Annotated in this window: 48 protein-coding genes, 1 tRNA gene and 1 pseudogene (1 of these 50 running past the window's edge); 37 read left to right on the top strand and 13 right to left on the bottom strand. The window is 61.0% G+C overall.

The window, feature by feature from the left end; all coding sequences use genetic code 11:
* The 18 genes from BS629_RS09330 to folD all read left to right on the top strand — a co-directional run.
* Positions 1-156 carry the 3' portion of a transglycosylase SLT domain-containing protein gene (locus BS629_RS09330; RefSeq protein WP_018244826.1) on the top strand. The gene continues 402 nt to the left of window position 1, outside the view, so only the last 156 of its 558 coding nucleotides appear in the window; the start codon falls outside the window, past its left edge; the stop codon is at positions 154-156.
* A 280-nt stretch (positions 157-436) separates the two neighbouring features.
* Positions 437-1,108, top strand: coding sequence for a transcriptional activator Rem (rem, locus tag BS629_RS09325; protein WP_003545558.1), 672 nt, complete (start codon positions 437-439; stop codon positions 1,106-1,108).
* Between the two features lie 126 nt (positions 1,109-1,234).
* Positions 1,235-2,542, top strand: coding sequence for a flagellar hook protein FlgE (locus tag BS629_RS09320; protein WP_018244827.1), 1,308 nt, complete (start codon positions 1,235-1,237; stop codon positions 2,540-2,542).
* A gap of 19 nt (positions 2,543-2,561) precedes the next feature.
* Positions 2,562-4,049, top strand: coding sequence for a flagellar hook-associated protein FlgK (flgK, locus tag BS629_RS09315; RefSeq protein ID WP_018244828.1), 1,488 nt, complete (start codon positions 2,562-2,564; stop codon positions 4,047-4,049).
* A 3-nt stretch (positions 4,050-4,052) separates the two neighbouring features.
* Entirely contained in the window at positions 4,053-5,099 is a 1,047-nt protein-coding gene (locus tag BS629_RS09310; protein ID WP_018244829.1) for a flagellar hook-associated family protein, read from the top strand.
* Between the two features lie 34 nt (positions 5,100-5,133).
* Positions 5,134-5,481 (top strand): flagellar biosynthesis regulator FlaF, encoded by a 348-nt coding sequence (gene flaF, locus BS629_RS09305; protein WP_003545562.1) that lies wholly within the window; start codon positions 5,134-5,136, stop codon positions 5,479-5,481.
* The gene (flbT, locus tag BS629_RS09300) at positions 5,478-5,927 is read left to right on the top strand and encodes a flagellar biosynthesis repressor FlbT (protein WP_018244830.1); all 450 of its coding nucleotides are present in this window, start codon (positions 5,478-5,480) and stop codon (positions 5,925-5,927) included. Before flaF ends, flbT begins: the two co-directional genes overlap by 4 nt.
* A complete protein-coding gene (gene flgD, locus BS629_RS09295; RefSeq protein ID WP_018244831.1) occupies positions 5,918-6,346 on the top strand; it encodes a flagellar hook assembly protein FlgD in 429 nt (142 codons plus the stop codon). Before flbT ends, flgD begins: the two co-directional genes overlap by 10 nt.
* 107 nt (positions 6,347-6,453) lie before the next feature.
* Positions 6,454-6,720, top strand: coding sequence for a flagellar biosynthesis protein FliQ (gene fliQ, locus BS629_RS09290; RefSeq protein ID WP_017967052.1), 267 nt, complete (start codon positions 6,454-6,456; stop codon positions 6,718-6,720).
* Between the two features lie 150 nt (positions 6,721-6,870).
* On the top strand, positions 6,871-8,958 hold the full coding sequence (gene flhA, locus BS629_RS09285; RefSeq protein ID WP_018445802.1) for a flagellar biosynthesis protein FlhA: 2,088 nt from the start codon (positions 6,871-6,873) through the stop codon (positions 8,956-8,958).
* Positions 8,955-9,707, top strand: a complete 753-nt coding sequence (gene fliR / locus BS629_RS09280) for a flagellar biosynthetic protein FliR (protein WP_018244833.1) — start codon at positions 8,955-8,957, stop codon at positions 9,705-9,707. The genes flhA and fliR overlap by 4 nt, the downstream gene beginning before the upstream one ends.
* Before the next feature lie 7 nt (positions 9,708-9,714).
* Positions 9,715-10,128, top strand: coding sequence for a hypothetical protein (locus BS629_RS09275; RefSeq protein ID WP_018244834.1), 414 nt, complete (start codon positions 9,715-9,717; stop codon positions 10,126-10,128).
* A gap of 32 nt (positions 10,129-10,160) precedes the next feature.
* On the top strand, positions 10,161-10,724 hold the full coding sequence (locus tag BS629_RS09270; protein WP_018244835.1) for a rod-binding protein: 564 nt from the start codon (positions 10,161-10,163) through the stop codon (positions 10,722-10,724).
* Between the two features lie 117 nt (positions 10,725-10,841).
* On the top strand, positions 10,842-11,207 hold the full coding sequence (locus tag BS629_RS09265) for a hypothetical protein (protein ID WP_003556590.1): 366 nt from the start codon (positions 10,842-10,844) through the stop codon (positions 11,205-11,207).
* A complete protein-coding gene (locus tag BS629_RS09260) occupies positions 11,207-11,746 on the top strand; it encodes a hypothetical protein (protein ID WP_018244836.1) in 540 nt (179 codons plus the stop codon). The genes BS629_RS09265 and BS629_RS09260 overlap by 1 nt, the downstream gene beginning before the upstream one ends.
* A 290-nt stretch (positions 11,747-12,036) precedes the next feature.
* On the top strand, positions 12,037-12,876 hold the full coding sequence (locus tag BS629_RS09255) for a WecB/TagA/CpsF family glycosyltransferase (RefSeq protein WP_018445798.1): 840 nt from the start codon (positions 12,037-12,039) through the stop codon (positions 12,874-12,876).
* 221 nt (positions 12,877-13,097) lie between these two features.
* Positions 13,098-14,861, top strand: coding sequence for a GumC domain-containing protein (locus BS629_RS09250; protein WP_018244837.1), 1,764 nt, complete (start codon positions 13,098-13,100; stop codon positions 14,859-14,861).
* A gap of 120 nt (positions 14,862-14,981) precedes the next feature.
* The gene (folD, locus tag BS629_RS09245; RefSeq protein ID WP_018244838.1) at positions 14,982-15,881 is read left to right on the top strand and encodes a bifunctional methylenetetrahydrofolate dehydrogenase/methenyltetrahydrofolate cyclohydrolase FolD; all 900 of its coding nucleotides are present in this window, start codon (positions 14,982-14,984) and stop codon (positions 15,879-15,881) included.
* A 16-nt stretch (positions 15,882-15,897) separates the two neighbouring features.
* Here folD and BS629_RS09240 read toward each other — a convergent pair whose 3' ends face one another.
* Positions 15,898-16,923: a LacI family DNA-binding transcriptional regulator gene (locus BS629_RS09240; protein WP_018244839.1), complete on the bottom strand. Its 1,026-nt coding sequence runs from the start codon at positions 16,921-16,923 to the stop codon at positions 15,898-15,900.
* A gap of 297 nt (positions 16,924-17,220) precedes the next feature.
* On the opposite strand from BS629_RS09240, the gene BS629_RS09235 reads away from it, so the two are divergent.
* The 6 genes from BS629_RS09235 to BS629_RS09210 all read left to right on the top strand — a co-directional run bounded on the left by BS629_RS09235 (position 17,221) and on the right by BS629_RS09210 (position 24,397).
* The gene (locus BS629_RS09235) at positions 17,221-18,582 is read left to right on the top strand and encodes an ABC transporter substrate-binding protein (protein ID WP_018244840.1); all 1,362 of its coding nucleotides are present in this window, start codon (positions 17,221-17,223) and stop codon (positions 18,580-18,582) included.
* Between the two features lie 187 nt (positions 18,583-18,769).
* On the top strand, positions 18,770-19,783 hold the full coding sequence (locus BS629_RS09230) for a carbohydrate ABC transporter permease (RefSeq protein ID WP_018244841.1): 1,014 nt from the start codon (positions 18,770-18,772) through the stop codon (positions 19,781-19,783).
* A gap of 1 nt (position 19,784) precedes the next feature.
* On the top strand, positions 19,785-20,948 hold the full coding sequence (locus BS629_RS09225; RefSeq protein WP_018244842.1) for a carbohydrate ABC transporter permease: 1,164 nt from the start codon (positions 19,785-19,787) through the stop codon (positions 20,946-20,948).
* Between the two features lie 34 nt (positions 20,949-20,982).
* Positions 20,983-22,635, top strand: a complete 1,653-nt coding sequence (gene bglA / locus BS629_RS09220) for a beta-galactosidase BglA (protein ID WP_018244843.1) — start codon at positions 20,983-20,985, stop codon at positions 22,633-22,635.
* 143 nt (positions 22,636-22,778) lie between these two features.
* Positions 22,779-23,867, top strand: a complete 1,089-nt coding sequence (locus BS629_RS09215) for an ABC transporter ATP-binding protein (RefSeq protein ID WP_018244844.1) — start codon at positions 22,779-22,781, stop codon at positions 23,865-23,867.
* Positions 23,868-24,043: 176 nt separating this feature from the next.
* On the top strand, positions 24,044-24,397 hold the full coding sequence (locus BS629_RS09210; protein WP_018445791.1) for a hypothetical protein: 354 nt from the start codon (positions 24,044-24,046) through the stop codon (positions 24,395-24,397).
* A gap of 118 nt (positions 24,398-24,515) precedes the next feature.
* On the opposite strand, the gene edd is transcribed toward BS629_RS09210, so the two are convergent.
* The 5 genes from edd to BS629_RS09185 all read right to left on the bottom strand — a co-directional run bounded on the left by edd (position 24,516) and on the right by BS629_RS09185 (position 31,480).
* Entirely contained in the window at positions 24,516-26,339 is a 1,824-nt protein-coding gene (edd, locus tag BS629_RS09205) for a phosphogluconate dehydratase (protein ID WP_018244845.1), read from the bottom strand.
* 77 nt (positions 26,340-26,416) lie between these two features.
* Positions 26,417-27,115 (bottom strand): 6-phosphogluconolactonase, encoded by a 699-nt coding sequence (pgl, locus tag BS629_RS09200; RefSeq protein ID WP_018244846.1) that lies wholly within the window; start codon positions 27,113-27,115, stop codon positions 26,417-26,419.
* A 10-nt stretch (positions 27,116-27,125) separates the two neighbouring features.
* Entirely contained in the window at positions 27,126-28,601 is a 1,476-nt protein-coding gene (zwf, locus tag BS629_RS09195) for a glucose-6-phosphate dehydrogenase (protein WP_018244847.1), read from the bottom strand.
* A gap of 134 nt (positions 28,602-28,735) precedes the next feature.
* Complete coding sequence (locus tag BS629_RS09190; protein ID WP_018244848.1) at positions 28,736-30,034, bottom strand: NAD(P)/FAD-dependent oxidoreductase; 1,299 nt, start codon at positions 30,032-30,034, stop codon at positions 28,736-28,738.
* A gap of 9 nt (positions 30,035-30,043) precedes the next feature.
* On the bottom strand, positions 30,044-31,480 hold the full coding sequence (locus tag BS629_RS09185; RefSeq protein WP_018244849.1) for a glutamine synthetase family protein: 1,437 nt from the start codon (positions 31,478-31,480) through the stop codon (positions 30,044-30,046).
* A gap of 88 nt (positions 31,481-31,568) precedes the next feature.
* On the opposite strand from BS629_RS09185, the gene BS629_RS09180 reads away from it, so the two are divergent.
* From BS629_RS09180 to BS629_RS09170, 4 genes are all read left to right on the top strand, one after another.
* A complete protein-coding gene (locus tag BS629_RS09180; protein WP_026188628.1) occupies positions 31,569-32,789 on the top strand; it encodes a BaiN/RdsA family NAD(P)/FAD-dependent oxidoreductase in 1,221 nt (406 codons plus the stop codon).
* Between the two features lie 270 nt (positions 32,790-33,059).
* Positions 33,060-33,203 (top strand): hypothetical protein, encoded by a 144-nt coding sequence (locus BS629_RS39150; RefSeq protein ID WP_003556626.1) that lies wholly within the window; start codon positions 33,060-33,062, stop codon positions 33,201-33,203.
* Positions 33,204-33,514: 311 nt separating this feature from the next.
* Positions 33,515-36,046 (top strand): methyl-accepting chemotaxis protein, encoded by a 2,532-nt coding sequence (locus tag BS629_RS09175; RefSeq protein WP_018244851.1) that lies wholly within the window; start codon positions 33,515-33,517, stop codon positions 36,044-36,046.
* A 259-nt stretch (positions 36,047-36,305) separates the two neighbouring features.
* The gene (locus tag BS629_RS09170; protein WP_026188629.1) at positions 36,306-38,153 is read left to right on the top strand and encodes a methyl-accepting chemotaxis protein; all 1,848 of its coding nucleotides are present in this window, start codon (positions 36,306-36,308) and stop codon (positions 38,151-38,153) included.
* On the opposite strand, the gene BS629_RS09165 is transcribed toward BS629_RS09170, so the two are convergent.
* A complete protein-coding gene (locus BS629_RS09165; RefSeq protein ID WP_018244853.1) occupies positions 38,126-38,362 on the bottom strand; it encodes a hypothetical protein in 237 nt (78 codons plus the stop codon). The genes BS629_RS09170 and BS629_RS09165 overlap by 28 nt on opposite strands.
* Before the next feature lie 90 nt (positions 38,363-38,452).
* On the opposite strand from BS629_RS09165, the gene BS629_RS09160 reads away from it, so the two are divergent.
* Positions 38,453-39,322: a LysR family transcriptional regulator gene (locus tag BS629_RS09160; protein WP_018244854.1), complete on the top strand. Its 870-nt coding sequence runs from the start codon at positions 38,453-38,455 to the stop codon at positions 39,320-39,322.
* 142 nt (positions 39,323-39,464) lie between these two features.
* On the opposite strand, the gene BS629_RS09155 is transcribed toward BS629_RS09160, so the two are convergent.
* Positions 39,465-39,701: an SMc00767 family acetate metabolism repressor gene (locus BS629_RS09155; RefSeq protein ID WP_018244855.1), complete on the bottom strand. Its 237-nt coding sequence runs from the start codon at positions 39,699-39,701 to the stop codon at positions 39,465-39,467.
* A gap of 21 nt (positions 39,702-39,722) precedes the next feature.
* Entirely contained in the window at positions 39,723-41,012 is a 1,290-nt protein-coding gene (gene aceA, locus BS629_RS09150) for an isocitrate lyase (protein ID WP_018244856.1), read from the bottom strand.
* A 190-nt stretch (positions 41,013-41,202) separates the two neighbouring features.
* Here aceA and BS629_RS09145 point away from each other — a divergent pair, with 190 nt between their 5' ends.
* The 5 genes from BS629_RS09145 to BS629_RS09125 all read left to right on the top strand — a co-directional run bounded on the left by BS629_RS09145 (position 41,203) and on the right by BS629_RS09125 (position 46,812).
* On the top strand, positions 41,203-42,612 hold the full coding sequence (locus BS629_RS09145) for a helix-turn-helix domain-containing protein (RefSeq protein ID WP_018244857.1): 1,410 nt from the start codon (positions 41,203-41,205) through the stop codon (positions 42,610-42,612).
* 126 nt (positions 42,613-42,738) lie between these two features.
* Entirely contained in the window at positions 42,739-43,836 is a 1,098-nt protein-coding gene (locus BS629_RS09140; protein ID WP_018244858.1) for a polyamine ABC transporter substrate-binding protein, read from the top strand.
* A gap of 95 nt (positions 43,837-43,931) precedes the next feature.
* Complete coding sequence (locus tag BS629_RS09135) at positions 43,932-45,074, top strand: ABC transporter ATP-binding protein (RefSeq protein WP_012756109.1); 1,143 nt, start codon at positions 43,932-43,934, stop codon at positions 45,072-45,074.
* Positions 45,075-45,078: 4 nt separating this feature from the next.
* A complete protein-coding gene (locus BS629_RS09130) occupies positions 45,079-45,990 on the top strand; it encodes an ABC transporter permease subunit (protein WP_018244859.1) in 912 nt (303 codons plus the stop codon).
* Between the two features lie 3 nt (positions 45,991-45,993).
* Entirely contained in the window at positions 45,994-46,812 is an 819-nt protein-coding gene (locus BS629_RS09125; RefSeq protein WP_077988122.1) for an ABC transporter permease, read from the top strand.
* Positions 46,813-46,901: 89 nt separating this feature from the next.
* Here the strand turns inward: BS629_RS09125 and BS629_RS09120 are convergent, their stop codons facing one another.
* On the bottom strand, positions 46,902-48,794 hold the full coding sequence (locus tag BS629_RS09120; RefSeq protein ID WP_018244861.1) for an AsmA family protein: 1,893 nt from the start codon (positions 48,792-48,794) through the stop codon (positions 46,902-46,904).
* A gap of 276 nt (positions 48,795-49,070) precedes the next feature.
* Between BS629_RS09120 and BS629_RS09115 the strand changes: the two genes are divergently transcribed.
* Positions 49,071-51,023 (top strand): acetoacetate--CoA ligase, encoded by a 1,953-nt coding sequence (locus tag BS629_RS09115; RefSeq protein ID WP_018244862.1) that lies wholly within the window; start codon positions 49,071-49,073, stop codon positions 51,021-51,023.
* Between the two features lie 221 nt (positions 51,024-51,244).
* Here the strand turns inward: BS629_RS09115 and BS629_RS09110 are convergent, their stop codons facing one another.
* Positions 51,245-55,042 (bottom strand): ATP-binding protein, encoded by a 3,798-nt coding sequence (locus BS629_RS09110; protein ID WP_018244863.1) that lies wholly within the window; start codon positions 55,040-55,042, stop codon positions 51,245-51,247.
* 213 nt (positions 55,043-55,255) lie between these two features.
* Here BS629_RS09110 and BS629_RS09105 point away from each other — a divergent pair, with 213 nt between their 5' ends.
* Positions 55,256-55,705: a phasin gene (locus BS629_RS09105; protein ID WP_018244864.1), complete on the top strand. Its 450-nt coding sequence runs from the start codon at positions 55,256-55,258 to the stop codon at positions 55,703-55,705.
* Positions 55,706-55,835: 130 nt separating this feature from the next.
* Positions 55,836-55,912, top strand: a tRNA-His gene (locus BS629_RS09100).
* Between the two features lie 117 nt (positions 55,913-56,029).
* Here BS629_RS09100 and BS629_RS40480 read toward each other — a convergent pair.
* Positions 56,030-56,211: pseudogene (locus BS629_RS40480) on the bottom strand (helix-turn-helix domain-containing protein); the annotation flags it as partial.
* A 44-nt stretch (positions 56,212-56,255) separates the two neighbouring features.
* The gene (locus BS629_RS09090) at positions 56,256-57,200 is read right to left on the bottom strand and encodes a nucleotidyltransferase and HEPN domain-containing protein (protein ID WP_204339682.1); all 945 of its coding nucleotides are present in this window, start codon (positions 57,198-57,200) and stop codon (positions 56,256-56,258) included.
* Positions 57,201-57,671: the final 471 nt, after the last annotated feature.

The following is a 57,671-nucleotide window of genomic DNA, read 5'->3' as shown; positions in this document are numbered from 1 at the left end:
CGTCACGAGACATGGACGATGGCGGTAGCCAGATACCATGCCGGACCCAACAATAATCCGGCACAGAAGCAATATGTCTGCCGCGTCATCGCCAATCTGGTCGCCACGGGCTACGGCAAGTGGACTCCCAATGCGAGTAACTTTTGTCAAAATTGATTCAACCAAAGATGGAAGAGGCGTATTGTGACGAAACTGTGTCACAATGTGGCAGGAATCCGGCGTGAATCCTGTGCGCAAGCCATAATTAACGGACCGTTAACTTTTCCACGAAATTTTGGTGTGCATAAACAGGTGCACCCACTAGATATAGATCAAATCGCTACCCAGATCTTAATCAATTATTAGTTTCTGCCATTAACTTTAACGAGTTGTCGCCGATTCGTGCGATTCGTACCCATAGATCATCGAAGTGCCACACTGATTCGGAGGCGGACGAATGATCGTAGTGGTTGATGAGCGTGAGCTCGTGAAAGATGGATACACATCTCTGTTTGGTCGTGAGGGCATTCCCTCCACCGGCTTTGATCCAGCGGAATTTGGCGAGTGGGTACAGACCGCCGCCGATTCCGATATAGCTGCAGTCGAGGCCTTTCTGATCGGTCAGGGCCAACGCAACTTCGAACTGCCCCGGGCGATCCGGGATCGGTCGATGGCGCCGGTGATTGCGGTCAGCGACCAGCACTCGCTCGAAAACACCCTCGCGCTGTTCGACTGCGGCGTCGACGACGTGGTGCGCAAACCAGTGCATCCCCGCGAAATCCTTGCAAGAGCGGCTGCGATCCGGCGCCGGCTGAAGGCGATCACCAATTACACAGAGATCGGCGGGATCCGCGTCTTCTCGGATGGCCGTGACCCCGAGATCAACGGCGAAGTCTTCGCGCTTCCCCGGCGCGAGCGCCGCATCCTCGAATATTTGATCGCCAATCGCGGTCGCCGGGTCACCAAGACCCAGATTTTCAACGCCATCTACGGCATCTTCGATGAAGAGGTCGAGGAGAACGTCGTCGAAAGCCACATCTCGAAGCTGCGCAAGAAGCTGCGCAAAAAGCTCGGCGTCGATCCGGTCGATTCCAAGCGCTTCCTTGGCTACTGCATTGATTGGGCCTGATTTTCTCGGCCGGGCGGCGGCGCCCGGCTGAACCTTAAACTTGGCCTCGCGACTCGCCATGACAGACAGCTTCACGCAAGGCCCGACAAATACTCTCGTGCATAACAGGTAAAACGAGGTTTTCAGATGAGCATTTTCGGCAGCATGAAGACGGCAGTATCGGGGATGAACGCTCAGGCTAACCGCTTGAGCACGGTCGCCGACAATATCGCCAACGTTAACACGACCGGTTACAAGTCCGTGTCGACGAGCTTCTCGTCGCTGGTTCTGCCTTCCTCGGGCGGAAACTACAATTCCGGCGGCGTTCAGTCCTCGGTCCGCCAGTCTGTCTCCGATCAGGGCGATATTTCCTACACCACCTCGGGCACCGATCTTGCGATCTCGGGCGATGGCTTCTTCATCGTTCAGGGTGCGGATGGCACGCCGGTTCTGACCCGCGCCGGTGACTTCACCAAGGACGACGAAGGCAATCTCGTCAATGCCGCCGGCTTCATGCTTATGGGCTATTCCTACGACGCCGGCTCTCCTGCTGTTGTCGTCAACGGCTTCGATGGCCTCGTTCCTGTCAACGTCAACCAGGAAGGGCTGACCGCCATCGCCTCGACATCCGGGGTCTTCAAGGGCAATCTCGATTCCGGCGCCAACATCGCCCCGGTCGCTCCTGCGACGCTGCCGAGCGCCAACGCCACCACCACGACGGCTGATACCAAGAAGTTCTCGATGGTTGCCTACGACACGCTCGGCAACAAGGTGATGTACGACTTCTACTTCACCAAGACCTCGGTCGCGGCAACGCCGCCGCCGGCACCTCCCGCCGTTAACAGCAGCTGGGAAGTTGCGATCTTCCGCAACGCCAATGCGGCAACGGGTGGCACGAGCTCCTTTCCGTACAGCGCAGGCGGCGCCGTTGGCACAACCACGCTCGATTTCGACGCCACCGGCAAAATAACCAACTCGACGGGCACCGTTAACATCGCCGATACGGTGACCGGTCAGACCATCAAAATGGATCTCTCCGGCTTCACGCAGCTCGGCGCTGCCTTTGCCGGCACGGGTACGCCGAACGGCCAGGCTGCAAGCCCGGTCAAGGACGTCACGATTGATGGCGACGGCATCGTCTACGCCAAGTACGAGGATGGCACTAACAAGCCGCTCTACCGTATCCCGCTCGCCAACGTCGCCAGCCCGGACAAGCTGACGCTCCAGAGCGGCAACGTCTACAGCGCCAACGGTCAGTCCGGCGTCACCGTCACCGGCTTCCCGCAGACCAACGGTCTTGGCACCATCAAGTCAGGCGCCCTTGAAGGCTCGAACGTCGACCTCGCCGGCGAACTGACCGAGATGATCGAATCGCAGCGCAGCTATACCGCCAATTCCAAGGTCTTCCAGACGGGGTCCGACATTATGGACGTCCTCGTCAACCTCAAGAGATAAGCAAGGTACCGGGTAAGCCATGTCGCTCACATCCGCACTTAATACCGCGCAGAGCATATTCAACAATACAGGCACGCAGAGCAGTGTCGTATCGAACAATATCTCGAATGCGGGCAACAAAGATTACGTGCGCCGGCAGGCGATGCTCACCACGTCCTTGAACGGTGCCCAGGTCGTCAAGATCGACCGGGCGCAGGAAGATGCGCTGCTGCGCCAGTACCTGAAGACATCCTCTCAGGACAGCGCCCAGCAGGCATTGCTCGGCGGTCTCGAGGATCTCAAGTCGATCATGGGTGGCAACGACTACGAAACGTCGCCATCCACCTATCTCGGCGTTTTCCAGCAAAAGCTTCAGGCCTTCCGCACGGCGCCGGGTAGCACCGTCGCCGCCCAGGGCGCCATCACCGCCGCCCAGGACGTCGCCAACTCGCTGAACAATGCCTCGCAATCCGTTCAGGACGTTCGCGCCACCGCCGACAAGCAGATCGCCACCGACGTCGACAAGCTGAATTCGCTCCTCAGCGACTTCGAGAAGGCCAACAACGCGGTGAAGACCGCCACGGCCTCGGGTGCGGATGCATCCGGCGCCCTCGACGAGCGTGAGAAGGCTCTCAAGCAGATTTCGCAGATCGTCGGCGTCAACGCAACGACGCGCGACAACAACGACATGGTGCTGAGCACGTCTGACGGGACGATCCTCTTCGAGACGGTTCCGCGCAAGGTGACGTTCAAGTCTCAGGATATCTATACCGCGACCATCACAGGCAATTCGGTTTATGTCGACGGTGTGGCCCTTCCGCGCGGTAGCGGGTCGACGACGACGGGGCAGGGGAGCCTTCAATCGCTCCTGCAGGTCCGTGACGAGATCGCTCCCAACTTCCAGAAGCAACTCGATGAAATCGCCCGCGGCCTGGTCTCGCTCTTCAAGGAGCAGAGCACGTCGGGCACGCCGGCCTATGTGCCCGGTCTCTTCACCTGGAGCGGCGGCACGGTCGATACCGGCAGCGCTGCGGTTGCCGGCATGGCGTCGACCATCAGCGTCAGCAGCACCGTCATCACCTCGCAGGGCGGCGATCCGATGCGCTTGCGCGATGGCGGTGTCAACGCCAACGGCGTCGTCAACAACCCTACCCACCTCAGCGGCTATACGACGGACCTCGATCGTCTCTATACCGCCTTGGGCTCCGACATCGATTTCGATCCGGCGGCGGGACCGGCGGTCGGCTTCGACGCCACGACCGGCATCGATTCAAACGTCAGCATCATGGAATACGCCACGAATTCCCTCGGCTGGCTCGAGCAGTACCGCAGCAACGCGACGACGGCGGCGGAAAACACCTCGGCGGCGCTGTCGCGCTCCGACGAAGCCTATTCCAATGAGACCGGCGTCAACCTCGACGAGGAGCTGACGCTGCTCCTTGACATAGAGCAGTCCTACAAGGCGGCGACCAAGATCCTGAACGCCGTTGACGAAATGTTGAAGTCATTGCTGGATATTGCGAGTTAAGCCATGAAGAGCTCATTTATTTCAAGTTCGGCCATTCAGAACGCGATGCGGTTGACGATCCGTCAGGCGCAGAACCAGATGACGAAGGCAACGATGGAGGCGACGACGGGAGTCTATGCGGATATCGGTGTCTCGCTCGGCGGCAACGCCGCCAGGAGCGTCGACTTCAGCCGCGAGGTCGACAGGATAGCCTCGATCAAATCAAGCAATTCGCTCGTCAATGCACGCATGGAATCATCGCAGCTCGGCCTTTCCAAGATGAAGGACGTCGGCGACGGCCTCGTTTCGAAGCTTACGGCGCTCCAGGGCAGCCACGATCCCGGCAGCATCACCGTCGCCATCCAGTCCGCCACCAGCGCCCTGTCCACCATGATGGACACTGCCAATACCATGGTGAACGGCGAATATCTGTTCTCGGGCATTAACACCGACGTGCAGCCGCTGACCGACAAGACGACAGCGACGAGCGCAGCCATCGTCACGCAGTTGAACACTTATGCAACGGGCCTCGGCAAGGCGGTTAGTGATCTCACCGGCGCCGAAATGAGCACCTTCATCACCACGACGGTAGAGCCGATGTTCAGCGAGACCGCCTGGACCGACCCAACGACCGGCTGGTCGCAGGCATCGAGCCAGAACATGACGAGCCGCATCAGCAACTCGGAAGTGATCGAATCCTCGACCAACGCCAATTCCGAAGGCATGCGCTACTTCGCGCTCGCCTCGGTGATGACCTCGGCGCTGTTGGGCCAGAACCTCAGCAGCGATGCGATGAGCACGGTGTCCAAGCAGGCGATCAGCTATACGACGAAGGCGACCAGCGGCCTTGTAACGCAGGCAAGCCAGCTCGGCCTTTCCCAGGAGCGCGTCAAGAAGTCCAACGACGCTCTCGACGCCCAGTCGAACATCATCAAGAACAAGCTGGTCGATCTCCAGGGTGTCGATCCCTACGAAGCCTCGACCCTCGTCAAGACTTTGGAAACGCAGCTTGAAACCGCTTACACGATCGTCTCGAAGATCCAGCAGTTGAGTCTTGTAAACTACCTTTGATGAGCAAAGGCGCGCAATAAAGAAGGATGCATGAATGTATCAGTTCTCATATGCCGAAGTCATGCAGGACTCGGTGGCCGACGCGAAAGAGCGGGAATGGCAGGTTCTTGACCGGTCCATAGACCTGCTGTCGTTGGCGCGCGAAAAGGAAAAATACGGCCGCGAAGCCATTGAAGCCCTGTTTTATACACGCCGGGTGTGGATCAGCTTCATCGAGGATCTGAAACATCCCGACAACCAGCTGGAGATCGAGCTCAGGGCCAACCTCATCTCGATCGCGATCTGGATATTGAAGGAATGTGACAGGATCAGAAAACGTCAGTCCAATAACTACCAGGGCATCATCGACGTTACCACCATCATCAGGGATGGACTTAAATGAAAAGTACACTTCGCATTTCTCTGAAAGCCGGAGAAAGAATCTTCATCAACGGCGCCGTCCTGCGCGTCGACCGTAAGGTCGCGCTGGAATTCCTGAATGATGTGACGTTCCTTCTCGAAAACCACGTCCTCCAGCCGGAGGGCGCCACCACGCCCCTGCGTCAGCTCTATTTCATTGCGCAGATGATCCTCATCAACCCTGAGGGCAAGGACCACTCGACGGCGATGTTCCGCAAGTCGATCACCATGCTGCTCTCCTGCTTCAAGAACGAGGAGATCCTCGCCGAACTGAAGCGCATTGATGCGCTCGTCTCGACGGGCCGCGCCTTCGATGCGCTCAAGGCGATCCGCGGCCTCTACACGATTGAAGACAGTATCCTCAACAACCACGAAATGCCGCCGACAATGGTCGAGCAGATTCGCAGGGAGATTGCACCATGGCGGTAGATGCCACATCGAGCGTGAGCACGACGGGCACTTCGAACTCGACGAGCTCGGCCCAGCAGAAGGCGACGCTGAATTACGACAACTTCCTTCAGCTGCTCATCGCGCAGATGAAGAACCAGGATCCGACGGATCCGGTCGACGCCAGCGAGCAGATGTCGCAGCTGGCGAGCTTCTCGCAGGTCGAACAGACGATCCAGACCAACACCAAGCTGGACACGCTGCTCGCAAGCTCGAGCCTCACCCAGGCCAGCAGCTACGTTGGCAAATACATGGAAAGCGCCGATGGCACCGTCAAAGGCACCATCGAATCCGTCAAGGTTTATTCCGACGGAATCATAGCGACGACCACGGCTGGCGGTAATATACTGGTGCAGGCGGGAATCACTGTTGCCGACAAGGCTCCTAGCAGCGATACCTGATACGACAGCGCCGCGCGCCTTAGCGGCGCCGATGCGTCGAGTGATATCAACCAATGGTGGTCCGGCTGCGGCGGGGCTGCTTCAAGGCGATATGAGGTTGCCTTCGGATGAATGAAGCTGATGCATTGGATCTGTTCCAGGCGGCGATCTGGACCGTCCTGATTGCCGCGGGTCCCGCCGTCATCGTCGCGATGGCAGTGGGTCTCATCATTGCCTTGATCCAGGCGCTGACCCAGGTGCAGGAAGCGACGCTGACCTTCGTGCCGAAGATCGTCGCGGTGCTGATCACGGTCGGCGTCACCGCACCTTTCGCCGGCTCGCAGATCTCCATTTTCACCAATCTGGTCTTCTCGCGCATCCAGTCCGGCTTCTAGAGCAATTCCAGCAAAAGTGCGCAGCGGTTTTGCGTCCGGGATTGCGTAGAACCGCTCTGAGCCACCTTCGCGCAAGCTTCGCCATTTAACTCTCGATCCGAATTGGGCGGGCCGCATGTCCGCCTCCTCTCATGAAGAGACGGAATCGTCATGGCGCAACCACCTGCACTCCCCCTTCCAAAAGTCGCCCCGAGCCTGCGCGATGTCGGTTTTGCCCTTGGCATCATCGGCATCATCTGCATTCTCTTCCTGCCGATTCCGCCGTTCCTGATCGATATGGGACTGGCCTTCTCGATCGCCTTCTCGGTGCTGATCCTGATGGTCTCGCTGTGGATCCAGAAACCGCTCGATTTCTCGTCTTTCCCGACCATTCTGCTGATCGCGACGATGACCCGGCTGGCGCTGAACATCGCGACAACACGCGTCATCCTGTCCCACGGCAATGAAGGCCATGAAGCAGCGGGCGGCGTCATCGCCGGTTTCGCAAGCCTGGTGATGTCCGGCGACTTCGTCATCGGTCTGATCGTCTTCCTGATCCTCATCACCATCAACTTCATCGTCATCACCAAGGGCGCCACGCGTATCGCCGAAGTCGGTGCGCGTTTCACCCTGGATGCCATCCCCGGCAAGCAGATGTCGATCGACGCCGACCTTTCGGCCGGCATTATCGACGAAAAGGAAGCCCAGCGCCGGCGCAAGGAACTCGAGGAAGAAAGCTCCTTCTTCGGCGCGATGGACGGTGCGTCGAAGTTCGTGCGCGGCGATGCCGTCGCCGGCCTCATCATCACCTGCATCAACGTCTTCGGCGGCATCATTATCGGCTACTTCCGCCACGGCATGCCGATCGGCGAAGCGGCCGACGTCTTTGTCAAGCTCTCCGTCGGCGACGGCCTCGTCTCGCAGATGCCGGCCCTGATCGTTTCGCTCGCCGCCGGCCTTCTCGTTTCTCGCGGCGGCACCGTCGGCTCCACCGACCAGGCGGTCGTCAACCAGTTGAGCGGGTATCCCCGCGCGCTTTCCGTCTCGGCCGTGCTGATGTTCGTCCTGGCCCTGATGCCGGGCCTGCCGTTTGTCCCCTTCGTGGTCCTCGGCGGTCTTCTCGCCTTCGGCGCCTGGTTCATCCCGCGTCAGGTCGAAGCTGAAAACAAGCTTCGCCGCGAGCAGGAGGAAAAGAAGGTCGTCCAGAACAAGGAGCTGGAAAAGGATTCGGTCAAGTCGGTGCTGCGCACCTCGGAGATCGAACTCGCACTCGGCAAGATGGTCTCGACGCGCCTGCTCGGCGCCCACCAGGAGCTCGCCTTCCGTGTCGGCAAGATGCGCAAGAAGTTCGCCACGCAATACGGTTTCGTCGTACCCGAGATCAAGGTGACCGACGATATCGCCATCGCCGAGAAGTCCTACCAGATCCGCATCCACGGCACGACGGTCGCCTCCAACCTGCTGCGCGTCGGCGAAGTCCTCGTGGTGACCGGCGCCGGCCGCCGGCCGAGCATTCCCGGCGACGAAATCCGTGAACCCGCTTTCGGTATGCCTGCCGTTTCGATCCTTGAAAACTTCGCCGACGATCTGAAACGCGAGGGCTTCCAGCCGATCGACAACGTCTCCGTCGTGTTGACCCATATGAGCGAGGTCATCCGCAACAACCTGCCGCAGCTTCTGTCCTACAAGGACGTGAAGGTGCTGATCGACCGGCTCGATCCCGAATACAAGAAGCTTGCCGACGAGATCTGCTCGTCACACATGTCCTATTCGGGCCTGCAGGCGGTGCTCAAGCTGCTGCTTGCCGAGCGCGTCTCGATCCGCAACCTGCATCTCATCCTCGAAGCGGTGGCCGAGCTCGCCCCGCATGTCAGGAAGACCGAGCAGATCGTCGAGCATGTCCGCATCCGCATGGCCCAGCAGCTCTGCGGCGACCTGGCCGACAACGGCGTGCTGCGTGTGCTGCGGCTGGGCAGCAAGTGGGATCTGGCTTTCCACCAGGCGCTGAAGCGCGATGCCAAGGGCGAGGTGATCGAATTCGACATCGATCCGCGCAGCCTGGAAGAGTTCAGCGAGCAGGCCACCAAAGTTATCCGTGAGTTCATGGATCGCGGCCTGCCATTCGCCCTTGTCACGTCGCCGGAAACACGCTCCTATGTGCGCATGATCATCGAACGGCTGTTCGCCACGCTCCCGGTCCTGTCGCATGTCGAACTGGCCAAGGGCATCGAGATAAAGATTTTGGGCTCTATTTCATGATAACAGACCCGCAAGGGACCGTTCTCGCGCTGTTTCTGGTTTTCTGCCGGATCGGTGGCTGTGTGCTGGCTCTTCCGGGTTTTTCCTCGGCGCGCGTGCCCGAACAGCTGCGCGTCTTCATCGCCGGCGCGCTCTCGATCGCTGTCATGCCACTGCTCTGGGACACTGTCTACCCGGCCGTTCACACAAGTTCGGGAACCTATATCGGACTGATCTTCAGCGAATCGCTGATCGGCGTGATGTACGGCATGCTGGCGAGGATCTACACGATCGGCATGCAATTCGCCGCGACGATCATCGCGATGATGGTCGGCTACACTCAGCCGGGTTCCGCCGATATCCTCGAAGACACGCCGGAGACCAGCCTTTCCGGCTTCATTACCTTTGCCGGCATCATGATTCTCTTCATCATGGATTTTCATCACATCGTCTTCCGCGCGCTGATCGATTCCTACACGACCATGCCTTTCGGCGGCCTGATGCAGATGCGCGCGACGCTGATCTCCTTCACCGACACGCTGGAGCAGACCACCTACATCATGCTGCGGCTGTCGAGCCCGTTTTTGATCTACGGCATGATCTTCAACGTCTCGATCGGTTTCATCAACAAGCTGGCGCCGCAGATCCCGGTCTACTTCATTTCCACGCCCTATCTGCTGATGGGCGGGCTCTTCCTGATCTATTTCTCGATTGCGGCGTTGCTCAGCCAGTTCGGCCAGTCCTTCGGCTCGATCTATATCGGGCGATGAGGCTGATATGATCGAAAAGAAGCGCTCCCAGAAGCTCAAGCGACTGCTCTCGGTGCAGCGGCATATCGAACGAATGGCCGAGAACGACCTGGCCGAAACCAGCCGTCAGCGTGTCGAGGTCAATGCGGCGATGGACGACGTCATCATCGCGCTCGGCTCGATGGACCCCGTCCACCACGCATTCTCGCAGAATTACGCCGACCGATTCGGCAGGCTCAGCATCAAGGACCAGCAGCTGACCGGCATGCAGCAGATCCACGAGATGCGACTGGCGCGTGAGCGCGCCAAGGGCGACCGCTTTGAAGAGGGCATGCAGGAAGCCCTCGACGCCGAGCGCCGCGAGGCCGATGACAACGCCGTCTACGATGTCATCGACCAGCAATTCGCAACGCCAGCCTCCAGCAAGCTTCAAAAACCATAGTCGTTACGATCTTAAATTCAGAGGATTGTAACGTGGCTATTTCGCCCCCCAGTGATCTGGTCCTGGACGTTGTCAAAGCTGCCGACCCCATGGAGGTTCAGGCGGCCCAGGAAAAGTTGAAGGCAAATCGTGCGGCCTTTGCCGCAACGAGTCTCGCCGAGAATGGCAAGGGCTTCTCCAATACGGTCGACGTTCTCGACCATATCGGCCAGAAGAGCGGCCTCGCCAACATCCAGAACCGCACCAAGGCCGAGGAAGTTCCGGAAAGCTACCGGAAGTTTGAAGCCATGGTCCTGCAGAATTTCGTCAAGTCCATGCTGCCGAGCGAGAGCGAAGATGTCTACGGCAAGGGCGCGACCGGCGATATCTGGAAAGGCATGATGGCCGAACAGCTCGGCAACACCATGGCCAAGGGTGACGGCATCGGTATTGCCAAGCAGATGTACAGTGAGCAGTTGCGCCGGCAGGAAGGCAAGATCGTCAATGCCTCGACCGATGACGATGACCGCAACACCGCGCTCAGCATGATCGATGACTTCCAGCGCAAGACTTTTGGCACGCCGACCGCCGAAGCCAAGTCCGATAGAACAGGATGACTTTAGGCCCGTTGGCCTAGAATCTGAATCTCGTTCTCAATTAAACAGTTAGAGCATGATGTCGTCCGAAAACCGCGCACGGCATCATGCTCTAAGCGACGCATAACCGGGGGTACAATGGAAATAGTTTCGAACGAATACAGGATCAAATCCGTTCTCGGACGCCTCGAAATGATCATCGACAATGAGAACACCCGGATCGGCAACGATCCGCAGTTCGATCTCAAGGTCTCCAATGCGCATAAGAGCCGCTGCCTCTACGAGCTGTCGATGCTTTTCCGCGACACCGATCCGGCCGAGCTTGCCGCTGCCCATCTCGATCAGCTGCACGGCCTGAAGAAGAAACTGGTTCTCAATGCCCGTCGCGTCGAGGCGCATCTCGAAGCGGTTCGCGCCGTGGCCGACCTCCTGAAGAACGCAGTTCAGGACGCCGATGCCGACGGCACCTATTCCCAGGAACAATTCGCCGCGCGTGGAAACTGATGATCAAGCTCGTCCTCACCGGTGTCTGGGTTTGCGCCATCACCTTGGCATCGGTCTATTTCTCGGTGTACCTGGCGACCGCGCCGGCGCCGGCGGCAACGGATTCCAAGCAGAGCGCGCTCGAACTGGTGAAGGGCGAAACGATCACGGTACCGATCATCGGTAACGGTGCGATCACCGGTTACTTCCTCGGCCGCGTTTCGTTCATGATGAACAAGGACATGCTGAAAGGCGTGACATTGCCGCTGAGCGAGATGACGACGGACGAGCTTTTCAGCCTGCTCGTCGGCAACAAGATGGTCGATATCGCCCACATCAAATCCTTCGATCCGAACGCCTTCCGCGAGGAGATCAAGAAGGGCATGAACGAGCGTTTGGGTGGCGAATACGTCGCCGAAGTGATGCTGGAGCAGCTCGACTATCTCTCCAAGGAAGAGGTCAAGGAAAGCTCCGCCGGTCAGCCGAAGAAGGTCGGTACACCCGTCAAGATCGTCGAGACCGCACCGGCCGGCGAAGCACCGGCGCCAGCGGCCCACTAAGGACCATCATATCATTGACGACAAACGGCGCCTGAGGGCGCCGTTTGTCGTTGGCGCGCGTGGTTAATAAACCACTTATGCGAGCATGGAAATTCAAGGAATTTTCCTAAGGGTTGTTTGAAACCGTCCTGTTATATCAGGTGTCACAGCTTGGCATGCGCCGCTTATCCGGGATCGGAGCGACGCGTCCCGGCGGGACGCGACCGGTCCTTTCGAGACCTCCGGTGCGGAAATATGGGCTTGTTTTCCGGGATGTCGGGCGCATGCAGCACCCTCGGCAGGAGGTAGGAATGAATCTGATTGCAAACTTCGCGGTGCTCGCATCGCGGCGGACGATCTTCGATCTGCCGGTCTGCGATCTCGGCTGGGACGACGCCCTCGTTTTCATCAACGAGCTGGCCTCCATTCCCGTCGGCCAGACCGTGGTTTGTTTCGTCAATGCCCACAACATGCTGACCACGCTGCGCGACGACGAATATTACCGGATCATGTCGCACAATCTGGTGCTGCCGGATGGCATCGGCCTCAACATCGCATCGCAGATCGCCCATGGTTCGCCGTTTCCGGCCAATCTCAACGGCACCGATTTCGTGCCGGCCTTCCTGACTTTCATGGAGGCCCCGCGCCGCATCGGCCTCATCGGCGGCAAGCGTTCGGTCGTCGAGGCGGCGGCGGAAAATTTCCGCAGGCACACGCCCTGGCACGAATTCGTCGTCGTTTCCGACGGTTACTTCGACAAGGTCGATCCCACTGATGTCATCGAGGAGCTCGAGCGCCAGAAGGTCGATATCTTGATCGTCGGCATGGGGACGCCGCTGCAGGAGAAGTGGGTTCACGATCATATTCGCACCGATCATGCGCGTTTGGTGTTGACGGTGGGCGCTCTCTTCGACTTCGTCTCAGGCGCCGTCCCACGCGCGCCGAGGACGGTGCGGATGATGCGCCTGGAATGGGCCTATCGCCTGCTGCAGGAGCCGGCGCGCCTCTGGCGCCGTTATGTCATCGGCATCCCGGTCTTCCTCTTCCATGTCCTGCGCTATCGCTTCCGTCGGCGCGAAAGGATTCTCAGCTATCCGGAAGAGCACGGCAGCGCGCTGCAGCCGCAGTCGGATCGTAAGAAGGCGAGCTGACCCACAGCGCCGCGCGTCTTTTGAGACGCGCAAAGGACGCTGCAGCACTTTAAATTGCCGCATAATTTTGTCCTCAAATCGTTTCCGATTTAAGGGATTATGCTTAGTTCTTACCCGCTGCGGTTAACCATTTCTTTGCCATGAACATTTAGAGTGGCTTAATCATCTGCGTCCGTGCGGATGAGCGGACTCGGCCATCATGTGCATGAGATGTGGCGCAAATGTACGATATCAGGGCCAGAAACAGCTTCCAGGATCGCGCAGCCGCAGGGCAGCGCCCCCATGAGGATTCCTTCGGGGCGCCCCGGTCGGGCCGGCCTGATATTGCGCCGCCCGAGGCCGAATTGCTGCGCGCCATCGGCCGGGTGCTGGAGGAGCAGCGCGCCAGGGCGGCGCGCACCGCACCGCTGGTCGACCGCATCGAAACCATCCTCGGCAACCGCCTCCGGGCCGCCAACGACGTCGGCCATCCGCTTCTTCAGGAGCCGGCGGGCGAAGGAGAGCTGAGCGTTCCGGCCGACGAGCCGATGGTCTCACCGCTGGCCGCGATCCGTGAAGAGCCCGCCGAGCCCCGGCTGGTGCCGCGCCGCAGTGTCGGCGGCATTGGTCTTGCGACGATGGTCGCGGCTGCGACGATCGTCGGTGCGGGCCTGCCGGCGCTGATGCCGGCTTCACCGGCCCTCTATCGCGCCGAAACGACGCTTTCCGTGAAGGCGGATGTGGCAAGCCGTGCTGCTTTCACCCAGGCTGCTGCGAAAGGGCTGTTGTCGGCGCGTACGGTTGCTTCGACGGTCGCCGCCTTGAAACTCGATCATGATCCCGAATTTGCCGGCGCCAGCGCCAATGCGCTCGGCGTCGCGCTCGATCTCCTCTCGGCCACCGGTGCTGCTGCCGATCCGGCCTCGCGCGCCGAGGCGACGCTGAAGCATGCGGTCGAGATACTGCCCGATGCCGCGACAGGCACGATCCTCGTCAGGGTGACGACCGGCGACAGCGGCAAATCCATGCGCATCGCCGCCAGGCTTGCCGAAGCGGTTTCCGCAGCAGACGGCCCTGGCGGCAACGCCGAAACCGATGCCGCCTTGCGTAAAACCTATGACGAGGCGAAGGCGGAGCTTGCCGCTTTCACGGCAAAGAGCGGCGAGGGCAACGTCAAGGTGACGATTGATCTTCGCCGCCAGATCGACCAGCTCGATGCCGATCTGAAAGCGGCCGACCAGAATATTCTTGCCGCCAAGGCGCAGACCGACCGGCTGAAGGCCGCAAAACTTGCCGAGGTGCTCGATGGTTCGTTGCCCTCCGATATGCTCTCGCCGGCGCTGCAGGACTGGCGCGACAAATATGCCGTCGCCAAGACAGCGCTTGCGCAGCTTTCCGCCGAGCTTGGCCCGCGCCATCCGCGCCTCTTGCAGCAGCAGGCCGAAACTGATGGTCTGAAGGAGAATATGGGCAAGGAGCTGACCCGTCTTGCCCAGACTGCCAACCTCGCCGCCAAGGCCGCCGTCGATGCGCGCAAGGGCCTCAATGACCGCCGCAACACGCTGATCGCCCAGAGCCGGGACACCGGCGTCGATTTGTCACGTCTGACCGAGCTGCGCGAAAAAGCCGATGCCGCGCGCTCGCGCTTGGAAGAGGCGACGTCCGCAGCGGTGGGAGCGGCCGCCGACGGTCGTATCGTTCTCCTGAAGCCGGCACTGGCGACGGCGGTATCGGCAACGGATGGCCGGATCGGCCGCTCGCTGATGGGCGCGGCCGCGGGTCTTGCTGTCGGTCTTGCCGCGGCTTTCCTGCTGCGCCTGCGTCGGCCGGTCGCCGATCCTGCAAGGGAGAAAATGCCGGTATCCCCGCTGCAGACCCCACTGCCGCCGACGTTCGCACAGGACCCCGCGCCAGTCGACGAGATGGAGGTGCTGCGCTCCGAAATCTCCGGCCTGCGCGACCGGCTTCGTGTTCATGCGCGCGAAGCGCGGCAGCCGCTGCGTTGAACGAACATTTCCTTGCATTTTTGATATTGCGTTGCCGCTTTCCGACAGGATAGGGCGTTAGCGGGCATTTGACGCTCGTCAACTATCCATAGATTGACGCGAAACAGGGCGGAGAGACGTGTGACGACAGTAATCGACGGCAAGAACGTAGCAGCATCGGTCATTCAGACGGTCAAGAGTGCGACGGCGGCGCTGGAAAAGAGCAGCGGCGTCACCACCGGCCTTGCGGTCGTCATCGTCGGCGACGATCCGGCAAGCCACGCCTATGTCGGTTCCAAGAGCCGCATGGCCAAGGAATGCGGCTTCAAATCCGTGCAGCACACGCTGCCGGCCGAGACGAAGCAGGAGGAGCTGGCAGCCCTCGTCGCCACCCTCAATGCCGATCCGTCGATCCACGGCATCCTGGTGCAGCTGCCCCTGCCGAAGCCGCTCGACAGCGAGGCGATCATCCAGTCGATCCTGCCGGAAAAGGATGTCGATGGCCTGAGCGTCGTCAATGCCGGCAAGCTCGCAACCGGCGACCTGAAGACCGGACTGGTCTCCTGCACGCCGGCCGGCGCCATGGTTTTCGTCCGCCGTACCCATGGGGAGGATCTCTCCGGCCTCAACGCCGTCGTCATCGGCCGCTCCAACCTGTTCGGAAAGCCGATGGCGCAATTGCTGCTCAACGCCAATGCGACCGTGACGATCGCTCATTCCAGGACCAAGAATCTCGCCGAGGTCTGCCGCAACGCCGATATCCTAGTGGCCGCCGTCGGCCGGCCGGAGATGGTCAGGGCCGATTGGGTCAAATCAGGTGCGACGGTCATCGACGTCGGCATCAACCGGGTGCCAGCCCCCGAAAGAGGCGAGGGCAAGACCCGGCTCGTCGGCGACGTCGCCTTCGAAGAGGTCTCCGCGGTCGCCAGCACCATCACCCCGGTTCCCGGCGGCGTCGGGCCGATGACCATCGCCATGCTGATGGCAAACACGGTCATCGCCGCCCATCGCACGGCAGGGCAGACACCGCCGCAGTTTTGATTAGACCAGAAAGGCTCTAGGCCCGGGGAACCGGACCGGTCGAGGCTCTGACGATCAGCTCGGTCTTCCAGAGCTCCTGGTCGGGGAAGGGGCCGGCCTGCTTGACCGTGCCAATCAGCCGCTGCGCGATGCGAACGCCGGCCGCCCGCAATGACGAGCGCGTCGTCGTCAGCGGCACGGAAAAGCTTTCCGGTTTGAGCAGCGGCAGCACGTCGTCATGGGCGATCAGCGAGATATCCTCGCCGAGCCGCAATCCGGCCTGGTTGACCGCGCGGATCGCACCGAGCGCCAGCACCGTGCTGGAGCAGAGGATCGCCGTCGGCCGCTCCGGCAACTGCAGAAAGTGTTCCATCGCCAGCAGGCCTTGTTCGTCCGTCATCAGCGCGTGGCTCATGCAACCCTCATCGAGTACCAGCCCGCGCTCGGCAAGGGCTGATATGACGCCGTTCTTCCTGCGGATGGCGAAATCGAGATGCATCGGTCCGTTCATCAGCGCAAAGCGCGTATGGCCGAGTTGCAGCAAGAGCCGCGTCGCATCGTAGAAGGCCCCTTCATTGTCGATGTCGAGATAGGGATAGTCCGGCTCCGAACCGAAGGAGCGGCCGTGCACGACGTAGGGCATGGAGAGTGATTTCAGCATGGCGAGCCGCGGGTCGTGGCCGCGCATATAGGCGACGAACAGGGCATCGACATTGCCGCTGATGGCAAGGCGCCGCAGCGCCGCCACCTCGTCATCCGGGTCGGCCGGCATGATCACGAAGTGGAAATCGTGGCGTACGGCCTCTTCGCCGAGCCCGGCCAGGAATTCACCGAAATGCACGTCGGACTGGTGGCCGGGCGCCGTCGGCATGACGAGGCCGATCGAGCCTGCCTTGCCGGTCGCAAGCCGCTGCGCCGCCTTGTTGGGGCGGTACCCGGTTTCCTTGACAGCCTGAAGCACACGCTCCCGGGTCGCCTCGTTGACCTCGGGATAGCCGTTCAGCGCTCGGCTCACCGTCGTCTGCGACAGCCCCAGCAATTCCGATAGCTGCTTGAGATTCACCTGCTATGCTTCCTCCCGGCCCGCCCGTCAGCCGTCCTGAAAAGGCCTGCCGCCTCCCAGTGGCATCCAAAGCGCTTTCAATTATGTATCATCTGGCGCGCTTGACTCAAGAAAAATCGCTCCATATTTCCCGATAGACGTTGCTGCGCTGCGATATCTAGCATGTTCACCGCGGGTTTTCGCGAATTGACTTGACTCCATTCCCCCGAAAGTGAAATGAGTTGGCTGTCAAAGCGCTTTGAAATTTCTTTTGGAGGGAATTCGGCGCGGTTGGGATTGTGATGGGAGGTTGATCACATGAAAAAGTCATTTTTGATGGGCGTTGCTGTGGCAGCGCTTTTTGCCGGTACTGCGTCTGCAGCCGATCTGAAATTTGCCCCGGGACAGGATGCCAAGTTCAACTGGAAGAGCTATGACGAATTCAAGGCTGCTCATGCCGATCTGAAAGGGCAGCCGCTGACGATCTTCGGGCCGTGGCGCGGCGAGGACGAGGCGTTCTTCCAGAGCGTTCTTGCCTACTTCACCGAAGCCACCGGCATCGATGTCAAATACTCCTCTTCCGAAAACTACGAACAGCAGATTGTCATCGACACGCAGGCAGGCTCGCCGCCGAATATCGCCGTTCTGCCGCAGCCGGGCCTCCTGGCCGATCTCGCCAGCAAGGGCTTCCTGACGCCGCTCGGCGACGACAACTCCAAGTGGATCAAGGACAATTACGGCGCCGGCGACAGCTGGGTCGGTTACGGCACCTACAAGGGCAAGGACGGCAAGGAAGCCTTCTACGCCTTCCCGTATAAGGCCGACGTAAAATCGCTGGTCTGGTATGTTCCGGAGAACTTCGAGGAAGCCGGCTACAAGATCCCGACGACCATGGAAGAACTGCATGCCCTGACGGATCAGATCGTCAAGGATGGCGGCGTTCCCTGGTGCATCGGTCTTGGTTCTGGCGGCGCCACCGGCTGGCCGGCGACCGACTGGGTCGAGGACATCATGCTGCGCATGCAGCCACCGGAAGCCTACGACAAGTGGACGACCAACGAGCTGAAGTTCACCGATCCGGCCGTCGTTGCGGCGATCGACGAGTTCGGCAAGTTCGCCAAGAACGCGAAATACGTCGATGGCGGCGTCGCGGCTGTGGCCTCGACCGATTTCCGCGACAGCCCGAAGGGCCTCTTCGCGGTTCCGCCGAAGTGCTACATGCACCATCAGGCGTCGTTCATTCCGTCCTTCTTCCCTGAGGGCACGAAGCTCGGCCAGGATGCCGACTTCTTCTACATGCCGACCTTTGCGTCGCATCCCGAACTCGGCAAGCCGGTGCTCGGCGCCGGCACGCTCGTCTCGATCGCCAAGGACTCGAAGACGGCCCGCGCCTTCATCGACTTCCTGAAGACCCCGATCGCCCATGAGGTCTGGATGGCGCAGTCGAGCTTCCTGACGCCGTATAAGGGCGTCAGCACCGAGGCCTATGCCAACCCGCAGATGAAGAAGGAAGGCGAGATCCTGACCTCCGCCACCACCTTCCGCTTCGACGGTTCCGACCTGATGCCGGGCAAGATCGGCGCCGGCGCCTTCTGGACGGGCATGGTCGATTTCGTCGGCGGCAAGTCCGCTGAAGAGGCTGCTGGTGAAATCCAGAGCGCCTGGGACGGCATCAAGTAATCATTCAAAATTATGCCGCCGGCGTGCCGGCGGCATGGATTGCATGACTGGCCGGGCTCGCAAAGAGCCCGGCCATCGCAGGATATATTGTGATTGGGCAATACAAAAAGATTGATGATGACCGGCGCTGATCCGTCAGCATAACAACCGGTCGGAATAAGATCAGGGGAAGCAGGGGAGGGACGAAATGCTGTCGCAGATAGTGTCCGCTTTGGGCGTCGTGGTCGTCGCCGTTTTCGCGTGCTCGGCCTATTTCTATTTTTCGAACAAGATCCTGGATCTCGCTCTGCCGGTGAAGGATGGCGACATCCGCGCCGCATCGCGCAATCTCAACCGTCGTGCGCTGGTCCGGCCGTGGTTGTTCATCGGTCCGGCGCTCTTCCTGCTTCTCGTCTATCTCGTCTATCCGGTCGTTGCGACCTTCATCCTCTCCTTCTACGACCGCGCCGGTCTGCAGTTCGTCGGCCTCGCCAACTACAAATGGGCGCTCGGCGACCGCGAATTCCGCCAGTCGATCTTCAACAACATCCTCTGGCTGGCCGTCGTGCCGGCCGCCTGCACCTTCTTCGGCCTCGTCATCGCCGTGATGACCGATCGCATCTGGTGGGGCAATATCGCCAAGAGCATCGTTTTCATGCCTATGGCGATCTCCTTCGTCGGCGCCTCGGTCATCTGGAAATTCATCTATGAATATCGCGGCGGCAACGACGTCCAGATCGGCCTGTTGAACGCCATCGTCCAGACTTTCGGCGGAACGCCGGAAGTGTGGATCTCCATTCCCTTCTGGAACAACTTCTTCCTGATGGTCATCCTGATCTGGATCCAGACCGGTTTCGCCATGGTCATCCTGTCGGCCGCTCTTCGCGGCATCCCCGAGGAGACGATCGAAGCCGCCGTCATCGACGGCGCCAATGGCTGGCAGATCTTCTGGCGCATCATGGTGCCGCAGGTCTGGGGTTCCATCGCCGTCGTCTGGACGACGATCACCATCCTCGTGCTCAAGGTCTTCGACATCGTGCTGACCATGACCAACGGCCAGTGGCAGACGATGGTGCTGGCGAACCTGATGTTCGACTGGATGTTCCGCGGCGGCGGCGATTCCGGCCGAAGTGCGGTGATCGCCATCATCATCATGCTCGCCGTCACGCCGATCATGGTCTGGAACGTGCGCCGCGCCAATCGCGAACTGAAGGGGCACTGAGATGACCGCTATCGGAAGCTACTTCAAGATCGGCCCCGCCCGCCTCTTCGTTCACGCAGCCGTCCTGCTGATCGTCATCGTCTGGCTGATCCCGACGCTCGGCATCTTCGTCAGCGCGCTGCGCGACAAGGACCAGATCGTCGTCTCCGGCTGGTGGACGGCCTTCGTCGGCTCGACCCAGACGGCCGCGGTCCGCCTCGGTACACCAGACCAGCAAAAGCAGGAGGGTACGACCTACGTCATCTCGGGCAATGTGTTGGAAGGCCAGACCGGCCGTGCCGTGAAGGCCTTCGGCAACCGCATACAGCAGCCGGCCGCCTTCAAGGCCGGCGAGACCGCCGATCTCGGCGACGGCGAAACGCTGCAGATCAACAGCGACGGCAGTTATCGCTATGTGAAGAATGCCGCCTTCTCGCCCGACGAACGCCCGAAGCGCATCTATGCGTCCGTCTCCGCACCGCCGGAATTCACCATGCAGAACTACAACACGGTTCTGACCGGCGAGGGCATCGGCCAGTCCTTCATCAACTCGCTGACCGTGACGATCCCGGCGACGATCATCCCGATCCTGATTGCCGCTTTCGCCGCCTATGCCCTGAGCTGGATGGAATTTCCCGGCCGCGGGCTGCTGATTGCGCTCGTCGTCGGCCTCATCGTCGTGCCGCTACAGATGTCGCTGATTCCGCTGCTGCGCCTCTATAACGAGATCGGCAATCTGCTCGGCCAGCCGTCGAAGACCTATCCCGGCATCTGGCTGGCCCACACCGCCTTCGGCATGCCGCTCGCCATCTATCTCTTGCGGGCCTATATTGCCGGCCTGCCGAAGGAGATCATCGAATCCGCCCGCGTCGATGGCGCGAGCGATTTCGAGATCTTCGTCCGCATCGTTTTGCCTCTGTCCTTCCCGGCACTCGCCTCCTTCGCCATCTTCCAGTTCCTGTGGGTGTGGAACGACCTGCTCGTCGCCATGGTCTTCCTCGGCACCGACAAGGACCACCTCGTGCTGACCGGCAGCCTCAACGCGCTGCTCGGCTCTCGCGGCGGCAATTGGGAGATTTTGACGGCGTCGGCCTTCGTCACCATCATCGTGCCGTTGCTCGTCTTCTTCGGGCTGCAGCGTTACTTGGTGCGCGGTCTGCTGGCGGGTTCGGTCAAGGGAGGCTGACCATTCCCGACCGTGACTTCAAACAGGATATTCCATGAACGTGGCTTCTCAATCGATCTCGACCCCCGACAAGGACTGGTGGCGCGGCGCAGTGATCTATCAGATCTACCCGCGCTCCTACCAGGATTCGAACGGCGACGGCATCGGCGATCTGAAGGGCATCACCGCCCGGCTGCCGCATGTGGCAAGCCTTGGCGTCGATGCAATCTGGATCTCGCCCTTCTTCACCTCGCCGATGCGCGATTTCGGTTATGACGTTTCCGACTACGAGAATGTCGATTCGATCTTCGGCACGTTGGTGGATTTCGACACGATGATATCAGAGGCTCATCGCCTCGGCATCCGGGTGATGATCGACCTCGTCATCTCCCACAGCTCGGATCAGCATCCCTGGTTCGTGCAAAGCCGCTCGAGCAAGACCAACGCCAAGGCCGACTGGTATGTCTGGGCCGACGCCAAGCCGGATGGTACGCCGCCGAACAACTGGCTGTCGATCTTCGGCGGCTCGGCATGGGCGTGGGATCCGACGCGCATGCAATATTACCTGCACAATTTCCTGACCTCGCAGCCGGACATGAACCTGCATAACCCTGAGGTGCAGGACCGTCTGCTCGATGTCGTGCGCTTCTGGCTCAATCGCGGTGTCGACGGCTTCCGCCTCGATACCATCAATTTCTATTTCCATGACACGCAACTGCGCGACAATCCGGCGCTTGCTCCCGAGCGCCGCAACGCCTCGACGGCGCCGGCGGTTAATCCCTATAATTTTCAGGAGCATCTCTACGACAAGAACCGCCCGGAGAACCTTGCCTTCCTGAAGCGCTTCCGCGCTGTTCTCGAGGAATTCCCGGCAATCGCCGCCGTCGGCGAAGTCGGCGACAGCCAGCGCGGCCTTGAAATCGTCGGCGAATACACCTCCGGCAACGACAAGATGCATATGTGCTACGCCTTCGAATTTCTGGCGCCCGATCCGTTGACGCCGGAGCGCGTCGAGGAGGTGATGCAGGATTTCGAAGCCGCCGCACCCGATGGCTGGGCCTGCTGGGCCTTCTCCAATCACGACGTCATGCGCCATGTCAGCCGCTGGGGCGGGTTGGTCGCCGATCACGACGCCTTTGCCAAGCTTTATGCCTCGTTGCTGATGAGCATGCGCGGCTCCGTCTGCCTCTATCAGGGCGAGGAGCTGGCGCTGACCGAGGCCGATCTCGCCTATCAGGATCTGCAGGACCCCTACGGCATTCAGTTCTGGCCGGAATTCAAGGGCCGCGACGGCTGCCGCACGCCAATGGTCTGGGACAGCCAGGTCGCCCAGGGCGGCTTCTCGACGGTCAAGCCCTGGTTGCCGGTGCCGGTCGAGCATATCCTGCGTGCCGTCAGCGTCCAGCTGGGCGACGAGGCTTCCGTGCTGGAGCACTACCGCCGGTTCATCGCCTTTCGCAAGCTGCACCCGGCTTTTGCCAAGGGCGAGATCGAATTCGAGGAACAACAGGGCGATAGCCTGGTCTTCACCCGTGAATACGGCAATGAGAAACTGCTCTGCATCTTCAACATGAGCCCGGCCGAGGCCGCCGTCATTCTGCCTGCTGGAGAATGGCAGGCATTGACGGGCCATGGCTTTACCAGCAACAACTATGGCGACAAGATCGATATTCCGGCCTGGGGGGCGTATTTCGCCCGTCTTGCCTAGATCAGGATGATTTTAGGCCCGATGGGCCTAAAATCTGAATCCTGATCTAAATCAAAGAAATAGAGCATGATGCCGGAAACGGCGCACACTTTTCGGCATCATGCTCTAGGAACACAGGCCTAAGGAACACAGGGGAGAGAGAAATGACTGGACTGACGCTGAAGGATATCCGCAAATCTTACGGTTCCGTGGACGTTCTCCATGGTATCGACCTCGATATCAAGCAGGGCGAATTCATCGTCTTCGTCGGTCCGTCCGGCTGTGGCAAGTCCACGCTTCTGCGCATGATCGCCGGTCTCGAGGCGATCACCGGCGGTGAGATGTATATCGACGGCCATCTCGTCAATGACGTGCCGCCCTCCAAGCGCGGCATCGCCATGGTCTTCCAGTCCTATGCGCTCTACCCGCATATGACCGTGTTCGACAACATGGCTTTCGGCATGAAGATCGCCGGCGAAAGCAAGCAGGAAATCGACCGCCGGGTCCGGGCGGCGGCCGAGAGCCTGCAGCTGACCAAATATCTTGATCGCCTGCCGAAGGCGCTTTCCGGCGGTCAGCGCCAGCGCGTGGCGATCGGCCGGGCCATCTGCCGCGATCCGAAGGTCTTCCTCTTCGACGAGCCGCTCTCCAACCTCGATGCCGCTCTGCGCGTCGCGACCCGCATCGAGATCGCCCGTCTGAACGAACAGATGGCCGATACGACGATGATCTACGTGACCCACGACCAGGTCGAGGCAATGACGCTCGCCGATCGCATCGTCGTTCTCTCAGCCGGCAATATCGAGCAGGTCGGCGCGCCGCTGGACCTCTACGAGCGCCCGGCAAACCTCTTCGTCGCGAAATTCATCGGCTCGCCGGCGATGAACATCATTCCGGCGACGGTCGCCGGAACCGGAAGCCAGACGACGGTGACGCTGACCGGCGGCATGTCGGTGACCCTTGATGTGGCGACCGACGCGTCGGAAATGGGCAAGCAGGCAAGCTTCGGCGTTCGTCCGGAGGATCTCCGGGTTGCCGATGGCGGCGACTACCTTTTCGAAGGTGAAGTGTCGATCGTAGAAGCGCTCGGTGAAGTGACGTTGCTTTATATCGAGGGCCTGGTTCCGGGCGAGCCGATCGTCGTCAAGCTGCCCGGCATCTATGATGTGAAGAAGGGGCAGAGGATGCGGTTTGCAGCCGACAGGCAGAAGTTGCATCTCTTTGACGCAACCGGCCATACCTACCGGAAGTGAGGCGGCCATTTTTGGGGTGATGGCCCCAAGAATTGTGCGGGACGGGCCTAATTCTCACTTTCTGTTAAAGATCGGCTGCTACCTTTTCCTCGTCAATTTATGAGGGGGATAAGCAGGTGGCCGCTTCCAATCCGTCACAGCCAAAATCTCATTTCCTGAGCAAGGAAGAATCCTTCATGTATGACCGCGAGGCGCGGTTCAAGATGGAGGACACCATGAACGCCGCGCGCATCGAATATACGGAAAAGGGCGTCATGCATGCGGCTTCGCGCCGCTGCGACATTGTCCGGATTTCGATGAGCAGCGCGACGCTCGCAATCCTGACCCAGTTCAGCCTGCCGAAGCAGTTCTATCTGGATATTCCGGATGCCCGCATCACCAAGGTCGGCTGCCTGCTGATGAAGGTCAACGCCAACAATACGATCGACGTCCGCTTCCTGCGCCTGCTGACGCAGAAGGAGCTGAACAAGATCTTCGTCTACAGCACCCATCCGGCGCACCGCGACTACGTTCTCGATATTCGAGCCTAAAGCCGCGCGTCCGCCAGGACGTGTGAATGGCTCACTACTTCAGTAAGCCGGATTGAAATCAAAAACCCGCGGGTGCTTCATGCTCCCCGCGGGTTTTTGTTTGCCAGAAGCCACCCACTCAGTGGTGGAAGAGCACGCTTGCACCCTGGTCCGAAGGTCCGACGGCGCGGCGGAACGGCGCGAAGAGTTCGCGGCCCATGCCGAATTCATTGTCGGAGAGATCGACGGTCACCGGCTCCCGCTCGGCCAAATCAGCCGCATCGACGAGCAGCTCGAGCGTGCCCTTGATCGCGTCCAGCCGAATGATGTCGCCCTCGCGGATGCGGGCGATAGGACCGCCGTCGACCGCTTCCGGCGTGACGTGGATCGCTGCCGGCACTTTGCCGGATGCACCGGACATGCGCCCGTCGGTGAGGAGCGCCACGCGGAAGCCGCGATCCTGCAACACGCCGAGCGGCGGCGTCAGCTTGTGCAGTTCCGGCATGCCGTTCGCCTTCGGGCCCTGGAAGCGCACGACGGCGATGAAATCGCGGTTGAGCTTGCCTTCCTTGAAAGCGTCCTGCAGCTCCTGCTGGCTGTGGAAGATGATCGCCGGCGCCTCGATGATGTGGCGTTCCGGCTTGACGGCGGATATCTTGATGACCGCCTTGCCGAGATTGCCGCGCAGCATCTTCAGCCCGCCATTCGCCTGGAACGGCGTCTCGATGCTGGAGAGCACTTTGGGATCGACGCTTTTTTCCGGCGACGGCTCGCGCAGGACGGCACCGTTTTCACCGAGACGGGCATCGACCGTATAGGCTTGGAGACCCTGGCCGAAGACCGTGCGCACGTCGTCATGCACCAGTCCGTGCTTCAAGAGTTCCTTGATGAGGAAACCCATGCCGCCGGCCGCCTGGAAATGGTTCACGTCGGCAAGGCCGTTCGGGTAGACGCGGGCAAGCAGCGGGACGATTTCCGAAAGCTCGGCGATGTCCTGCCAGGTGAGCTGGATGCCGGCCGCCCGCGCCATGGCGACGAGGTGCAGCGTATGATTGGTCGAACCGCCGGTCGCATGCAGGCCGACGACGCCGTTGACGACCGAGCGCTCGTCGATCATTTCGCCCGCCGGCGTGAATTCGTTGCCGAGTGCGGTGATCGCCAGCGCCCGCTTGGCGGCTTCACGCGTCAGCGCTTCACGCAACGGCGTGCCGGGATTGATGAAGGACGAGCCGGGCATGTGGAAGCCCATGATCTCCATCAGCATCTGGTTGGAATTGGCGGTGCCGTAGAAGGTGCAGGTGCCGGGGCCGTGATAGGATTTCGATTCCGCCTCCAGCAGTTCGGCGCGTCCGACCTTGCCCTCGGCGAAAAGCTGGCGCACGCGCGACTTCTCATCGTTCGGCAGGCCTGTGGTCATCGGACCGGCCGGAACGAAGATCGACGGCAGGTGCCCGAAGGACAGGGCAGCGATCACCAGGCCGGGCACGATCTTGTCGCAGACGCCGAGGAAGAGGGCGGCATCGAACATATTATGCGACAGGCCGACGCCCGCCGACATGGCGATCAGGTCGCGCGAGAAGAGCGAGAGCTCCATGCCCGGCTGTCCCTGGGTGACGCCGTCGCACATCGCCGGCACGCCGCCGGCCACCTGCGCCACGCCGCCTGCTTCGGCTGCCGCCTCGCGGATGATTGCCGGATAGGTCTCGAATGGCTGGTGGGCAGAGAGCATGTCGTTATAGGCGGTGATGATGCCGAGATTGGGGATGCGGTCGCCGGCGAGCGCATCCTTGTCGGCGGGGGAACAGACCGCGAAGCCATGGGCAAGATTGGCGCATCCGAGCACCGAGCGCGCGACACCCTTGGAAGCGGCGGCGCGCAGGCGTTCCAGGTAGCGCTCGCGGCTTGGCTTCGAGCGTTCGACGATGCGATCGGTGATCGCAGAAATGCGTGCGTGAGCGGACATGGAAAATCCCTGCCTTGTTCGTTGTCTCTATCTGTTTCGGCGGCTCTGGCCTGAATCTCAATCCGGATGACGGCTGATCAGGGAGCCCAGTAGATCTCGACCGGGGAAGTGGCCCGGCGCAGAACGGCGCGGATCGGCATTTCTGCCTCGTCACCGCTGCCTTCCGCCTTGGCGAGAACGTCTTTTTTGCCTTCGCCCTCAATATGGAGAACCAGGAGTGCGGCATCCTCAAGACTGGAGAAGGTGAAGGTCAGGCGCGGCTCGCCGGCTCCTTCCGCTTCCATGGTGATGATGCCGCGCGGCGTCGATGCATCGAGCGCTTTGGCAAGATTGCTGCCGCCGGGAAAGAACGAGGCCGTGTGGCCGTCGCCGCCCATGCCGAGGATGACGGTGTCGAAGGGGGAGCTGATCGCCTTGGTCTTCTCGGTCGCGAGCGAGGCTGCCTCCTCCACCGAAGCCACGTCCTGATAGAGCGGCAGGAAGTGTGCCGCCTTTGCCTTGTTCTGCAGCAGATTGGCGTCGACCAGCAAATGGTTCGAGCGCGCATTGTCGGCCGGCACGAAGCGTTCGTCGACAAGGGTGATCGTCACCTTGTCCCAGGCGATGTCGCGCGTCGAAAGCACCTGGAAGAAGGCCTTCGGCGTGGAGCCGCCGGAAACGGCGATGGACGCCGTTCCACGAGCGGCGATCGCCGCCGAAAGCGTATCCGCGACCTTGTCGGCGAGGCTGCCGGCGAGGTCTGCGGCGCTGGCGAAGGAATGCAGGGTCGATGCCATCGGTTTCGTCCTAGATCTCGTCATGCCAGGTACGGCCGTCGCGCTCGATCAGCGCGATGGCCTGGCTCGGGCCCCAGGTGCCGGCCGTATAGCCCTGCACCTGCTGGCCGGTCGTTTCCCAACCCTTGAGGATCGGATCCACCCATTTCCATGCGGCTTCGACTTCATCGCGGCGCATGAACAAGGTCTGGTTGGAGCGGATCACGTCCATCAGCAGGCGCTCGTAGGCGTCGGGATTGCGGACGTTGAAGGCCTGGGCGAAGCTCATGTCGAGCGACACGTTGCGCAGGCGCATGCCGCCCGGGCCCGGATCCTTGATCATCAGCGACTGCTTGACGCCCTCATCCGGCTGCAGGCGGATGATCAGCTGGTTGGCAACGATGCGCCCGGCCGCCTGGTCGAAGATTGCATGCGGGATCGGCTTGAAGGTGATGACGATCTCCGACATGCGCCCGGTCAGGCGCTTGCCGGTGCGGATGTAGAAAGGAACGCCCGCCCAGCGCCAGTTGTTGATCTCGGCCTTGATGGCAACGAAGGTCTCGGTATTCGACACGCCGCCTTCGAGCTCTTCGAGGTAGCCCTTGACCGGGCCGCTGCCCGATGCGCCGGCGCGATACTGGCCGCGAACCGTCGCCTGCTCGACGTTTGAGGCATTGAGCGGCTTCAGCGCGCGCAGCACTTTCAGCTTCTCGTCGCGAACGGCTTCCGAATCCATCGACGAGGGTACTTCCATCGCCGTCAGGCAGAGCAGCTGCAGGATGTGGTTCTGCACCATGTCGCGGAGCGCGCCAGCCGTATCGTAATAGCCGGCGCGGCCTTCGAGGCCGACCGATTCAGCCACGGTGATTTGCACGTGGTCGATGTAGTTGGCGTTCCACAATGGCTCATAGAGCGCGTTGGCAAAACGCAGCGCCATCAGGTTCTGCACCGTCTCCTTGCCGAGATAATGGTCGATGCGGAAGATCTGTTCTTCCTTGAAGGCACGGCCGATCGTGTCGTTGAGCTGCAGCGCCGAGGCGAGGTCGCGGCCGATCGGCTTCTCGACGACGATGCGGGTCGATTTGGTGATCAGCTTGTGGTCATGGATCTTCTGCGAGATGTCGCCGAAGATGCCCGGAGCGACGGCGAGATAGAAGGCGCGCACGCGATCCTTGCCTTCGTCGAGCAGCTTCTTCAGCTGATCCCAGCCGGCATCCGTGCGGGCGTCGACCGAGACGTAGTAAAGGCGGGCACAGAATTTCTCCACCTCCGCCTCGTCGTATTCACCCTTCTTCAGGTGCTCGTTCAGCGCGTCCTTGGCGAATTTGCGGTATTCCTCGTGCGTCAACGGGCTGCGCGAGGCGCCGATCACGCGTGTCGGTTCCGAAAACTGGCCTTCGATCTGGCGATGATACAGCGCGGGCAGAAGCTTGCGTTCTGCAAGGTCGCCGCTGCCGCCGAAGACGACATAATCAAAGGGCTCAACGGGAATGATTTGGCTGCTCATGAGCTTGTCTCTCAATCAGGCTGGTTGGCGGCCCTTTTAATCTAATCGATTTAAAAAAGCCAGTGTGCAGTGCAATGAATCTCTCAGGAACCGGTTTTAGAGCGAATTTCCGGAAGAGGAAATCCGCAATCGGACTAAAACTTGTCGCGAAGCGCAAACCACGACAAGGCGAGGAAAAGCAACGGGGCGCGCATGCGGGCCCCGCCGGGAAAGGCGGGAATATCGAGCGATGTGAACAGGTCGAGATCGCCGGATTTTCCAAGCACCGTTTCCGCGTAGAGCTTGCCACAGTAGTTTGACAGCATGACGCCATGGCCGGAATAACCGCCGATCGAGATGACCCCGGGCATGACCTCGCGCACGAAGGGCTGACGCGGCATGGTGATGCCGACGCTGCCGCCCCAGGCATGGGTGATGTCAATGTTCTTCAGGTCAGGATAGATCTCGGCGATCTGCCGGCGGATGTGCTGCGAAATGTCCCGCGGATTGTCCGACGTATAGGCCTCGCGTCCGCCGAACAGCAGGCGGCCGTCCCCGAATTTGCGGAAGTAGCGCACGACGAAGCGCGAATCGGCCACAGCCTCGCCCCCCGGCAGCACACCGGGATGCCCATCGAGCGGCGCCGTGGCGCCGATGAAGGAGCGGATTGGCATGACATGGCTTGCCGTCACCGGTTCGAGGCCGTCGATATAGCCGTCGCAGGCGATCAGCGCGCGCTCAGTGGTGATCGTTCCCCTTTCGGTTTCGATCGTCACCTTGCCGCCGCCCTGGCGGATCGCCGTTGCCTTGGTCATCTCGAAGATTTCAGCACCGGCATTGGCAGCGACCCGCGCGAGCCCGACCAGCAGCTTCAGCGGATGGATGTGGCCGGTGCCGACATCGCGCACGCCGCAATGGAAACGCTTCGAGCCGAGCCTGTCCTGCGTTTCCTTCTCGTCCATGAAGCGCAGATGCGGATAGTCGTAGCGGAAGGCGGCGATCTCGGCATTTTCGTAATAGGCGCGTTTGTAGCTCGCCTTATGTGCGACGTTGAGCTGGCCGGGTACATAGTCGATCTCGATCTGATGCTCGCGGGCGAAATCGATGAGATGGCGCTTGGCCGCCTCGGCAAGATCGAACAGCGCCTTCGAGCGTTCGTAGCCGATCTTCTCCTCGAGTTCTTCCGGCCACCATCGCTGGCCAGTGCCGAGTTGGCCGCCATTGCGCCCGGACGCCCCGTCGCCGAAGCGGCAGGCCTCGATCAGGACCACCGAAACGCCTGATTTGGCAAGATTATAGGCGGCCTGCAGGCCGGTATAGCCGCCGCCGACGATGGCGACGTCACATGTTCTCGAGCCGTCGAGAGCGGCATAGGTCGGCCGCTCCCCGACGGTTGCCTGATACCAGGATAGCCCCGGCGCGATCGGGCTCTGCCATGTCTCCTGCGATGCCATGATAGTCGCTCACACGTTGAGCAGAAGGAATTCCCGCTCCCAGGGGCTGATCACCTGCATGAAGGTCTCGAACTCGCCGCGCTTGACGCCGGCATAAAGGCCGATGAACTGCTTGCCGAACATTTCCTCGAAAGCGGGTTCGTCCTCGAGCAGCGCCACGGCCTCCAGCAGGCCGCGCGGCAGGTCGATCGAGCCCTCATTGGCCGAATCCTCGGTCGGCGCCGTCGGCTCGATCTCCTTCATGATGCCGAGCAGGCCGGAGGCGAGCGAGGCGGCGAGTGCGAGATAGGGGTTGGCGTCCGAGCTCGGCAGCCGGTTTTCCACGCGCCGCGCCTGTGGATCGGAAACCGGAACGCGGAAAGCCGTCGTCCGGTTGTCGTAGCCCCAGGCATTGTTGACGGGGCAGGACATATCCGGCTGCAAGCGCCGGTAGGAATTCACATAGGGCGCAAGCATCGCCATCGCACTCGGCACGAATTTCTGCATGCCGCCGATGAAATGGAAGAATTCTTTTGAAGCCGATCCGTCGGGATTGGAGAAGATGTTCTTGCCCGTCTCGATATTGACCACCGACTGATGGATATGCATCGCCGAACCCGGCTGACCCTGCATCGGCTTGGCCATGAATGTCGCGTAGATGTCGTGCTTCAGCGCCGCCTCGCGGATCGTTCGCTTGAACAGGAACACCTGGTCGGCAAGTTCGATCGGATTGCCGTGGCGCAGGTTGATCTCGAGCTGCGCCGGTCCCTCTTCGTGGATCAGCGTATCGATCTCCAGCCCCTGCTTCTCCGAGAAATGATAGACGTCGTCGATCAGCTCGTCGAACTCATTGATGCCGGCGATCGAATAGCCCTGACCGCCGAGGATCGAGCGGCCGGACCGGCCTTTGGGCGGGTGCAGCGGATAGTCGGGATCGTCGTTCTTGGCGACGAGATAGAATTCGATCTCGGGCGCCACGATCGGTTTCCAGCCGCGCTCGTGATAAAGACTCATGATGCGCTTCAGCACGTTGCGCGGCGTATAGGGCACTTCGCCGCCGTCCGAATCGACGATATCGCAGATCACCTGCGCCGTCGGGTCGGTCTCCCAGGGCACGACCGAAAGCGTCGAAAGGTCGGGCATCAGCTTCAGGTCGCTGTCGCGCGGCTCGTAGCGGAAGCTCTCCGTCTCGTCGGGATATTCGCCCGATATCGTATGCCGGTAGATTGCCGAAGGCAGTGCCAGCGACGTGTTCGAGGTGAATTTCGAGCTCGGCATCATCTTGCCGCGCGCAACGCCGGCAAGGTCCGGCGTGATGCATTCGATGTCTTCGATGCCTCTGTCCCTCAGCCACCGCGCTGCTTCCTTCCAGTTCGCAACGCCACGCAGGGATCCGGGTTCCGGGGGAGTTTTCTTCGAGGCGGGTACGTTTCTGGCAGGTTTCAGCGTCGTCTTTTTTGGGGACATGACACACCGGTTTGTGTTGATCGTGGCACCATCATAACCAGACTTTGCCAATTGGCGAGGGGTGGCAAACGTTGACTTTCGCCCTTTGATGGAAAAAGAAGACGTGATTTTGATCGGGGAAACGGATTTGCAGCGCAAAAGCGACGTCATCGTCATCGGCGCCGGGGCGGCGGGCATGATGGCGGCCATTGGCGCGGGAAAACGCGGTCGCTCGGTCGTGGTCCTCGACCATGCCAAGGCGCCTGGCGAGAAGATCCGCATATCGGGCGGCGGCCGCTGCAATTTCACCAATATCCATGCCGGACCGAAGAATTTCCTCTCCGCCAACCCGCATTTCTGCAAATCGGCGCTCGCCCGTTTCACACCTGCCGATTTCATCGCCATGGTCGACCGTCATGGCATTGCCTGGCACGAAAAGACGCTCGGCCAGCTTTTCTGCGACGATAGCGCCAAAGACATCATCCGCATGCTGCTGGCCGAGATGCGTATGGCCGGTGCAATGCTGCATCTCGGCACCGAGATATCAGGTGTCGAAAAGACCGAAGTCGGCTTCCGCGTATCGACCGGCGAAGGTCATTATGAAGCGGTATCGCTGATCGTCGCCGCCGGGGGCAAGTCGATCCCGAAGATGGGTGCCACCGGCTTTGCCTATCGCCTCGCCGAGCAATTCGGCTTGGCCGTGCTCGAAACCCGGCCCGGCCTCGTGCCGCTGACGCTCGATCCCGGCCTGCTGGAAAGCATCGCCCCGCTTGCCGGCATCGCCGCCCCGGCAGAAATTCGCCATGGCAGGACCGGCTTCCGCGAGGCGCTGCTGTTCACCCATCGCGGGCTGAGCGGCCCGGCCATCCTGCAGATTTCTTCCTATTGGCGCGAGGGCGACGAGATCGTGGTCGCCATCGAACCGGATATCGATATTGCGGCGCATTTGAAGACGGCAAAGCAGCTCAATGGCCGCCAGTCGCCGCAGACAGCCCTTGGCGACATCCTGCCGAAGCGGCTGGCACAATTTCTCGTCGAACGCGAAAAGATTTCCGGCAACATGGCCGACCTGCCAGACAAGGCGCTGCTGCGTCTTGCCGCTGGCGTCCAGAATTGGGCGGTCAAACCGTCCGGCTCGGAAGGTTATCGCACCGCCGAAGTGACGCTCGGCGGCATCGACACGGCAGCGCTCGATTCCCGCAGCATGGAAGCAAAAGCAGTGCCCGGCCTTTATTTCATCGGTGAATGCGTCGACGTCACCGGCTGGCTTGGCGGCTATAATTTCCAGTGGGCCTGGGCCTCCGGTTTTGCCGCCGGTGAATGGGCCTGATGCATGTCGCCCAAAAGTACGCAGCGGTTTTGAGATAACGACATACATGAAGCCGAGGAGCACAGCGCTGATCAGAAAGCAAGACCTAAAGCGCGTCGCATGATTCCGATTCAACGCGACGTGCTTTAGAAAAGCCGATTCAAGACTTTTTAATAGAGGTGCGCCATCCTGTCTCAATTGGCGGTTTGCAAGGTCGTTCCTAAATTAAGCTTTACCGGCAAGCCGATTTGTTGGATTGTTGTTGTGTTAGAGAGAAGTGAGGTTTCGACCATGACCAGAAACACACGACGCGCCCGCGCCATCGCAATTGCCGAGGCAAAGCCGAACGCTCGAATGGTCGCCCTGCGTTATCTGATGCTTGCCGCTGGCGCCACCGCCGCCAGCATCGCGCTGCTGCTCTCGCACTTCATCTGATCCCGTCCGCAGATCTGGAATGAACGTTGCGACGTGACTATTGTCGCGCCGCGGCGTCGCGGCCCATAATTTGCAACTATTTCACTGCCTTGGCTTAACCCGCCATAACAGCTTATCCGAAAATTAATATCTAATCTGACACAATTGCTCGCGAATATTTGGGCATCTCCAAGTTGTTTGGACATGAACTGGCAATGACTGCCGCCTGGCCTCCGGGTTCCCCAATGTAATTAAGAATAGCTCGATGTGCACCCGGCTGGCGCCATGTGGCTGCCTGCGGGAGGAGTGGTGTATGAAAGGCCCGGAACGCCATGTTGATTGACAAGATTCTTTCCCGTTTCAGGATCAAGACGAAAGTCCTGATCTTCGTTCTGCCTTTCGTCGTCACCATTTCGGCGGTGGGCCTGACGGGCCTCTACGCTTCGGGGCTGCTGCAGGGCCGCATGGAAATATCCAACAGCGTGCTGCAGTCGCTCAGCGGCTTCAAAGATCTCTATGGTTCGATGGACGATTTCCTGCGCGTCACCAGCCCTGAGGCGCGCGACAAGCTGCTCGCGGATCTGAAGACTCAGCAAGGCGTGCTCGACCAGACGCTGAACCAGGTCGGTGATGAGGCCGCCGGTCGCGACAGCCTTGCGGAGGCATCGCGCCGCACCAAGGACATTTCGGGAGTCGTTGACAAGCTCTGGGCGCTGCACGAGCAGGAGCGGGCATTGCATGAGCAGATCGATGCAGCGCAGAAGAGCGTGATCAGCACCCGCTTCACCGTGTCCTATCAGGCCGAGGAATTGCAGAGCACAGTCCAGAGCGACGAGAGCGCCGCCACCAGCACCCTTCGCACGGCCGACCGCCTGTTGAAGGGCGGCGATTTTCTCGGCACCGTCGCCAGCGGCTTCAGCAAGCCGCAGACACCGCAGGACAAGATCGCCTTCATCAACGAACAGATGCCGGAGATCATCAAATCGCAGCGTCTGATCGCCATCTCGGTTCCGAGCAATCAGAAGAATGTCATCGACGCCCTGGCTGCGACCATCGACGGAATCAAGGCGATCGTCCAGACGCCCAATCCGACCGACGAGACCGCCACCGAACTCGGCCGCCTGGTTTCGCGCTTCCGCCAGACCTCGACCTATACGCAGCTGACCGCCACGCAGAAAATGCGTGACGCGACCCAGGAATTCGCCGCGCTCGACGGCCGGATTGCCCAGGCCAACTCGGTCCTGCAGGATACGAGGCGTCTCGAAAATTCCGTCTATTCGCTGCAGATCGTTCTTTCCGACTTTCTCGCCGACTCCAGCAAGGAAAATCTCGTGCGTCTGCAGCAGCAGGCCGGCACGCTCGGCAAGGACATGCAGGTACTGATCACCAGCGCCAAGGGCATGGGTTTTGCCGAAGGCATATCAGGCGCGATCCAGCCGGCGCTCGACATCATCTCCGGCGGCGGCTCGAAGATCGTCGACACGATCGGCGAGCGCGTCACCGCCTATGCTGCCGCCCGCCAGGAGCTCGACCAGATCTGGAAAAAGCTGACTGATTTCGCCGAGCTGCAGAAGCAGACGGCCGGCACCGAGCGCACCCAGGCAAACAGCATCTCCGTCATGACCACCGGTCTCGGCATCCTGTTGTCGATCCTCGGCGGCATTGCCCTGGTGCTGACGCTGCAGCGCCCGATCAGCCATATCACCGCCGCCATGCGCCGCATCGCCGAAGGGGCGCTGGATACCAGCATCTCCGGCGAGCAGCGCCACGATGAAATCGGCGACATGGCCCGCGCGCTCGGCATCTTCAAGGAAAACGCCATCTCGAAGATCCGCATCGAGGAGCAGAGCGACGAGGAACGCGCCGCGGCCGAACATGAGCGCCAGCGCAACGACGCCGAAAAGCGCGAGATGGATCGTCAGATCGAATTTGCGGTCAACGCGCTCGCCGCCGGCCTCGAACGCATGTCGCAGGGTGATATCTCGACGACGATCGAAACGCCCTTCATCGGCCGTCTCGAACAGCTGCGCCAGGATTTCAACGGTTCGATGATGCGCCTGCAGGCGACGATGAGCCAGATCCGCGACAATGTCGAACTGATCCAGGGCAACGGCAACCAGATGGCCCAGTCCGCCGAGGACCTCTCCAAGCGCACCGAACAGCAGGCTGCCTCGCTCGAAGAGACCGCGGCCGCCGTCGATGAAATCACCGTCACGGTCCGTTCGTCGGCTGAACGCGCCAAGGATGCCGACCAGATCGTCCGCCAGGCCAAGCGCAGCGCCGACGATTCCGCCGTCGTCGTCAGCAATGCGATCGACGCGATGGGCCGCATCGAGGATGCCTCGCGCCAGATCGAGCAGATCATTGGCGTCATCGACGAGATCGCCTTCCAGACCAACCTCCTGGCGCTCAACGCCGGCATCGAGGCGGCGCGCGCCGGTGAAGCCGGCAAGGGCTTCGCGGTGGTTGCGATGGAGGTCCGCGAACTGGCCCAGCGCTCCGCCGCCGCGGCGCAGGAGATCAAGGGGCTGATCAACAAGTCGACCAACGAGGTCAATTCCGGCTCGCAATTCGTGCAGGAGACCGGCACGGTGCTCGCCAAGATCAGCGCCCAGATCGTCACGATCAGCCAGCATGTCGAGATGATTGCCCGCGCGAGCCACGACCAGTCCAACGCGCTGCAGAGCGTCAACGCGACCGTCAACCAGATGGACCAGATGACGCAGCAGAACGCCGCCATGGTGGAGGAAACAACCGCCGCCAGCCGCGAACTGGCCGACGAGGCCGATTCGCTGCGCCGGCTCATCCAGCAGTTCAAGATCGACGGTGAAGCCACCGGTGCGCCGGTCTACCGCGCCGCCTGATCATCGATCGATCCGTCTTCATGCGAACGGCCCCGGACTTTCCGGGGCCGTTTTTCTTTATTCTGCAAAACAGTGCCTCGATTGAGAACATTTGAACGATGGAAGAATAGCTCGAATGCCGGGGCAGCCTATCACGCCGGGATAATCGAAAAACGCCTGGAAACGAGGCGATGAATATCTCCGACAGCCATGATTTGCGGAGAATCTTCCTTAACGCTTTTAGTCTAATTTAACCTTGGTTTATCTCCCGGGGGTCTCGATGCTGCGCCTTTTCTCTACGTCGATCGTACGCCAGATCGTTGCGATCACGCTGTTTCTGCTGGCCATCAGCACGGCCGCCATCGTCGGCGTGACCTATTACAATCTGAGCCATCAGGTCATGGACGGGGCCGTCTCCGACGCGAAGGACGCCGCCCGTGCGATGGCTGTCCTCTACGGCGCGGCTGATCAGGCTGCAAAGATCGAACTGAAAGACAATCAGCTCTCCGCCGTCACCGAAGACGCCATTCCTGCCCTTGCCGATCATTCGCTGGTTGACCGCACCGCGCAGTCGATCGCCGGCGTTGCGACCATCTTCCAAAAGCAGGGTGGCGACTACGTCCGCATATCCACAAACGTCAAGAAGGAAAACGGCGACCGCGCCGTCGGCACCAAGCTGGTCGCCGAGCACCCGGCCCAGCCGGTTCTCGCCAGGGGTGAAGCCTATTACGGACCGGCGGAGCTTTTCGGCCGCAAGTTCATGACCGGTTATTTCCCGATCAAGAACGCCTCGAACGCCAATGTCGGCATTCTCTTCATCGGTATTCCGATGGAGCTCTATTACCAGCGCATGTATGATCTGCAGATGCTGGTTCTCGGCGTTGGCGCCATCGTCATGCTCATCGTCGGCGTTCTCGCCTTCTATGCGATCCGCCTGTCGGTGAAGCCTTTGCAGGCGCTGACGACGAGCGTCCACTCGATTTCCGCGGGCGATCTCGAGGGAGCGATTCCCTGTATCGAAAAGAAGAACGAGTTCGGCGACATCGGCCGGGCTCTGGCGCTTTTCCGCGACAGCGCCCGCGCAAGGCGCGATCTGGAGACCCAGGCCGCCGAACAGCGCGCCTTGAGCGATGCCGAACGCGCCAGGAACGATGCCGACAAGCGCTCGCTCGACGGCCAGATCGATTTTGCCGTCAACCAGCTTGCCGCCGGCCTCGGGCGCCTGTCGCAGGGCGACGTCTCGCAGACGATCGGCACGCCTTTCGTCGGCCGGTTGGAGCAGTTGCGCGTTGATTTCAACGCTTCTCTTCTGCGGCTCCAGGACACGCTTTCCGGCATCCGCGACAGCGCCTCGAGCATCCAGCGCAACAGCGGCGCCGTCTCCGCCTCTGCCGGCGAGCTTTCGAAACGCACCGAGGCGCAGGCGGCGAGCCTTGAGGAGACTGCGGCCGCGGTGGAAGAGATCACCGTGACGGTTCGTTCGTCCGCCGAGCGTGCCCGTGAGGCCAACAATGTCGTGGCCGCGACCAAGAAGACGGCCGACAATTCCGGCGCCGTCGTCGGCGATGCGGTCGCCGCCATGGATCGCATCGAGCAGGCTTCGCAGCGTATCGAGCAGATCATCGAGGTGATCGACGACATTGCCTTCCAGACCAATCTTCTGGCGCTGAATGCCGGCATCGAAGCGGCGCGCGCGGGCGAGGCGGGTAAGGGTTTTGCCGTCGTCGCCCAGGAAGTCCGCGAACTCGCCCAGCGCTCGGCCGATGCGGCGCGCGAGATCAAGTCGTTGATCGAGACATCGAGCCGGGAAGTGACGGCAGGGTCCGAACTGGTCCAGAAGACCGGCAGCGTCCTTGCCTCGATCAGCCAGGAGATCATCGCAATCAGCGGCCATGTCGAAACCATCGCGACGGCCAGCCGCGATCAGTCGGCCGCGCTGCAGGAAGTCAACGGTTCGGTCAACGCCATGGACCAGATGACCCAGAAGAACGCGTCGATGGTTGCCGAGACGACGCAGGCAAGCCGCCTGCTCGCCGGCGAGGCCGACACGCTGATGGCGCTGATCGAGCGTTTCCGCATCGTCGCAGAATCCGCACCGGCTCATCTCGGGGCAAGAAAAGTCGCCTGAACCGCGCAGCCGCAGCTGCCACGGGATTGCGCCGTGGCCTTGCGGTGCCTCCCCAGGTTGAGATCGAGCGACGTCAGCCAGGCGGCGAAGCCAATGAGGCTGCTGTTTCCGAACTCGGCATAGAATCTATCCTCGTCCGCCCTGCAACAGCGTCGCTTGGGAGAGTGCCGATAGCCGATGGTACCTGCAATGGTGATCATGTCGATCATGACGATGTCCTTTCCTATGTAAGCCATCACCTGATCTAGGCATCGAATTTCTCTTTATAAACGGGAAAAATCCCGCTATGTTTTTCATTAATGAAAAATGCGAATTGGGATTCCTATCAGCTTTTCCTGCAGGTCGCCCGGCTCGGCGGGTTGACGGGAGCAAGCACCGCAAGCGGGCTTAGTCCTGCAACCGTCGGCCGGCGCATGCTCGATCTCGAACAGGAGATCGGCCGTGCATTGTTTGTCCGCAGCCAGACCGGATACCGACTGACCCCGGATGGTCAGGCGCTGCTCGATCACCTTCAGGAAATGGAAGCCGCCGCCCGCAAGGTCGAGGCGTGGCGGCAATCCGGCGAGGGCGGCACGACCGTCAGGATTGCCGCCGGCACCTGGGTCGCCTGGCTGCTGACGGAGAATTTCGCCGCAATCCGCATGCCGGGCGATGCCTTTGCCATTTCGCTCACCATCGGCGAGGCGCGGGCGAGCCTTGCCTATCGCGAGAGCGATATCGGTATTCGCGCCTTCGAGCCTGAGGAGGCCAATCTCGCCGCACGTCAGCTTGGGGAGGTGGCCTATGCCGTCTATATCAGACGCAACGCTGCCGAGAGCGACGAGCGCTGGATTGCAGTCGCCGAGGAAGAGGCGATATCGGCCTATCTGCGCTGGCCGCACGCCAAGGCCGCGACGGGGATCGTCGCCACCGTCAATCGGCCGCGTTCGCTGCCGGATCTGGTGCGCGCCGGCGCCGGCAAGACCGTGCTTCCCTGTTTCGTCGGCGATCTCCACCCCGAATTGCAGCGGCAGGGCGGCGAGTTGCCAGAATTGCGCCACCGGCAATGGATCGTCATGAATGCAGAGGATCGTCATCGCCCGGAGATCCGCACGGTCGCCGACCGCATGACCAAGCTCATCAAAAGTTATGCCGATCTCTTCGCCGGAAAACGACCGAGCCGCGGCTAGTGCATGTCACCCAGAACTGTGCAGCGGTTTTGGCGCCACGACATGCATCAAATAGAGACGTAAAGCGCCGCGCACCCGATAGGTCGCGCGGCGATTGAAGAAGCGGGCCGACTTCGCCGGCCCGCCAACGGTCGGCTTTTCGTCAATGCCGGTTGGTGACGACGATGGGGATCAGTAGGTCGCCCCAGTTGCCGTCGCCGCCGTGATGACGGGCCGAGCGCACCAGTTCGACCGAGACGCCGGCCTCGACAGCTTTCATGACCGATTGGTTCAGCCGATGCAGGTCGTTGGCGAGCATGCGGATCGTCGTCTGCTGATCCTCGCTCATGCTGCTTGCCTGCTCCTCGGCCCGTTCCCTGACGCGTGTGATGGATGCCATGATCATCTCCTCCTCTTCGAGTTATTCCGCAGCCGGTTTGAACTGCGCATGTTCGGTCGAGCCGTGCATCGCCGTGGTCGAAGACCGGCCGCCGGTGATGGCGAGCGACACGGCGTCGAAATAGCCGGTGCCGACCTCGCGCTGGTGTTTGGTCGCGGTATAGCCATTGACCTCGGCGGCGAATTCCGCCTGCTGCAGCTCGGAATAGGCCGACATCTGCCGTTGCCGGTAGCCGCGCGCCAGTTCGTACATGCCGTAGTTCAGCTGGTGGAAGCCGGCGAGCGTGATGAACTGGAACTTGTAGCCCATCGCGCCGAGTTCGCGCTGGAACCGCGCAATCGTCGCCTCGTCGAGATTCTTCTTCCAGTTGAAGGAAGGCGAGCAATTATAGGCGAGCAGCTTGCCGGGATGCACCTTGTGCACGCCTTCGGCAAAGCGCCGCGCCTGATCGAGGTCCGGCTTCGAGGTCTCGCACCAGATGAGATCGCAATGCGGCGCATAGGCGACGGCACGCGCGATGCAGGGTTCGATGCCGTTTCGCACCTGATAGAAGCCTTCAACCGTGCGGCCGGCATCATAGTCGACGAAGGGCTGGTCGCGCTCGTCGATGTCTGACGTCAGCAGCTTTGCCGCTTCCGCGTCGGTGCGGGCGATGACGAGCGTCGCAACGCCCATGACGTCGGCGGCAAGCCGCGCGGCGTCGAGATTGCGGATATGGGCGGCCGTCGGGATCAGCACTTTGCCGCCGAGATGGCCGCATTTCTTCTCCGAAGCGAGCTGGTCCTCGAAGTGAACGCCCGCGGCACCCGCCTCGATATAGGCCTTCATGATTTCGAAGGCGTTAAGTGGTCCGCCGAAGCCTGCTTCCGCATCGGCAACAATCGGTGCGAACCAGGTCTCGACGGAAAGTCCCTGGGCTTCCGAGGTCTCGATCTGATCGGCGCGCTGCAGCGTGCGGTTGATGCGTTTGGCAAGCTCCGGACCGGCATTGGCCGGATAGAGAGACTGGTCGGGATACATCGCGGATGCCGTATTGGCGTCGGCCGCCACCTGCCAGCCGGAGAGGTAGATCGCCTTCAACCCGGCGCGCACCATCTGCATGGCCTGGTTGCCGGAAAGTGCGCCGAGCGCATTGACGAAATCCTCCTGGTGCAGAAGCTGCCACAACCGGTCCGCCCCCATTTCGGCCAGCGAATGGCGCAGCGCCACCGAGCCTCTGAGCCGCCGCACGTCATCGGCCGAGTAAGGTCTCTCGATGCCGTCGAAACGATCAGCTGGTGCGTTTGGAACAAGCTTGTAAAAATCCGTCATGCTGCTCTCCTTGCTAAAAAGCCCGACAAAAGTGCTGCATGACAAGATTGACAATATGAGCCGATATGGCCAGAAAAACCTTTGATTTCTTGCTTGGAAAGAGGTTAAGATGACGAGGATTGACAGAGCGGCGCTGTGAATTTGTAAAATTTTGTAAATACAGCGCTCCTTCCTTGTCAAAGGGTGTGACATGGCGGAACGAAAGATATTCGCAGGCCCGAAAGTCAGGCGCATCCGCAATGCGCTGGCGCTGACGCAGACCGCCATGGCCGAAGCGCTTGAAATATCACCGTCCTACCTGAACCTGATCGAGCGCAACCAGCGTCCGTTGACGGTGCAGCTCCTTCTCAAACTTGCAAGCGTCTATAGAGTCGATCTGGAGGAATTGCGGGGGCAGACCGGCGGCAGTCTCGACCAGCTCAAGGAGATCTTTGTCGATCCGCTGCTGTCGGGCGAGTTGCCGGGCGATCAGGAATTGGTGGAGGTGGCCGAGGCAGCACCCAATGCCGCGAGCGGCATGATCAAGCTCTATCGCGCCTATCGCGAGCAGGCGGCAAGGCTGTCCGATCTGACGGCGCTGATGGTGGCGGAAGGACATGCACCGGTCGCTGCCGGCCGGTTGCCGTTGGACGAGGTGCGCGAGACGCTGGAGCGCAGGTCTGGTTATTTCGGACGGATCGAGACGGCGGCGGAAGCCTTTGCCGCAACGCTCCCCGGCGGCCTCGATCTTGCTGCCGGGCTGAAGGATTGGCTGCGTTCCGAGCGCGGCATCGCGGTGCGTGTCCTGCCCGTCCACGTGATGCCGGATCTGCGCCGCCGTTTCGATCGCCATTCGATGCGGCTTTTCATCTCGGAGCGCCTGTCACAGGCCGACCGCGCGCATGAGATATCAATCGAAGCTGCGACCCTTGCTTTGCTGCCGGCAATCGATGCCGAGCTCGCCGATCTCTCGCTCTCCTCCGCCGAGGCACGCCGCATCGCCCGTTTCGAGCTTGCCCGCATCGCCGCACTGGCGCTTGCAATGCCCTACGAGGCCTTTCTTTCGGCCGCCAAGGCAACGCGCTACGATATCGACATTCTGCGTGCACGCTTCGGCGTCTCCTTTGGCCATGCCGCCGCGCGCCTTGCCATGCTGCAGCGTCCGGGAGCGGCCGCCATTCCCTTCTTCCTGATCGAGATCGATGCCGCTGGCCACCGGCTGCGCCGGGCAGGCGCCCAGGGCTTTCCGCAGGCCCGTTTCGGCGGCGGCTGTCCGAAGCTCAATATCCATGCCGCCTTCCTGCAGCCGGGCCAGATCCTCGCCGAAACGGTGGTCATGCCGGACGGGGCATCCTTCCTGACGGTCGCCCGCACCCTGGAGGGACCGAGCGTCGAATTCGGCGAAAGGGTCAGGCGCACCGCGATCCTGATCGGCTGCGACGCTGCCCTTGGCGAGGGTGTGGTCTATGGGCAGGCGATGGCGCTTGATCCGGTCACGATCGGCCCGGCCTGTCGCCTTTGCGAGCGGCGCGGCTGCCTTTCGCGGGCCGAGCCGCCGGTGACGAGACCGCTCGGGCTCGATGAGATGGTGGCGGGGCTCAGCGCCTTCGATTTCCAGTGATTGCGAAATCATTGAGGGCGCAGGATTTTGCGCTTGTGGGCTGTGAAATTCCTTCTTAGTCTGCGTGGAAAACCAGAGGGAAAAGATGTCCGGGGGTGCGGAATCTTTGAACAAACAGGAGAAGTCATGAGGTCAACCATCCTATGCGTGACGGCCGCCGCCGTTACTGCACTCCTTGCTGCCGCTCCGGCCTTTGCCCAGGAGCGCGTGGTCAACGTCTACAACTGGTCGGATTATATCGACAGTTCCATCCTCGAGGATTTCACCAAGGAAACCGGCATCAAGGTCGTCTACGACACTTTCGATTCCAACGAGACGCTGGAAACCAAGCTCTTGGCCGGTGGTTCGGGGTATGACGTCGTCGTCCCCACCGTATCCTTCATGCAGCGCCAGATCGCCGCCGGCGTCTACCAGAAGCTCGACAAGTCGAAGCTGCCGAACCTGGTCAATATGTGGGACGTCATCATGAAGGGCGTGGCGTCCTTCGACCCCGGCAATGAATACAGCGTCGACTACATGTGGGGCACGACGGGCATCGGCTATAATGTCGACAAGGTCAAGGCGGCCCTCGGCACCGACGACAAGCCCAATTGGGACGCGTTGTTCGATCCGGCGAAAGCGGCCAAACTCAAGGATTGCGGCATCTATATGCTGGATTCCCCAACCGACGTCGTGCCCTCGGTGCTCGCCTATCTCGGGCTCAATCCGAACAGCACCGATCCCGCCGATCTCAAGAAGGCACAGGAGGTTCTCACGGCCGTCCGTCCCTTCGTCCGCAAGTTCCATTCATCCGAATATATCAGCGCGCTGGCGAACGGCGATATCTGCATCGCGCTCGGTTATTCCGGCGACATGTTCCAGGCCCGCGACCGTGCCGCGGAAGCCAATGCCGGCGTCAAGGTCGATTATTCGGTGCCGTCGCAGGGAGCCCAGATCTTCTTCGACGTCTTCGGCATTCCGAAGGATGCGCCGCATGTCGCAGAAGCCCATGAATTCATCAACTACATGATGAAGCCGGAAGTGATCGCCAAGGCCTCGAACTTCGTCTTCTACGCCAACGGCAACAAGGCGTCGCAGCAGTTCCTCGACAAGGAGGTCCTCGACGATACGGCGATCTACCCGACGCCCGAGGTGATGGCGAAACTCTTCACCGTTCCGCCGCTCGATCCGAAGACGCAGCGGATCGTGACGCGGCTATGGACCACCGTGGTCACCGGCCAATAATAGCATAACGGCCCGGACGGAAACGTCCGGGTCTTTTTTTGACGATTCCGGCCGGGTGAAGCCGGGAGCAAAAGAATGTATTTTCGGGGAACAATATGAAGTCTCTAGGCAATATTCGCCGCTCTTTCGCACCTTGGACCGATCCGTCCGCCAAGCCCTTCATATCCATCAAGAACGTCACCAAGCGTTTCGGTGATTTCACCGCCGTCGATAACCTGTCGCTCGATATTTATCACCGCGAGTTCTTCGCGCTGCTCGGCGCTTCCGGCTGCGGCAAGTCGACGCTTCTGCGCATGCTCGCCGGCTTCGAGCAGCCGACCTCGGGCGAAATCGTGCTCGACGGCACCGACATGGCCGGCACGCCGCCCTATAGGCGCCCCGTCAACATGATGTTCCAGTCCTATGCGCTTTTCCCGCACATGACGGTCGAGAAGAACATCGCCTTCGGCCTGAGACAGGACGGCATGGCGAAGGACGAGATGACTGACCGCGTCTTGCAGATGCTGAAGCTCGTCAAGCTGGAGCAATTTGCCTCCCGCAAGCCGAACCAGCTTTCCGGCGGCCAGCGCCAACGCGTGGCGCTGGCCCGCTCGCTCGCCAAGCGCCCGAAGGTGCTGCTGCTCGACGAACCGCTCGGCGCGCTCGACAAGAAGCTGCGCGAGGAAACCCAGTTCGAGCTGATGGACCTGCAACAGAATCTCGGCCTCACCTTCGTCGTCGTCACCCACGACCAGGAAGAGGCGATGACCATGGCGGACCGTATCGCTGTCATGAGCCACGGCAAGGTCGTGCAGGTGGCAACGCCTGCCGAGATCTACGAGGCGCCGAATTGCCGTTTCGTCGCGGATTTCATCGGCGACGTGAACATCTTCGACGGCAAGGTCGCCTCATCGGGCAATGGCACCGTCGAGATATCAGTCGACAGCGGCTTCAGCGTGCGTGTCGCCGCCGCCGAAACACCTTCTGCAGGCAGCGCCGTCGGTTTCGCCATCCGGCCGGAAAAGATGCGGGTCGGGCGCACGCCGCCCGCCAACGCCTCCGTCAACGCCGCCAGAGGCGAACTCTGGGATATCGCCTATCTCGGCGACATGACCGTCTTCCATGTGAAATTGCAGAGCGGCAACGTCGTCAAGGCCTCGTCGCTCAATGCGCAGCGCTCCGTCGACGACCCCTTCACCTACGATCAGGAAGTCTGGGTCTCCTTCGACGAGAATGCCGGCGTCCTGCTAAAGGATTGACATCATGGGCAAGTTCACGTCCGGCCTCTACAATCGCCTCGTCATCGTCATCCCTTACGCTTGGCTGCTGCTCTTCTTCCTGGCGCCCTTCTTCATCGTCTTCCGCATTTCGATGTCGACGACGGCGATCGCCATGCCGCCCTATGAGCCTGTCTTTTCCTTCGCTGACGGCTGGGCCGGCCTCTTAAGCAAGATCGGCGAATTCTCCCTCGACAACTACACCTACCTCACCGACGACCCGCTCTATTTCAACGCCTATGTGTCGAGCGTGGTGATCGCCGCGATCTCCACCTTCCTGACGCTGCTGATCGCCTATCCGATCGCCTACGGCATGGCGCAGGCGCCACGTGGCCTGCGGCCGACGCTGGTGATGCTCGTCATCCTGCCCTTCTGGACGAGCTTCCTGATCCGCGTCTACGCCTGGATCGCCATCCTCAAGCCGGAGGGCCTGTTCAACCAGCTGCTGCTGTCGCTGCACCTGATCGATACGCCGCTGATCATCCTCAACACCAATACCGCCGTCTATATCGGCATCGTCTATTCCTATCTGCCCTTCATGGTGCTGCCGCTTTATTCGGCGCTCGAGAAGATGGACGGCACGCTGATCGAGGCAGCCCAGGATCTCGGCTGTCCGCCAATCACCGCCTTCTGGCGCGTCACCTTCCCGCTGTCGATCCCCGGCGTGGTGGCCGGCTGCATGCTGGTCTTCATCCCGGCCGTCGGCGAATTCGTCATTCCCGATCTGCTCGGCGGGTCGCAGACGCTGATGATCGGCAAGACGCTGTGGAACGAGTTCAATTCCAATCGCGACTGGCCGGTCTCCTCGGCGGTGGCGACCATCCTGTTGCTGATCCTGGTCATCCCGATCGTCTTCTTCCAGAATGTCCAGGCCAAAGCCGAAGAGCGGGGGAAATAAGCCATGGTGAAATGGACCCGTTTCAACATCGTCTCCGTCACGCTCGGCTTCGCCTTCCTCTATCTGCCGATCGTGCTTCTCGTCATTTTCTCCTTCAACGAATCCAAACTCGTGACCGTCTGGGGCGGCTTCTCGACGAAATGGTATGTCTCGTTGATGAGCAATCAGGCCTTGCTCGACGCTGCCTGGGTGACGCTACGCGTCGGACTGCTGTCGGCAACGTTTGCAACCATCCTCGGCACGATGGCGGCGCTGACATTGGTGCGCTACACCCGCTTTCGCGGCCGCATGTTGTTTTCGGGCATGGTCTATGCCCCGCTCGTCATGCCGGAGGTCATCACCGGCCTGTCATTGCTGCTGCTCTTCGTGGCGATCGGTCTCGATCGTGGCTTCTGGACGATCACGCTCGCGCACACGACGCTGACCATGTGCTTCGTCGCCGTCGTCGTACAGTCGCGCCTGCTCAGTTTCGATCATTCGATCGAGGAAGCTGCCCAGGATCTCGGCGCGCCGCCGGTGCGCACCTTCTTCGAGATCACCCTGCCGATCATCGCGCCAGCAGTGCTCTCCGGCTGGATCCTGGCCTTCACCCTGTCGCTTGACGATCTGGTGATTGCGAGCTTCACCTCGGGGCCTGGCGCCACTACGCTGCCGATGAGGATCTACAGCCAGGTCCGCCTCGGCGTGACGCCCGAGATCAATGCGGTGTGCACGATCCTGATCGGCGTCGTCGCCTTCGGCGTCATCTGCGCCTCGATCATCACCAAGCGCCGCGAAACACAGCGGCAGAGGGACGAACGCGCCGCCGCCGCCGGGGCGTGAGGTCTAAAGCGCGTGCTGGTCGCGCTTTATGTCTCTATTTTACGCATGTCGTTCTCGCAAAACCGCCGCACGCTTTTGCGCGACATGCTTCATTGCGCGTGGGGTGTATTGCCGAAAAGCGGCACCGGCGAGATCACCGGGTTCGGCCATGAACCGCCGACGAAGAACGGCAAAAGCGGCAGCTCTGCGGCCTTGGCAGGATCGGTTGCCTCCAGCGATCCGGAAAGCGCCAGCCCGTTCGACTGATAGGTGATGACGCCGGAAAGCGTCAGCGTCTGAGTGGCGCCGGCGATACGGGCGTCGTGCATCTCGGCGGTGCCGTTGGCGAAATCGGCCTGCAGGTTCACCTGGTTGAAGGCGAAGGCGCCGCCTGCTGCCGCGCTCAGCGGAAAGAACGGCTTTTCGGCTGCCTGCGTGCGCAATGCCGCAGCATCAATGCCGGGAATCGTGCCTTCCCTGGTCCAGAAGTGCAGCTTGCCGGTGACGTCGGCAAGGCCGGTCGTCCAGATCGCCTTCGGAGACAGCAGGTCGAGATCGAGCGATCCTGTCGCAAGCGGCAGCGGACCCTTCAGTTGCAGGCGCTCTGCAAGGGCTGCGAAGTCGGCATTGCGGATCGACAACTGCAGCTTGCCGCCGCCGTCGAAGTCGCGCTGCGTCGCTTCCAGATGCGCGGTCATCTCGCCGCCTTCGAACTGGCTGTCGCCAATATCGAATTTCGCTTCGCCGCCGGCAACGATCACGCTGGCGCCAACGTCGGAAAGCTCGAAGAGACCCATCTGCGCGCGCCGTGCCGAAAGCCTGACGTCGACATCGAGCACCCGCAGCGGCCCGCTTATGCCGGCGGAGATTTGCTCCGCCTCGCCGGCGGCGAGCCTGAGCGCGAAGGCATCGAGGAAGGGCTTGAGATTCATCTGGTCGAAGGCCAGCGTGCCGCCGATCTTCGGCCGTTTTCCGGGTTGGGTGAAGAGGTCCATCACCCCGGTGGCACTCGCTTCGTTCAGCGAGAGACTGAGATTGTTGAAGCGCAGCCCGTTGCCCGACGACATGATGTCGGATTCCAGCGAAGCGCTCTTCAACGTTGCGATGCCGGGGATCGATTTGCCCGACCATGTCAGCAGTGCCGGCACATCGGGAATGCTGGCGGTGATATTGCCGGAAAGGGCCGAAAGGCTGGCGATGCTGGCAATCCCCTGGAAGTGCGCCGTCAACAGGTTGGATGTGAGCGACGTCCGGGTCTCGGCATTCTTGCCGGCAAAGGCGAGCAGCGGCTGGCGCGAGGCGAAATCGACCTTCAGGTCCTCGCCGTTGATGCGGGCGATGACGACCGCCGAGATCGCGCCGGATAGCCTCGGCCAGGCGATATCTGCGGTGACGCTATCGAAATGATAGGTCTTGGCGGACTTGATGTCGGTGACCACAAGCGTCCCGTCCTCGACCGTCACTGCGCCGATCTCGGCATCGAGATCCCGAGCAAGCACCTCAGCTCCGTTTTCGGAGCGTACGCCTTTGATCGCGCGAGCGAGCAGGCCGGCATAACTCCAGTCGATCAACCCATTCTCGTCGCGCGTCAGCGCCAGGTTGGGGCGCACCAGGTGGAATTCGTGGAAGCTCGTTCGGCCTCGCAACGCATCGATGAGGCTGAAATCGGCTGACAGGCTTTCGATACTGCCGAGCAGCTTGTCGCCGCTTTCGCGCGGCTGGCGGATGGTGATCTGGTTTAGTGTGATGCGCGGCGTCGGCCAGAATTCGAGAACCGGACTGCCCTTGATCTCGGCATGGTAGCCCGTCCATTTCGACAGCGCGTCCTCGATGCCGGATCGCACGAAGCCGGTCGAGATGAGATAGGGTGCGGCGACCCTGAGCGCCACGAAAAGCGCGAGCGCTATCAGCAGGAATACCGTCGACAGGCGGGCGAAGGCCGGAAGCCAGCGCGAAACGGGTCCGATCTTCCTGCGCCACCTGCGATGTCTTGACGTGCTCATGATCTCCGCCGGCAAATTCAGCCGGTCATCCCGTTATGCGCTGAATTCGGCGGATATAGGAAATATCAGGCATATGCAAATCCCATACAGCGCCGCGCGTCATTTCAGACGCGCAAAGGACGATGTAGCACTTTCAATTAAATAGTTGGAGCATGATGTCGTCCGAAAACCGCTCACACTTTTCGGCATCATGCTCCAGGCGACGGATCGCGTCGGTTCCGCACTTTATAATGCAATGCAGCATGATATAAAGACGGCATTGGGGAGGAGGATTGAATGCAGGATAACAGACCACTTTGGGTGCCCTCGGAGGATGCCGTTGCAAAAAGCCCGATCCATGCCTTCATGGAACGCTGCAATGCCGATTTCGGGCTTTCTCTTTCTGGCTTTGAGGAGCTGCACGCATGGTCGGTGGCCGAGCGGGAGAATTTCTGGTCGACCGTCTGGGATTTCTGCGGCGTGAAGGGAGAGCGCGGCGTAGAGGTGCTTGCCAATGGCGATCGCATGCTGGACGCCCGCTTCTTTCCTGACGCGACACTGAACTTCGCCGAGAACCTGCTGTCTGGCCGCGGTGAGGGCGATGCCATCATCTTCCGCGGCGAGGACAAGGCCGAGGACCGCTGGTCGTGGGACCGGCTGCGCGCGCTGGTCTCGAAGCTGCAGCAGGCCTTCGCAGCACTCGGGATCGGCAAGGGCGACCGCATCGCCGCCATGATGCCGAACATGCCGGAGACCGTCGCCGCCATGCTCGCTGCCGCCTCGATCGGTGCAATCTGGTCGTCCTGCTCTCCTGATTTCGGCGAGCAGGGTGTGCTCGACCGTTTCGGCCAGATCGGCCCGAGGCTGTTCATCGCCTGCGATGCCTATTGGTATTCCGGCAAGCTGCAGGATGTCGGCGCCAAGGTCGCCACCGTCACAAAAAGTCTGGGTGTTCCCTCCGTCATTGTCCACTACGCCGGCGATGCGGAGGCAGTGGCGCGCAAGACGCCGGGGGCTTCAACGCTCGAGGCCTTTGTCGCGCCCTATGAGGCAAGGGAAGTCGAATTCACGCGGCTTGGCTTCGCACATCCGCTCTACATCCTCTTTTCGTCAGGCACGACAGGCGTGCCGAAATGCATCGTGCATTCGGCTGGAGGCACGCTGCTGCAGCACCTGAAGGAGCACCGGCTGCATTGCGGCCTGCAGGCGGGCGAGAAGCTATTCTACTTCACCACCTGCGGCTGGATGATGTGGAACTGGCTGGTCAGCGGTCTCGCAAGCGGCGCAACGCTCTGCCTGTTCGACGGCTCGCCCTTCGCCCCCGATGGCAACGTGCTGTTCGACTATGCCGAGGCCGAAAAATTCGCCATCTTCGGCACCTCGGCGAAATATATCGATGCGGTGCGCAAGGGCGGGCTGACGCCGCGCGCAAGTCACGATCTTTCCAGCCTGCGGCTGATGACTTCCACCGGTTCGCCCCTGTCGCCGGAAGGATTCACCTTCGTCTATGAGGGCATCAAGGAGGACGTGCAGCTCGCTTCGATCTCAGGCGGCACCGATATCGTCTCCTGCTTCGTGCTCGGCAATCCGCTGCAGCCGGTCTGGCGCGGCGAGATCCAGGGGGCCGGCCTCGGCCTTGCCGTCGATGTCTGGAACGATGATGGCAAGCCGGTGCGCGGGGAGAAGGGTGAGCTCGTCTGCACCAAGGCCTTCCCCTCGATGCCGGTAATGTTCTGGAACGACCCCGATGGCGCCAAATATCGCGCCGCCTATTTCGACCGGTTCGACAATGTCTGGTGCCACGGCGATTTCGCCGAATGGACGGAGCATGGCGGCCTTGTGATCCACGGCCGTTCGGATGCGACGCTCAATCCCGGCGGCGTTCGCATCGGCACGGCGGAGATCTATAATCAGGTCGAGCAGATGGAGGAGGTGGCCGAGGCGCTCTGCATCGGCCAGGAGTGGGACGACGACGTGCGCGTCATCCTCTTCGTTCGCCTTGCCCCCGGTGTGACGCTGACGGAGGATCTCGTCAAGGCGATCAAGACGCGTGTTCGCACCGGCGCCTCGCCGCGGCACGTGCCGGCGAAGATCATCGCGGTTGCCGATATTCCCCGCACCAAATCCGGCAAGATCGTCGAGCTTGCCGTGCGCGAGGTCGTTCACGGTCGGCCGGTTAAGAACCAGGAAGCGCTTGCCAATCCCGAGGCGCTGCGGCTCTTCGCCGGGCTAAGCGAACTGAAGGATTGACAGCGATCGGAAACTACAAGCTTTCACCCTCTATCAATCTCCTGTCATGGAAACCTTTCGTTAAGAAAGGTTTGTCAAAGGTGAAGCCATCTTGGGGGTCGCACATGAACGAGGCGGCCTGGGGCTTTCTAGCCTCCGAAACATGACGTTGATCGACTGAGCTCTTGTTGAACAGCACCAAATTCTAGGCAGCCTCTGGCTGCCTTTTCTTTGCGCTCCGATCAGCCGGCCAGCACGCGCTGCGACGGGAAGGTGATCTCGACGAGCGTGCCCTCGTTGGGCGTCGAATTGATCGAGAACGTTGCCCGGTTGGCATCCACCATCGCCTTGGTCAGCGGCAAGCCGAGCCCGGTGCCGTCGCCGCGATGGCGCGATTGGGTCGAGGAGACCTGCCGGAACGGCTTCATCGCCTGGTCGAGTTCGCTGCGCGTCATGCCGATGCCGGTATCGCGGACCCTGAGGACGACGCTGCCATTGGCCTCATAGGACGTGGAAACGACGATCTGCCCGCCTGATGGGGTGAAGCGGATGGCGTTCGACAGGATGTTCAGGGCGATCTGCTTGATCGAGCGCAGGTCGGCCACGACATCGGGCACCGATTGCGACAGCGCCGTGCGGATGATGACGCGCTGGCCATTCGCCTGCGGCTGTATCAGCGCCACGGCCTCGGAGACCGCCTCGTTGAGACCGACGGCATCGAAATCGAGATCCATCTCGCCCGCTTCGATCTTCGAAATGTCGAGCAGGTCGTTGACGATGTCGAGCACGTGCCGGCCGGAGCGGCCGATGTCATTGGCATATTCGATATAACGCGGATGGCCGATCGGGCCGAAGCGCTCGCCCGCCATCATGTCGGAAAAGCCGATAATGGCGTTGAGCGGCGTGCGGATCTCGTGGCTGACACGGGCGAGGAAATCGGTCTTGTGGGCGTTGGCGGTTTCAGCCGCACCCTTGGCGTTGCGCAACTCGTCCTCGGTGCGCTTCCACTGGGTGATATCGCGGATGACGGCGCAATAGCCGTTTGAGGAGGTGAGCTGGCCCATCGTCATGAACAGCGGCACGAAGCCGCCGGCGGCCTCGCGGCCGATCACTTCACGCCCGTCGTTCAGCACACTTGCCACGCCATGGCCGGAGAGGCCGTTCAGATAGTCGATGACCGCTTTCTGGCTCTCATGGGCAAACAGCATGACGAAGGGTTTGCCGCGCGTCTCCTGCTCGTCGTAATTGAAAAGCGCGCTGGCCGACCGGTTCATCGAGCGGATGTCGCCCTCGGTGCCGATGACGACGACGCCGTCGGTCGCCGTTTCCAGGATCGAGCGCAATTCTTCCACTTCGACCTGAAGCTTGGCGACTTTCTCGACCATCCGCTCGGGGCGGCCTTCGGAACGGCCCTCGGAACGGTTTGCTTCGCCACGGCCATCTTCCTTGCCTTCCACCGGCATCAATGCCAGCATCAATGCATTGGCGTCTTCCCAGCGCACCGATTGTAGCCGCGCGGTTACCGGCGCCAGCGTATCATCGGCCTTGACGAGCATCATGGTCCCGAAGCCGACAGACTTTTCCTCGAGTTCACGGCGCTGCAGCAGGGCTTCGATGCCGCCCACCTCGCGCAATGCCTCGAGCGAATCGTAGCCCGTCAGCCGCATGAATTCCGGATTGGCATGGATCAGCGCATCGCCGATATGGATGAGCACGGCAACAGGCAGCTGGTCGACCGTGCCCACCGAAAGCCCGTCCGTCATCTTGACGCGCGGCGGAATGAAGCTTGTGAGAACCTCGATCTGGCTGACCGTCTCCTCGAGCCCTTCCGTTGCCTCGTCTTCGGCGATGACTGAAGGCTCTTCGGTGGCGCCGTCGTCTTCGCTCTGCGCCTCGACGGCATTCTCGAAGATCGCCTCCTGCGCCGCCACCTCTTCGAGCGATAGTGTTTCCGCCTTCTCGGCGATGGGTGTTTCGGCCTCGACCTCTTCGGGTCCGGAGGCCTTTTCGAAGCCGGCGGTTTCGGTGACGGCGGTTTCCATCGGCGCCGGAACGGCAGGCTCGTCCTTGCTGGCGCCGAAGGCTTCGAGGCGCTTGGCGATCTCGCGGAAATTGGCCTGTTCGGCGGCCGTCAGCGCAGCGCCGCTGTTGTGGAGCTGAACGATCTTGTCGGAGAAACGGCGATTGGGCGTTTCCGAAATGCGAAGCGCCGGCGGCTCTTGCGGAAGATCGGCTGCGGGCTCGGCAGCGGAAACGTCGCCGGCATCGACGCTGCCTTCCGCTCTTTCTGCAGCATTTTCCGGGGCAGGGGTCTCGATGGCCGCCTCCTCGGTGGCAATCTCTTCTGGCGCTGGCTCCGCCTGCGGCGCCTGATCCTCGACCTCTTGCGTCAGGGCGGGTTCGATCAGCGGTTCTTTAAGCGCTGTCTCCGCTTCATCTACCACCTCGGCAATGGTTTCGGCAGGTGGGCCGAGGCTCGCTGCGTCATGGCCGATACCATCAGGGCCGAGTGTCAGACCGAGCGCCAGCGGATCTTCCTGGGCATCGGAAAGCCGGACGACGCCGAAGCCGCGGAACCCATCGAAGTCGCGGTTGCGGGTATAGGTCGGCAGCGCCGCCAGATCGACCGGAACGACGAGGCTGGTGCCTTCGACCGGCCAGAGGATCGTCTTGCCCGACCACGTGTCGCGGCGGGCGAGCGCCTCGGAAAGCTTGCCGTCAGGATCGAGATTGAAGAGGGCGGCGACATCGCCGAAGGCAGATCCGATGATGTCGGAGGCGTGCGGACCGACGGCCTCGGCAAATTCGTGGCTGACCTCGTTGAACCGGCCTTCGGCGTCGATTTTCCAGACGAAGCGCGTGGCGCGGCTGTTCGGCCTGAAGACGAAGCCGGGCTCAGCCGCAAGCGGGGGCAGGTCGACGACCACAGACTTTGCGATGACGGGCTCTTCATGGACCGCTTCCGGCGTGTCTTCAATAGGCGTTTCGCTGGCTTCAACAGGCGGTTCCACCGTCTCGGCAACGGAGGCCAAATCGTCCTCGATGACCGCGGCGGGCTCGGAGGCTTCAGCCGCGCTGCTATCGATCGTGCTCTCGTCGCTCTCCGGCTTCGCATCCCCGGCAGGATACAGCCCATCGTCAACCGCCTCGTCTGCGGATGCTAGAGCTGTCCCGGCCGGCTGTTCGCTTTCGCCGGCGATCTCCTCGAGCGTCTCCTCGACCTCTTCGATTCCCGAGACCGCGTCGATGATATCGGTGAAGCCTGTAGCGGCAACAGGCTCGTCCTGAAGCGCTTCGGCCGGCGGCACGCTTTCTTCCTGTGCGGGCGCATCGACCGGGTCGAGCGCGGGCGCATCGATCCCGTCGAGATGACCGATCGCAGTCTCCACGGCAAAAAGCAGATTGAACGCCGGATCGTCGCTGAGCTTGCCGACGGCGGCCGGAAGATTGCCTCTGCTGGTGGCGACGGGTCGTTTCACCAACCGGTCGGGATGCGCGCCGGCAAGGTTGATCAAGGTTTTTGCCGTCTGCTCGGAGATCCCGAGCGAGGCAAAGCCCGGCGAGGCCGCGATGACCTCGCCATTGGCGCCGATCACCGCCATATGCGTGTCGGGATCATCAAGTCCCTGCAGCATCTGGGCCGCCGATGCGCCGGCCGCGAGTGGCTTTGCCGAGATCGGCACTGAAAACAGGATGGCCTTTTCGCCCTGGGAAAGCCGGATCAGTTCGGCAGCCGCCTGTACCTGCGCACGCTGAAAGCCCTTGGCAACGCGGATCATCAGGCTGCGGCTGTCGCCGATATCGGTCAGCTGGCGCGCGGCGGTTTCCAGCTGGCGGAAGGTAATGTCGGCGCGGTCGACCCCCTGATCGAGCAGGTCATAGACAGCCGAATGGCCGAAAAGCTCGGCACCTGCACCGTTCGCCCAGAGCAGACGGGCAAGATCGGCCGAAAACAGCACCATGGCCTCGCCGCGTGAAAAGCGTTCTCGTACCCGTGCATGCACGGCGATATCGATGAACGGATATTGGACTGCGGGCATGTTCGAACCTTGTCGCTGTCGGCCTTCTTAAATTAACGGCTTATTAATAACTGCGGGGCGCATGCCGGTCCAGAAGAGGAGGGGGTTTTCGGCCGGAAAGGTTAACGTCTTGTGCACCGCACAATAATTGTTGCAATGCACAATGAAATGTCTTATATAAGCATCATCCAACAAACGCAGGCAGCGGCTGCCTCAACCCAAAGGATGCGCCCCATGGCTACCATAAAGACCGACGACGTTTTTTCAATCGCTTCTTTCGACCCGTCCAAGTTCACGGAATCTTTCCGTGAGTTCGCCGAAAAGGGCGCTCAGCAGTCGAAGGATGCCTATGCCAAGCTGAAGACCGCTGGCGAGGAAGCCGGCAAGACGCTCGAAGCCACCGTTCAGACGGCACAGGCCGGCTCGGTCGAGATCGGCCTGAAGGCGATCGACATCCTGCGCGTCAATTCCGAGAACTCGCTGTCGCACTTCGAAGCGCTGCTCGGCGTCAAGTCGCCGGCCGAATTCTTCGAATTGCAGACCTCGTTCATCCGCAAGCAGGCCGAACTCACCGTCGAGCAGGCGAAGTCGATCCAGGAAACCACCAAGCAGGTGGCCGAGAAGCTCGCAAAGCCCTCCAAGGACGCCGCCGAAAAGGCCATGGCTTCCTTCAAGGTTGCCTGATCGGTTTTTACCGATCGGAGATAAAAGGCTGGACCTCGCGTCCAGCCTTTTTGTATATTGGCGAGGAATGGGGCTTGAATTCGTCGCCAAGTCCTCGTATGTGACCCCCGTCGCGCCAAGCGCGATTTATGCGGTTGTAGCTCAGTTGGTTAGAGCGCAGGTTTGTGGCACCTGAGGTCGGAGGTTCGAGACCCCCCAACCGTACCATCTCCCACTTGTCCATATCGAAGACATAGGTAACAGAGCGTCCCTAAGACATAGGTGACAACCTCGTGGCGAACGGGTTGCCGATCGGTCGCAAAGTCCTTTGCTCGACCGCAGGCCGACATCGCCGGCCACGCGCTTGACCAGCAGTTCTCTGATCTTCCTGGCAGCCCAATGCGGCTTGTTTTGCGAGATGCTCATCGCCTCGACCGGTTCACGGAGTGGTTGGCGCAATGCTTCGGCCGTCGCGACCGATCCGCCACGGCCTCCAGGCCGTCATCTTTGTAGCAATTGAAAATTTTTTAGCCGGTCGTGCCGAGATGCCGAATTACATTCATGCAGCTGGTCAACCGCAAGACAGCGAATCTCGTTTGATTACGTTGCTGTCAACTATTCCTTTAAGGATCTCCAGGTGCCCTTCGCAAACCGTCTTGACCAGTTCGAGCAGTAACGCAGTTTGTTCAGCAAGCCAGCCAAGCGCTTCCTCGCTAATTTCGAAATGTTTCGAATAGCGCGCCTTCACGTATGCCTCGTTCAACGTGTTGAACCAGGCGCGCTCACGATGCTGATCACGCGGAAAGGCTTCGGCCAGCCGGCGGTCCTGCTCCTCAGCGAGCGAGCGCAGAAACTTGATGTTGTGCGACGGTGGGCCGTAGTTGGTGAGGGTCAGCAGGACGCAGGAATAGGTCTGCTCCAATGCTTGATGGATGAGAAACGCAGCTCGTTTTCTGTAGTGTCTGGTACGAGCATGTTCGGCCAATTCGAAGAACTCTTTGGCGGCCTCTAGTCGCTCCTCAAAATGCTCCTTTGCCACCCTCAGTAGATCGGCCGGGGAGAGCGGCATAGGTTCCGCAAGCGATTCATCGTCCAGTTCATAGAGGACGATGCCTTCCTTGCGGATGTCGGAGAAGAAATACTGCCCTTCCTTGAGATAGGTGTTCACCTCCCGCCTGGAGTGGACGATGAAGCTCACCGGTGTTTCGATCGAGGCTTCGTGAATCAGCCGGTCGGCTGCCTTGTGCCAGTACTCGGCAAACTCGCAGAGCTTGCGGTTGTTGACGATGATCAAGAGATCGAAGTCGGAGCGATACCCCTTCATGGTGAAGGGCTCATCGACCCAGCCGCCCTTGGCATAGGAGCCGAACAGGATGATCTTCAAGATCCTGCCGCGCTTCTTGAAGTCGGCAGTGCCTTCTTTCAGCGCATCCTCGAATTCTTCGTGCAGGATTTCGAGAACCCGGCCGAGTTCTCGCTGCTTGCGAAGCGGCATATGATCGAGCGACGATTTCATGAGCAATCGATAGGCGAAAGATCCAATATCGTCTACTGGCAAATTTAGCACCGCTCAACTCCAGCTTTGTCCTTGTGTCTCATCCGGTTGCCAATCCACGCTCGAGATTGATGAAAAACTTCAGTCGCTTAGGGACAAGTATCGTCTGATCGTGGCGTAGTCGGAACGCCGCGCACAGCCCGAACAAAGAGTGAATTAAGTTTTCGATTATACTATCTTGAATAACTCAGTTAAATCGCTTATTTGTCGCACTGATAAGGACCCGGCGCAAAAACGTCGTTCGGCCTGACCATTGCAAGAGAGCGGCGTCGCTCGTTGGTGCACTGCTCCGAATATGCGAGGACAATCATGGCGATCATGTTCGTCAGAGCGCAGGTGATCAGCAGGGGAGCGGGACGCAACATCGTCTCGGCCGCCGCCTATCGTCATCGCACGAGGATGATGGACGAACAGGCCGGTACCTCGTTCAGC

Origin of the sequence: Rhizobium leguminosarum bv. viciae USDA 2370 (assembly GCF_002008365.1) — a bacterium.
GTDB lineage: Bacteria > Pseudomonadota > Alphaproteobacteria > Rhizobiales > Rhizobiaceae > Rhizobium > Rhizobium leguminosarum.
Note: the sequence above shows the minus strand (reverse complement) of the source record. Positions and strands in the feature narration are given on the sequence as shown.

What these genes read in the sequence shown, in the direction of transcription:
- rem (WP_003545558.1), top strand. Translation starts at nt 437, where the DNA reads ATGATCGTAGTGGTTGATGAGCGTGAGCTCGTGAAAGATGGATACACA.
- BS629_RS09320 (WP_018244827.1), top strand. Translation starts at nt 1,235, where the DNA reads ATGAGCATTTTCGGCAGCATGAAGACGGCAGTATCGGGGATGAACGCT.
- flgK (WP_018244828.1), top strand. Translation starts at nt 2,562, where the DNA reads ATGTCGCTCACATCCGCACTTAATACCGCGCAGAGCATATTCAACAAT.
- BS629_RS09310 (WP_018244829.1), top strand. Translation starts at nt 4,053, where the DNA reads ATGAAGAGCTCATTTATTTCAAGTTCGGCCATTCAGAACGCGATGCGG.
- flaF (WP_003545562.1), top strand. Translation starts at nt 5,134, where the DNA reads ATGTATCAGTTCTCATATGCCGAAGTCATGCAGGACTCGGTGGCCGAC.
- flbT (WP_018244830.1), top strand. Translation starts at nt 5,478, where the DNA reads ATGAAAAGTACACTTCGCATTTCTCTGAAAGCCGGAGAAAGAATCTTC.
- flgD (WP_018244831.1), top strand. Translation starts at nt 5,918, where the DNA reads ATGGCGGTAGATGCCACATCGAGCGTGAGCACGACGGGCACTTCGAAC.
- fliQ (WP_017967052.1), top strand. Translation starts at nt 6,454, where the DNA reads ATGAATGAAGCTGATGCATTGGATCTGTTCCAGGCGGCGATCTGGACC.
- flhA (WP_018445802.1), top strand. Translation starts at nt 6,871, where the DNA reads ATGGCGCAACCACCTGCACTCCCCCTTCCAAAAGTCGCCCCGAGCCTG.
- fliR (WP_018244833.1), top strand. Translation starts at nt 8,955, where the DNA reads ATGATAACAGACCCGCAAGGGACCGTTCTCGCGCTGTTTCTGGTTTTC.
- BS629_RS09275 (WP_018244834.1), top strand. Translation starts at nt 9,715, where the DNA reads ATGATCGAAAAGAAGCGCTCCCAGAAGCTCAAGCGACTGCTCTCGGTG.
- BS629_RS09265 (WP_003556590.1), top strand. Translation starts at nt 10,842, where the DNA reads ATGGAAATAGTTTCGAACGAATACAGGATCAAATCCGTTCTCGGACGC.
- BS629_RS09260 (WP_018244836.1), top strand. Translation starts at nt 11,207, where the DNA reads ATGATCAAGCTCGTCCTCACCGGTGTCTGGGTTTGCGCCATCACCTTG.
- BS629_RS09255 (WP_018445798.1), top strand. Translation starts at nt 12,037, where the DNA reads ATGAATCTGATTGCAAACTTCGCGGTGCTCGCATCGCGGCGGACGATC.
- BS629_RS09250 (WP_018244837.1), top strand. Translation starts at nt 13,098, where the DNA reads ATGTACGATATCAGGGCCAGAAACAGCTTCCAGGATCGCGCAGCCGCA.
- BS629_RS09235 (WP_018244840.1), top strand. Translation starts at nt 17,221, where the DNA reads ATGAAAAAGTCATTTTTGATGGGCGTTGCTGTGGCAGCGCTTTTTGCC.
- BS629_RS09230 (WP_018244841.1), top strand. Translation starts at nt 18,770, where the DNA reads ATGCTGTCGCAGATAGTGTCCGCTTTGGGCGTCGTGGTCGTCGCCGTT.
- BS629_RS09225 (WP_018244842.1), top strand. Translation starts at nt 19,785, where the DNA reads ATGACCGCTATCGGAAGCTACTTCAAGATCGGCCCCGCCCGCCTCTTC.
- bglA (WP_018244843.1), top strand. Translation starts at nt 20,983, where the DNA reads ATGAACGTGGCTTCTCAATCGATCTCGACCCCCGACAAGGACTGGTGG.
- BS629_RS09215 (WP_018244844.1), top strand. Translation starts at nt 22,779, where the DNA reads ATGACTGGACTGACGCTGAAGGATATCCGCAAATCTTACGGTTCCGTG.
- BS629_RS09210 (WP_018445791.1), top strand. Translation starts at nt 24,044, where the DNA reads ATGTATGACCGCGAGGCGCGGTTCAAGATGGAGGACACCATGAACGCC.
- edd (WP_018244845.1), bottom strand. Translation starts at nt 26,339, where the DNA reads ATGTCCGCTCACGCACGCATTTCTGCGATCACCGATCGCATCGTCGAA.
- pgl (WP_018244846.1), bottom strand. Translation starts at nt 27,115, where the DNA reads ATGGCATCGACCCTGCATTCCTTCGCCAGCGCCGCAGACCTCGCCGGC.
- zwf (WP_018244847.1), bottom strand. Translation starts at nt 28,601, where the DNA reads ATGAGCAGCCAAATCATTCCCGTTGAGCCCTTTGATTATGTCGTCTTC.
- BS629_RS09190 (WP_018244848.1), bottom strand. Translation starts at nt 30,034, where the DNA reads ATGGCATCGCAGGAGACATGGCAGAGCCCGATCGCGCCGGGGCTATCC.
- BS629_RS09185 (WP_018244849.1), bottom strand. Translation starts at nt 31,480, where the DNA reads ATGTCCCCAAAAAAGACGACGCTGAAACCTGCCAGAAACGTACCCGCC.
- BS629_RS09180 (WP_026188628.1), top strand. Translation starts at nt 31,569, where the DNA reads ATGGAAAAAGAAGACGTGATTTTGATCGGGGAAACGGATTTGCAGCGC.
- BS629_RS39150 (WP_003556626.1), top strand. Translation starts at nt 33,060, where the DNA reads ATGACCAGAAACACACGACGCGCCCGCGCCATCGCAATTGCCGAGGCA.
- BS629_RS09175 (WP_018244851.1), top strand. Translation starts at nt 33,515, where the DNA reads ATGTTGATTGACAAGATTCTTTCCCGTTTCAGGATCAAGACGAAAGTC.
- BS629_RS09170 (WP_026188629.1), top strand. Translation starts at nt 36,306, where the DNA reads ATGCTGCGCCTTTTCTCTACGTCGATCGTACGCCAGATCGTTGCGATC.
- BS629_RS09165 (WP_018244853.1), bottom strand. Translation starts at nt 38,362, where the DNA reads ATGATCGACATGATCACCATTGCAGGTACCATCGGCTATCGGCACTCT.
- BS629_RS09160 (WP_018244854.1), top strand. Translation starts at nt 38,453, where the DNA reads ATGAAAAATGCGAATTGGGATTCCTATCAGCTTTTCCTGCAGGTCGCC.
- BS629_RS09155 (WP_018244855.1), bottom strand. Translation starts at nt 39,701, where the DNA reads ATGGCATCCATCACACGCGTCAGGGAACGGGCCGAGGAGCAGGCAAGC.
- aceA (WP_018244856.1), bottom strand. Translation starts at nt 41,012, where the DNA reads ATGACGGATTTTTACAAGCTTGTTCCAAACGCACCAGCTGATCGTTTC.
- BS629_RS09145 (WP_018244857.1), top strand. Translation starts at nt 41,203, where the DNA reads ATGGCGGAACGAAAGATATTCGCAGGCCCGAAAGTCAGGCGCATCCGC.
- BS629_RS09140 (WP_018244858.1), top strand. Translation starts at nt 42,739, where the DNA reads ATGAGGTCAACCATCCTATGCGTGACGGCCGCCGCCGTTACTGCACTC.
- BS629_RS09135 (WP_012756109.1), top strand. Translation starts at nt 43,932, where the DNA reads ATGAAGTCTCTAGGCAATATTCGCCGCTCTTTCGCACCTTGGACCGAT.
- BS629_RS09130 (WP_018244859.1), top strand. Translation starts at nt 45,079, where the DNA reads ATGGGCAAGTTCACGTCCGGCCTCTACAATCGCCTCGTCATCGTCATC.
- BS629_RS09125 (WP_077988122.1), top strand. Translation starts at nt 45,994, where the DNA reads ATGGTGAAATGGACCCGTTTCAACATCGTCTCCGTCACGCTCGGCTTC.
- BS629_RS09120 (WP_018244861.1), bottom strand. Translation starts at nt 48,794, where the DNA reads ATGAGCACGTCAAGACATCGCAGGTGGCGCAGGAAGATCGGACCCGTT.
- BS629_RS09115 (WP_018244862.1), top strand. Translation starts at nt 49,071, where the DNA reads ATGCAGGATAACAGACCACTTTGGGTGCCCTCGGAGGATGCCGTTGCA.
- BS629_RS09110 (WP_018244863.1), bottom strand. Translation starts at nt 55,042, where the DNA reads ATGCCCGCAGTCCAATATCCGTTCATCGATATCGCCGTGCATGCACGG.
- BS629_RS09105 (WP_018244864.1), top strand. Translation starts at nt 55,256, where the DNA reads ATGGCTACCATAAAGACCGACGACGTTTTTTCAATCGCTTCTTTCGAC.
- BS629_RS09090 (WP_204339682.1), bottom strand. Translation starts at nt 57,200, where the DNA reads ATGAAATCGTCGCTCGATCATATGCCGCTTCGCAAGCAGCGAGAACTC.